Source organism: Streptococcus sp. HMSC034B05 (assembly GCF_001809055.1).
Lineage (GTDB): Bacteria > Bacillota > Bacilli > Lactobacillales > Streptococcaceae > Streptococcus > Streptococcus constellatus.
In genome coordinates this window covers 1-57,671 of the sequence record NZ_KV795590.1, presented here as the reverse complement: position 1 = coordinate 57,671, position 57,671 = coordinate 1, and the positions used below count along the sequence as shown (strand labels likewise).

The 57,671-nt window shown below is 38.6% G+C and carries 58 protein-coding genes, 1 tRNA gene and 1 pseudogene (1 of these 60 running past the window's edge); 13 read left to right on the top strand and 47 right to left on the bottom strand.

Annotated elements, in window-relative coordinates:
• The 7 genes from HMPREF2542_RS01380 to rsmH form a co-directional block, all read right to left on the bottom strand.
• Positions 1-255 carry the start of a class II fructose-bisphosphate aldolase gene (locus HMPREF2542_RS01380; RefSeq protein ID WP_003070319.1) on the bottom strand. It extends 627 nt beyond the left edge of the window, so the window shows 255 of its 882 coding nt (coding positions 1-255); it begins with the start codon at positions 253-255; its stop codon lies beyond the left edge, outside the window.
• 183 nt (positions 256-438) lie between these two features.
• Positions 439-524: transfer RNA gene (locus tag HMPREF2542_RS01375), tRNA-Leu, on the bottom strand.
• A gap of 186 nt (positions 525-710) precedes the next feature.
• Positions 711-2,669 (bottom strand): peptide ABC transporter substrate-binding protein, encoded by a 1,959-nt coding sequence (locus tag HMPREF2542_RS01370; RefSeq protein WP_058670179.1) that lies wholly within the window; start codon positions 2,667-2,669, stop codon positions 711-713.
• A 394-nt stretch (positions 2,670-3,063) separates the two neighbouring features.
• Entirely contained in the window at positions 3,064-4,047 is a 984-nt protein-coding gene (gene mraY / locus HMPREF2542_RS01365; protein WP_058670178.1) for a phospho-N-acetylmuramoyl-pentapeptide-transferase, read from the bottom strand.
• 1 nt (position 4,048) lies between these two features.
• A complete protein-coding gene (gene pbp2X / locus HMPREF2542_RS01360; RefSeq protein ID WP_058670177.1) occupies positions 4,049-6,307 on the bottom strand; it encodes a penicillin-binding protein PBP2X in 2,259 nt (752 codons plus the stop codon).
• A gap of 3 nt (positions 6,308-6,310) precedes the next feature.
• Positions 6,311-6,628 (bottom strand): cell division protein FtsL, encoded by a 318-nt coding sequence (ftsL, locus tag HMPREF2542_RS01355; RefSeq protein ID WP_003070323.1) that lies wholly within the window; start codon positions 6,626-6,628, stop codon positions 6,311-6,313.
• An 8-nt stretch (positions 6,629-6,636) separates the two neighbouring features.
• On the bottom strand, positions 6,637-7,587 hold the full coding sequence (gene rsmH, locus HMPREF2542_RS01350; protein ID WP_006270105.1) for a 16S rRNA (cytosine(1402)-N(4))-methyltransferase RsmH: 951 nt from the start codon (positions 7,585-7,587) through the stop codon (positions 6,637-6,639).
• Between the two features lie 153 nt (positions 7,588-7,740).
• On the opposite strand from rsmH, the gene HMPREF2542_RS01345 reads away from it, so the two are divergent.
• The 3 genes from HMPREF2542_RS01345 (at position 7,741) to HMPREF2542_RS01335 (ending at position 10,230) form a co-directional block, all read left to right on the top strand.
• Entirely contained in the window at positions 7,741-7,929 is a 189-nt protein-coding gene (locus HMPREF2542_RS01345; protein ID WP_003070327.1) for a helix-turn-helix transcriptional regulator, read from the top strand.
• 268 nt (positions 7,930-8,197) lie between these two features.
• Positions 8,198-9,553, top strand: a complete 1,356-nt coding sequence (locus tag HMPREF2542_RS01340) for a TrkH family potassium uptake protein (RefSeq protein ID WP_003070328.1) — start codon at positions 8,198-8,200, stop codon at positions 9,551-9,553.
• An 11-nt stretch (positions 9,554-9,564) separates the two neighbouring features.
• Positions 9,565-10,230, top strand: a complete 666-nt coding sequence (locus tag HMPREF2542_RS01335; protein ID WP_006270110.1) for a potassium channel family protein — start codon at positions 9,565-9,567, stop codon at positions 10,228-10,230.
• A gap of 47 nt (positions 10,231-10,277) precedes the next feature.
• Here HMPREF2542_RS01335 and HMPREF2542_RS01330 read toward each other — a convergent pair whose 3' ends face one another.
• The 9 genes and pseudogenes from HMPREF2542_RS01330 to nagA form a co-directional block, all read right to left on the bottom strand.
• Positions 10,278-10,535, bottom strand: a complete 258-nt coding sequence (locus tag HMPREF2542_RS01330; RefSeq protein WP_070484169.1) for a DUF896 family protein — start codon at positions 10,533-10,535, stop codon at positions 10,278-10,280.
• A 15-nt stretch (positions 10,536-10,550) separates the two neighbouring features.
• A complete protein-coding gene (gene glyS / locus HMPREF2542_RS01325; RefSeq protein ID WP_070484166.1) occupies positions 10,551-12,590 on the bottom strand; it encodes a glycine--tRNA ligase subunit beta in 2,040 nt (679 codons plus the stop codon).
• Positions 12,591-12,592: 2 nt separating this feature from the next.
• On the bottom strand, positions 12,593-13,507 hold the full coding sequence (glyQ, locus tag HMPREF2542_RS01320; RefSeq protein WP_058670175.1) for a glycine--tRNA ligase subunit alpha: 915 nt from the start codon (positions 13,505-13,507) through the stop codon (positions 12,593-12,595).
• 277 nt (positions 13,508-13,784) lie between these two features.
• Positions 13,785-14,195 carry an EVE domain-containing protein gene (locus HMPREF2542_RS01315; RefSeq protein ID WP_070484162.1) on the bottom strand — a complete coding sequence of 137 codons (411 nt, stop codon included), beginning with the start codon at positions 14,193-14,195 and terminating at the stop codon, positions 13,785-13,787.
• Positions 14,188-14,298, bottom strand: a pseudogene (locus HMPREF2542_RS09420) (MarR family transcriptional regulator); the annotation flags it as partial. The pseudogene HMPREF2542_RS09420 and the gene HMPREF2542_RS01315, both read right to left, overlap by 8 nt.
• Before the next feature lie 88 nt (positions 14,299-14,386).
• Positions 14,387-15,403 carry a hypothetical protein gene (locus tag HMPREF2542_RS01310; protein WP_006270113.1) on the bottom strand — a complete coding sequence of 339 codons (1,017 nt, stop codon included), beginning with the start codon at positions 15,401-15,403 and terminating at the stop codon, positions 14,387-14,389.
• Between the two features lie 309 nt (positions 15,404-15,712).
• A complete protein-coding gene (locus tag HMPREF2542_RS01305) occupies positions 15,713-16,465 on the bottom strand; it encodes a DUF6261 family protein (protein ID WP_070484159.1) in 753 nt (250 codons plus the stop codon).
• 547 nt (positions 16,466-17,012) lie between these two features.
• Positions 17,013-17,858: an aldo/keto reductase gene (locus tag HMPREF2542_RS01300; RefSeq protein ID WP_070484157.1), complete on the bottom strand. Its 846-nt coding sequence runs from the start codon at positions 17,856-17,858 to the stop codon at positions 17,013-17,015.
• 314 nt (positions 17,859-18,172) lie between these two features.
• On the bottom strand, positions 18,173-19,327 hold the full coding sequence (gene nagA, locus HMPREF2542_RS01295) for an N-acetylglucosamine-6-phosphate deacetylase (protein WP_039676523.1): 1,155 nt from the start codon (positions 19,325-19,327) through the stop codon (positions 18,173-18,175).
• A gap of 685 nt (positions 19,328-20,012) precedes the next feature.
• Between nagA and HMPREF2542_RS01290 the strand changes: the two genes are divergently transcribed.
• Positions 20,013-20,540: a hypothetical protein gene (locus HMPREF2542_RS01290; RefSeq protein WP_058670170.1), complete on the top strand. Its 528-nt coding sequence runs from the start codon at positions 20,013-20,015 to the stop codon at positions 20,538-20,540.
• A gap of 635 nt (positions 20,541-21,175) precedes the next feature.
• On the opposite strand, the gene HMPREF2542_RS01285 is transcribed toward HMPREF2542_RS01290, so the two are convergent.
• The 12 genes from HMPREF2542_RS01285 to HMPREF2542_RS01230 form a co-directional block, all read right to left on the bottom strand.
• Positions 21,176-22,807 (bottom strand): Na/Pi cotransporter family protein, encoded by a 1,632-nt coding sequence (locus HMPREF2542_RS01285; protein WP_058670169.1) that lies wholly within the window; start codon positions 22,805-22,807, stop codon positions 21,176-21,178.
• Between the two features lie 158 nt (positions 22,808-22,965).
• Positions 22,966-23,316, bottom strand: a complete 351-nt coding sequence (rbfA, locus tag HMPREF2542_RS01280) for a 30S ribosome-binding factor RbfA (RefSeq protein ID WP_003033710.1) — start codon at positions 23,314-23,316, stop codon at positions 22,966-22,968.
• A 78-nt stretch (positions 23,317-23,394) separates the two neighbouring features.
• Positions 23,395-26,226 carry a translation initiation factor IF-2 gene (gene infB, locus HMPREF2542_RS01275; RefSeq protein ID WP_070484154.1) on the bottom strand — a complete coding sequence of 944 codons (2,832 nt, stop codon included), beginning with the start codon at positions 26,224-26,226 and terminating at the stop codon, positions 23,395-23,397.
• A gap of 16 nt (positions 26,227-26,242) precedes the next feature.
• Positions 26,243-26,542: a YlxQ-related RNA-binding protein gene (locus HMPREF2542_RS01270; RefSeq protein ID WP_058670167.1), complete on the bottom strand. Its 300-nt coding sequence runs from the start codon at positions 26,540-26,542 to the stop codon at positions 26,243-26,245.
• A complete protein-coding gene (gene rnpM / locus HMPREF2542_RS01265) occupies positions 26,535-26,831 on the bottom strand; it encodes an RNase P modulator RnpM (protein ID WP_003070354.1) in 297 nt (98 codons plus the stop codon). The genes HMPREF2542_RS01270 and rnpM overlap by 8 nt, the downstream gene beginning before the upstream one ends.
• Positions 26,832-26,841: 10 nt before the next feature.
• Complete coding sequence (nusA, locus tag HMPREF2542_RS01260) at positions 26,842-28,035, bottom strand: transcription termination factor NusA (protein ID WP_003078357.1); 1,194 nt, start codon at positions 28,033-28,035, stop codon at positions 26,842-26,844.
• A 53-nt stretch (positions 28,036-28,088) separates the two neighbouring features.
• A complete protein-coding gene (gene rimP, locus HMPREF2542_RS01255) occupies positions 28,089-28,577 on the bottom strand; it encodes a ribosome maturation factor RimP (RefSeq protein WP_003070356.1) in 489 nt (162 codons plus the stop codon).
• 211 nt (positions 28,578-28,788) lie between these two features.
• Positions 28,789-29,481, bottom strand: a complete 693-nt coding sequence (locus tag HMPREF2542_RS01250; protein ID WP_070484151.1) for a VIT1/CCC1 transporter family protein — start codon at positions 29,479-29,481, stop codon at positions 28,789-28,791.
• Positions 29,482-29,886: 405 nt separating this feature from the next.
• Complete coding sequence (gene trmB, locus HMPREF2542_RS01245; RefSeq protein WP_003078354.1) at positions 29,887-30,522, bottom strand: tRNA (guanosine(46)-N7)-methyltransferase TrmB; 636 nt, start codon at positions 30,520-30,522, stop codon at positions 29,887-29,889.
• Positions 30,519-31,316 (bottom strand): cell cycle regulator CcrZ, encoded by a 798-nt coding sequence (ccrZ, locus tag HMPREF2542_RS01240; protein ID WP_003070363.1) that lies wholly within the window; start codon positions 31,314-31,316, stop codon positions 30,519-30,521. Before ccrZ ends, trmB begins: the two co-directional genes overlap by 4 nt.
• A 50-nt stretch (positions 31,317-31,366) precedes the next feature.
• The gene (locus HMPREF2542_RS01235) at positions 31,367-32,413 is read right to left on the bottom strand and encodes an ABC transporter permease (protein ID WP_070484148.1); all 1,047 of its coding nucleotides are present in this window, start codon (positions 32,411-32,413) and stop codon (positions 31,367-31,369) included.
• Positions 32,410-33,141, bottom strand: a complete 732-nt coding sequence (locus HMPREF2542_RS01230) for an ABC transporter ATP-binding protein (protein ID WP_058670163.1) — start codon at positions 33,139-33,141, stop codon at positions 32,410-32,412. Before HMPREF2542_RS01230 ends, HMPREF2542_RS01235 begins: the two co-directional genes overlap by 4 nt.
• Before the next feature lie 69 nt (positions 33,142-33,210).
• On the opposite strand from HMPREF2542_RS01230, the gene HMPREF2542_RS01225 reads away from it, so the two are divergent.
• Positions 33,211-33,621, top strand: a complete 411-nt coding sequence (locus HMPREF2542_RS01225) for an HIT family protein (RefSeq protein WP_003070368.1) — start codon at positions 33,211-33,213, stop codon at positions 33,619-33,621.
• Between the two features lie 9 nt (positions 33,622-33,630).
• A complete protein-coding gene (locus tag HMPREF2542_RS01220) occupies positions 33,631-33,918 on the top strand; it encodes a hypothetical protein (protein ID WP_058670162.1) in 288 nt (95 codons plus the stop codon).
• A 40-nt stretch (positions 33,919-33,958) separates the two neighbouring features.
• On the opposite strand, the gene brpA is transcribed toward HMPREF2542_RS01220, so the two are convergent.
• From brpA to HMPREF2542_RS01195, 5 genes are all read right to left on the bottom strand, one after another.
• The gene (gene brpA / locus HMPREF2542_RS01215) at positions 33,959-35,065 is read right to left on the bottom strand and encodes a glycopolymer--peptidoglycan transferase LytR (RefSeq protein WP_070484146.1); all 1,107 of its coding nucleotides are present in this window, start codon (positions 35,063-35,065) and stop codon (positions 33,959-33,961) included.
• A 7-nt stretch (positions 35,066-35,072) separates the two neighbouring features.
• Positions 35,073-35,594 (bottom strand): GNAT family N-acetyltransferase, encoded by a 522-nt coding sequence (locus HMPREF2542_RS01210; protein ID WP_070484143.1) that lies wholly within the window; start codon positions 35,592-35,594, stop codon positions 35,073-35,075.
• A complete protein-coding gene (gene tsaE / locus HMPREF2542_RS01205; RefSeq protein ID WP_049482195.1) occupies positions 35,587-36,027 on the bottom strand; it encodes a tRNA (adenosine(37)-N6)-threonylcarbamoyltransferase complex ATPase subunit type 1 TsaE in 441 nt (146 codons plus the stop codon). Before tsaE ends, HMPREF2542_RS01210 begins: the two co-directional genes overlap by 8 nt.
• Positions 36,028-36,363: 336 nt before the next feature.
• Positions 36,364-37,803, bottom strand: coding sequence for an NCS2 family permease (locus HMPREF2542_RS01200; RefSeq protein WP_070484140.1), 1,440 nt, complete (start codon positions 37,801-37,803; stop codon positions 36,364-36,366).
• Between the two features lie 117 nt (positions 37,804-37,920).
• Complete coding sequence (locus HMPREF2542_RS01195; protein WP_049477011.1) at positions 37,921-38,520, bottom strand: DUF1361 domain-containing protein; 600 nt, start codon at positions 38,518-38,520, stop codon at positions 37,921-37,923.
• A 106-nt stretch (positions 38,521-38,626) separates the two neighbouring features.
• Here HMPREF2542_RS01195 and HMPREF2542_RS01190 point away from each other — a divergent pair, with 106 nt between their 5' ends.
• From HMPREF2542_RS01190 to serS, 6 genes are all read left to right on the top strand, one after another.
• Entirely contained in the window at positions 38,627-39,439 is an 813-nt protein-coding gene (locus HMPREF2542_RS01190) for a Cof-type HAD-IIB family hydrolase (RefSeq protein WP_003070380.1), read from the top strand.
• Positions 39,440-39,848: 409 nt separating this feature from the next.
• Positions 39,849-40,838 carry a PTS sugar transporter subunit IIB gene (locus tag HMPREF2542_RS01185; RefSeq protein WP_070484137.1) on the top strand — a complete coding sequence of 330 codons (990 nt, stop codon included), beginning with the start codon at positions 39,849-39,851 and terminating at the stop codon, positions 40,836-40,838.
• Between the two features lie 17 nt (positions 40,839-40,855).
• The gene (locus HMPREF2542_RS01180) at positions 40,856-41,662 is read left to right on the top strand and encodes a PTS mannose/fructose/sorbose transporter subunit IIC (RefSeq protein ID WP_049477013.1); all 807 of its coding nucleotides are present in this window, start codon (positions 40,856-40,858) and stop codon (positions 41,660-41,662) included.
• Positions 41,663-41,681: 19 nt separating this feature from the next.
• Positions 41,682-42,593, top strand: a complete 912-nt coding sequence (locus tag HMPREF2542_RS01175; RefSeq protein ID WP_003070386.1) for a PTS system mannose/fructose/sorbose family transporter subunit IID — start codon at positions 41,682-41,684, stop codon at positions 42,591-42,593.
• A gap of 146 nt (positions 42,594-42,739) precedes the next feature.
• Positions 42,740-43,111 (top strand): DUF956 family protein, encoded by a 372-nt coding sequence (locus tag HMPREF2542_RS01170; protein ID WP_003070388.1) that lies wholly within the window; start codon positions 42,740-42,742, stop codon positions 43,109-43,111.
• 211 nt (positions 43,112-43,322) lie between these two features.
• On the top strand, positions 43,323-44,600 hold the full coding sequence (serS, locus tag HMPREF2542_RS01165; RefSeq protein WP_070484134.1) for a serine--tRNA ligase: 1,278 nt from the start codon (positions 43,323-43,325) through the stop codon (positions 44,598-44,600).
• Positions 44,601-44,640: 40 nt separating this feature from the next.
• Here serS and HMPREF2542_RS01160 read toward each other — a convergent pair whose 3' ends face one another.
• The 14 genes from HMPREF2542_RS01160 to HMPREF2542_RS01095 form a co-directional block, all read right to left on the bottom strand.
• Positions 44,641-45,300, bottom strand: coding sequence for a VTT domain-containing protein (locus HMPREF2542_RS01160; RefSeq protein ID WP_070484131.1), 660 nt, complete (start codon positions 45,298-45,300; stop codon positions 44,641-44,643).
• 106 nt (positions 45,301-45,406) lie between these two features.
• Positions 45,407-46,177, bottom strand: coding sequence for an acetyl-CoA carboxylase carboxyl transferase subunit alpha (locus HMPREF2542_RS01155; RefSeq protein ID WP_039676493.1), 771 nt, complete (start codon positions 46,175-46,177; stop codon positions 45,407-45,409).
• A complete protein-coding gene (gene accD, locus HMPREF2542_RS01150; RefSeq protein WP_070484128.1) occupies positions 46,174-47,037 on the bottom strand; it encodes an acetyl-CoA carboxylase, carboxyltransferase subunit beta in 864 nt (287 codons plus the stop codon). Before accD ends, HMPREF2542_RS01155 begins: the two co-directional genes overlap by 4 nt.
• 17 nt (positions 47,038-47,054) lie before the next feature.
• Entirely contained in the window at positions 47,055-48,422 is a 1,368-nt protein-coding gene (gene accC, locus HMPREF2542_RS01145) for an acetyl-CoA carboxylase biotin carboxylase subunit (RefSeq protein WP_070484125.1), read from the bottom strand.
• Positions 48,423-48,436: 14 nt separating this feature from the next.
• Positions 48,437-48,859, bottom strand: a complete 423-nt coding sequence (fabZ, locus tag HMPREF2542_RS01140) for a 3-hydroxyacyl-ACP dehydratase FabZ (RefSeq protein WP_003070400.1) — start codon at positions 48,857-48,859, stop codon at positions 48,437-48,439.
• A complete protein-coding gene (accB, locus tag HMPREF2542_RS01135; RefSeq protein WP_058670155.1) occupies positions 48,856-49,350 on the bottom strand; it encodes an acetyl-CoA carboxylase biotin carboxyl carrier protein in 495 nt (164 codons plus the stop codon). The genes fabZ and accB overlap by 4 nt, the downstream gene beginning before the upstream one ends.
• Entirely contained in the window at positions 49,351-50,583 is a 1,233-nt protein-coding gene (gene fabF / locus HMPREF2542_RS01130; protein ID WP_037597844.1) for a beta-ketoacyl-ACP synthase II, read from the bottom strand.
• An 80-nt stretch (positions 50,584-50,663) separates the two neighbouring features.
• Complete coding sequence (fabG, locus tag HMPREF2542_RS01125) at positions 50,664-51,395, bottom strand: 3-oxoacyl-[acyl-carrier-protein] reductase (protein ID WP_058670154.1); 732 nt, start codon at positions 51,393-51,395, stop codon at positions 50,664-50,666.
• On the bottom strand, positions 51,385-52,323 hold the full coding sequence (gene fabD, locus HMPREF2542_RS01120; protein WP_058670153.1) for an ACP S-malonyltransferase: 939 nt from the start codon (positions 52,321-52,323) through the stop codon (positions 51,385-51,387). The genes fabG and fabD overlap by 11 nt, the downstream gene beginning before the upstream one ends.
• Positions 52,316-53,290: an enoyl-[acyl-carrier-protein] reductase FabK gene (fabK, locus tag HMPREF2542_RS01115; protein ID WP_039676482.1), complete on the bottom strand. Its 975-nt coding sequence runs from the start codon at positions 53,288-53,290 to the stop codon at positions 52,316-52,318. The genes fabD and fabK overlap by 8 nt, the downstream gene beginning before the upstream one ends.
• 263 nt (positions 53,291-53,553) lie before the next feature.
• Positions 53,554-53,778, bottom strand: a complete 225-nt coding sequence (locus HMPREF2542_RS01110) for an acyl carrier protein (protein ID WP_003026017.1) — start codon at positions 53,776-53,778, stop codon at positions 53,554-53,556.
• A 53-nt stretch (positions 53,779-53,831) separates the two neighbouring features.
• Positions 53,832-54,806 (bottom strand): beta-ketoacyl-ACP synthase III, encoded by a 975-nt coding sequence (locus HMPREF2542_RS01105; RefSeq protein ID WP_006267378.1) that lies wholly within the window; start codon positions 54,804-54,806, stop codon positions 53,832-53,834.
• Positions 54,806-55,240, bottom strand: a complete 435-nt coding sequence (locus HMPREF2542_RS01100; protein ID WP_003070414.1) for a fatty acid biosynthesis transcriptional regulator FabT — start codon at positions 55,238-55,240, stop codon at positions 54,806-54,808. Before HMPREF2542_RS01100 ends, HMPREF2542_RS01105 begins: the two co-directional genes overlap by 1 nt.
• Before the next feature lie 91 nt (positions 55,241-55,331).
• Positions 55,332-56,123 carry an enoyl-CoA hydratase gene (locus tag HMPREF2542_RS01095; RefSeq protein WP_058670152.1) on the bottom strand — a complete coding sequence of 264 codons (792 nt, stop codon included), beginning with the start codon at positions 56,121-56,123 and terminating at the stop codon, positions 55,332-55,334.
• A gap of 166 nt (positions 56,124-56,289) precedes the next feature.
• On the opposite strand from HMPREF2542_RS01095, the gene HMPREF2542_RS01090 reads away from it, so the two are divergent.
• The gene (locus HMPREF2542_RS01090; RefSeq protein ID WP_058670151.1) at positions 56,290-57,639 is read left to right on the top strand and encodes an aspartate kinase; all 1,350 of its coding nucleotides are present in this window, start codon (positions 56,290-56,292) and stop codon (positions 57,637-57,639) included.
• Positions 57,640-57,671 lie beyond the last annotated feature (32 nt).

Sequence of the window (57,671 nt, the reverse complement as noted above, 5' to 3'; positions counted from 1 at the left end):
GTCAAGGTGAATAGCAACTGGTACAGTAATTCCCATTGATTCTACAAGGCTTTCAATGAGGAGTTTACATACTTTATAACCACCCATATATTTAGCAGCACCCATAGAAGTTTGGATAAGAACTGGAGCTTTTTTAGCTTCTGCTGCACGCAAGATAGCTTGAGTCCACTCAAGGTTGTTTGTATTAAATCCACCAACTGCATAACCATTGTCACGAGCTGCTTGGACAAATTTTTCTGCTGAAACGATTGCCATTAGTATTAGGCCTCCTATTTATTTTTATGGGTTTCCCCACTTACATTGTTTATTTTATCACTTTTCAGGAAAAAATACCAGCATTTCCTAATCTTTTAAGCGTTTTCTCATATAAAACAATTTTCTCATTCTCATATTTCAAAATGGCAAAATAAAAAAACTGACCGAAGCCAGCCTATCTGATGCGGAGAGAGGGACTTGAACCCTCACGACCTAAAGCGGTCACAGGATCCTTAGTCCTGCGCGTCTGCCAATTCCGCCATCCCCGCGATTGAGTACTTTATTAGTATAACAAGATAGAACCACCTTGTCAAGAAATTTTTTTGAAAAAATGGAACTGTCAGTAAACAATCCGAAACATGCATTTTAAGCAGTATCGTTTTAAAACAGCTCTTTTCGTACAAAAAAGAAACTTCTATGAAACTTATCGTTCATAGAAATTTCTTGTACCCGTTTTATTTTACATGATTTTCATAATCATCTTGTGCTTTTTGATTAGACGCTTCTTTTTCTTTCAGCCATTTCTTTTTAGCACTTTCGTATTCTTTAGTCGTCACAATTTTATCTTGTAATTCAACATATTTAAAGTAGTTGCTTGAACCACCTTTAATCCCTACCAGAGAATACGAACGACTAAACGGAACAGTCTTTGTCACAGACGGCGTCCCTCCAAGAGAGAGATTGGGCATTGTCAAAGCACTATCAATCAACCACGCTTGTGCTTCAGCATATTTTTCATAACGCTTCGTCTCATTGGTTTCAGCATTTGCTTCCTCAAGCATTGTAGTATAGGTATCCAAACCAACAGCCTTTATCTTAGCATTCTCTTGACCTGGTTCTAAGCCAAAGTTCTGCAAACTACCACCATTTTTAGTATTCAAGGTATCTAGATAAGTGGATGGGTCTTGATAGTCTCCTGACCAACCGCCATTGTACAAGTCATAATCTTTTTGAGCGGCAGTATTGGCAAAATAACTGATATTGTTCAGTTCATCTGAGCTCATCTGCTGAATATCAATCACAACATTATCGGCTCCTAAGACAGACTCAACAGATTGTTTCATAGAACTTTCCCACTGAACACCGATTTTACTAGTTTGATCAGCTGGTACGTCTAAGTGAATGGGAAATTGAACACCTTTGGCCTGCAATTCTGCTTTTGCCTGAGAAAATTTAGCTTTTGCTTTTTCTGGATTGTAGTAAGCATCTTGCGCATCAGTCAGATTCATATTAGACCATTCTGAACCATAATTTACTAACTTAGAGGATACCACATCGCCAAAAGTCTTATCTCCAATGGAAACAAATGTTGGTGGCACGAGCGTGTTCCGCAACACCTTTGTTGCACCATCTTTCCCATTACTTTGTGCACCGTAAGAAGTGCGGTTATAAGCAAAGTTGATAGCTTGACGAAAGGCTTTGTTTAGTACCGCTTCTTGCGTTGAAGATTTTTGAGCATCTGTTTTCTTAGATGTGTGATTGTAAGACTGACGATTTAAGTTAAAATTGTAATAATAACTAGTTGCATCTTGTAAACTATAGATGATATTGTTGGCATATTGTTTCTTGACAGAAGCAAAACTTGAACTATTTGGATAGAGACGAGCCGCACTATAGGCGCCATCTGTGAAGTTTCGGATAAGCGCTTCTTGGTCTGATCCATCATAATAAGTCAATTTGATATTGTCCAAGTGAACATTCTTTTTATCATAGTAATGAGGATTTTTAGCAAATTCCATAGAGGATTTAGCCGTCAAAGACTTCAGCAGATATGGACCGTTGTAAAGAATGCTACTCGGTTTCACAGAACCAAAATTCTTTCCTTGCGATTTCAAAAAGTCCGAATTCACTGGAAAGAGAATATTATTAGTTGTTTTTGAATTCCAATAAGGTTCCGTACGACTTAAAGTATACTGTACTGTATAATCATCTACAGCTTTCACACCAACTGTTGAAAAATCTTTTGTCTCCCCTTTGATATACGCATCTAATCCTTTGACAGAATCTTGCACAAGGTAAAGGGCTTCAGATTTATTATCTGCAGCATATTTCAAACCTGTCACAAAGTCTTGTGCTTTTACACCTGCGTACTCTTCACCTTCTGATGTGTACCATTTTGCGTCTTTACGTAATTTATAGGTATAGGTCAAACCATCTTTGGAGACTGTCCATGACTTAGCGAGTGCTGGAACTAAGTTTCCGTATCGGTCATTTTCTAATAATCCATCAACTAAATTGGTCACAACATCTGAAGTTGTCGCACGATTAGCCATCAGATAATTCAACGTATCTGGATCTTGTGTATACACATATGAGTATGTTGACGTATTAGAAGTTGACTTGCCACAACCTGCTAATAAGATTCCAGTGCTTAGCACAACTCCCGTTGCAATAATCCATTTTGATGATTTCATAGATAAACCTCCTCTAATATCACATTTAATTACATCGCATATTATGCCAAAACAGTTTTAAAAAGTAAAAATCATTTTTAAACAAAAAATATTATCCATTTAAATAATAGTCATTTGTTGGGTTATACAATCAAAATAGTTTTAATTATGCATAAAGAATCAAAAATTACAAATTCCGCTATCTAGACTAAGTTGAATAAACATTCTTTTTAAGTTAAAAAAATAAGATACTCTACTTTATTAAAACAGCAACCGCTACCCTCCTTTGACTAAATATTGAACCTATTATACACTTTTTTTATATAAATACAAGATAAATTATGAATTTTTAGAAAATTTGTCAGATATTATATAAAAAACTCATTTTAAAGTACTTTAAAATGAGTCATTTCTCTTATAAATATAAAATCGCAAGTGTTAGTAAACTAGTTATAAGACCGATTCCCCAGAAAAAGAAATCAACTTTCCATTCGCTCCAAGCTTGACCATGACCTGACAAACCACCTAGTTCAAAATGGTGGTGAACTGGTGTCATCCGAAAAATCCGTTTGCCTCCAGTCAGTTTGAAATAAGAAACCTGCATCATAACTGAAGTTGTCTCAAAGACATAGACAATCCCAATGATAAGAAGCGTCCATTCTTGGTGAAGTGCTATCGAAATTGCTGCTAACATACCACCAAGAGCCAAACTTCCTACATCCCCCATAAAAATCTTGGCTGGTTTATGATTGAAAATAAAGAATGCAAGCAGACCACCAATCATACTCAAAATAACAATTAAAATATCTAAACGATGTTGAACTGTCGCAATGACTGCATAAGCTACTAAACTGATTGTAACAGAAATACTGGCCAATCCATCAATGCCATCTGTCAAATTGACTGCGTTGGAAAAGCCAACCAACCAAAAGAGAGTAAAAGCAATATAAAGATAGCCTAAATGAAGTGGGAAACCAAAAACATTGAGTAAATCTCCCCCACCGTGGGTATCAAAAAAGAAGTAAAAAACAATGCCACCGATAATTTGAAGAGCTAGTTTCTGCTTGGGATTTAAACCTTCATTTATTTTACGAAAAACCTTTAAAAAATCATCCAAGAAACCAACGATACCATACAAAACCAGAATAAATAGTACCATCAAGGCAGCACTTGAAAGTTCTTTAGAAATGAGAGCTGTCACAAAACTAGATAACACAGAAGCTAGCAAAAACACAGTTCCTCCCATAGTAGGAGTTCCAGCTTTTGCTTGGTGTTGTTTCACATCTTCGTGCATTTGTTGGCCGGAAATATGGGCTTTGTGATAAAAACGAATAAAAGCAGGTATTCCAACTAAAGTTAGAATAAAAGTCACAATACCTGCAATGATAGCTTGTAACATGCTAATCTCCTAATGTAATTGTTATTTCTTTTATTTTTTTAAGCGATGCGTTGGTCCTGACACTTTGAGCTACAACTTTTGAGCCTTTACCTTTGACATGGACTTTTATGCCTAACCAATCACCAAATGTTTCAGCATTTTTCTTCGTCCAACCATACATATCAGGCATTTCTGTAAAATCATCTGTTAGGATAAGAATTTGCTGGTTGGACTTCAGCTCTTCATCTGCTTTCGCGGAAACTTTCTTAATATTTTTACCGGTTCCCAAAACAATAGGTTGCACAAGATTGCGTCGTAATTCATCAGCCAAATCACCAGGACTAGTATTCTTAGCGGAGGGCATTTTATAAGTCAATTCTTTTGAAACAGATTTTAGAACGGGAGATTGTGTCGTCAAGTTCAGCGTATCTTTCATCGCTGCAGCCTCTTCCAATACAGGGTTAACAACTTCTTTCCAGAAAATGGGTTGGAAAGATTCTGAAGGTTGCTTCAGAGTTACATACATGATAAAATCGGGATTTTCAGCTGGTGTCATAGCCACCACAGAATAGATGTAATCATTTTCACCTGTTAGATAACCGCTACCATTTTCACCTGCAATCTGCGCTGTACCTGATTTAACCGCCACATTTTGGTTAGGCACTCTGATAATTGGACCACCTTCTGCCTTGCTATACAAGGTTCCGTAAACAGGATCTGTACCGACAGTTACCATATAATCTCTCGTTGTCTTAGCAGCCTCTTTTGAAACAGGACGGCCAACAATCTCTGTAGAACTCTTGCGTGCACGACCACTTTTTGAATCGTAGATAGCACTAATGAATTTTGGTTCAACCATTACGCCATCATTGGCTATGGAAGAAAAAGCCCGTAACATTTGTACTTGCGTAACTGAAATTCCCTGACCAAAGGCACTCATTGCATAGGTTACGATATTATCTGCCGGAAGACCACCGTAATCTTCATAATTCATTCCAAAACGCGTGGGTAATCCAAATTTAAATTTGCTAAGGTAGTCTATCCATTTTTCATCTCCCATTTTCTTTTCAAGAGAAGCCATTCCCACATTACTAGAAAGGGCAAAACCTTGGGCATATGTTAGTGTTTGCCCTTCAGAAAGCCCCATATTGACAAGCCAGTCACGAATCGTCACATCTGCAATTTGCAGCCCACTATTATTATAGGTTTCGTTTGCTGGAAAAGTCTTGTTATCTATCGCCGCAGCAAGTGTCATGACTTTCATCGTTGAGCCCGGTTCATATTGATTTTGATAGAGAGCACTGGACCAAGCGAAGTCTTTTGTCAGATCTTGCTTCGTATCAGCATCAAAGCTTGGACGCTGTGTCGTTGCAAGAATCTCCCCAGTTTTTGCACTGACTAATGTGGCACTGGCATAAGTTCCCTTAGCTTTTTCTACAAACGCATTCATCCGCGTTTCAAGGAAAGACTGTAAGTCTGAGGATAAGGTTGTATAAATATCTTTTCCATCTTGTGTTTTCTTTGAAATCTTGTCAGATCCTGGTACTATATTTCCGTTTTTATCTTTTTCATAGGTGATGACTCCATTTGTTCCGGCTAATGTCTTATTTAAAGCAGCTTCTAAACCTGTCGTACCAACAAGCGTTTTGCTACCATCTTTATTTTCCTGAAGTTGCGCTAATCCAATAAACACTGAAGCAAAATTCCCATTTTTATAACTTCTATTTGGACTAGTTGTAAAATCAACTCCTTTTATTTTTGCCTTTTTCAATTCCTCACGAATGGTATTCATATTACTATAACTGATTCCATTTCCTTGGGAACCAAATGAAACTTGCTGTAATTTTTTTCGAGATAATTGCTTTTTGACGTAATCCTTATCCATGCCGAGATGCTTATTAAACACTTCAGCTACTTTGTCATATTGAGATTCTTCTACGTAAAGAATTTCTCCAGTTGCTGACTTATAGTTTTTATCAATAACAGCATAAACATTATAGGAAGTTGCGTCTTCAGCTATTGGAAGACCATTGCGATCATAAATCGTTCCACGCTTTGCGGGTACAATCCTTGTCACCTGATGCACCAGACTTGCTTGTTTAGCCAAGTTCACACCAAACTTTTTTCCAGTTCCAATGATAATTGCAAAATTGATCAAGAAAACAAAAAAGACAAAAACCGTCAAAACGCTTAGGTTTTTCCCCACTCGTCTACGGTTATAGTTAGGATTTCTCCGATTTTTCAAAGCATGGTTTAAAATTTGTCTTTTAAGTCCATTCATGCTTTATTCCGCCGTTCTGATATTTTCATTATTTTGGGTCATTTCCTGTGAACTTGCTAATTTTGACAAACGTTCACTACGAATCAATTCGTTTACTTCTTGTTTAGCATCATCTAGTTCTGTGCGCTTTGCTTCAATTTTTGAATTGACAGTCGTTAAATCACGTTGCACCTGCAATAATTTTGTTTGCATAAAGACAACACTGGTTGCTAAGATAACCGCTGTCAAGACTATCGCTCCATAAAATGCTTTCTCAACACGAGAAAATTTTTGAATTCGTGCCTGAAGTATCTGGCCAGTTGTTCTTGTTCTAGTTGCCATCTCAATCCTCACTTATGTACTTTTTGCGCCACACGCAGCTTAGCTGAATGGGCTCGATTATTTTGATCTAATTCTTCTTGACTTGGTAAAATGGGCTTCCGAGTGACCAACTTCATTTTAGGCTGTAATTCCTCTGGAATAAACGGCAACCCTTTCGGTACTTCTACTGTTGAGGCTACTTTAAAAAGCTGCTTGGTCAAGCGATCCTCCAACGAATGAAACGTAATCACCGAAATACGCCCATCAACCGTCAACAAGTCCATCGCTTGTTGAATGGACTCATCTGCCGCTCCCAACTCATCATTAACTTCGATGCGAATGGCTTGAAAAATCTGTTTAGCAGGGTGCCCTTTTTTTTTCAATTCCTTGGCAGGCTTAGCAGATTTGATAATCTCTGCTAACTCCGTAGTGGTCTCAATCGGTTTCTTTTCACGCATTTGCTCAATTTTCCGAGCAATTTGCTTTGAAAATTTATCTTCTCCATACTTGAAGAAAATCCGCACCAAATCGTGATAGCTGTATTGATTGACTACTGCATAAGCCGTCAACTTTGCATCCTGATTCATCCGCATGTCAAGCGGAGCATCCTGTTTATAGGAAAACCCACGCTTGCGCTCATCCAATTGCGGACTAGAAACCCCTAAATCATAACAAATGCCATCAATTTCTTCAACACCTAGCTCATGCAAACGTTCCTTTAAATGACGAAAATTATCATTAATAAAGGTCACCATTCCTCGCGCTACATAAAGCGCTAAGTGTTTTTGAGCATAATCAATAGCGGTCTGATCTTGATCAAAAGCATATAAATGACCGTTTTTTCCTAATTTACTCAAAAGATATTCGCTATGCCCTGCCCCACCTAATGTCGCATCAACATAGATTCCATCTGGTTTTACATTAAGCTGATCAATGGTTTCGTGTAGAAGAACTGTTACATGATGAAATTCATTTGTCATATCTTCACTATTATACCATAAAGATTTAAAAAATGAATTTCAGAATCATGTAAAGTTTTTTGTCAATTATACTTGACATATTTACTTAGTTTCTTCTATAATAATATAATTATAAAAGTCAGTTATATTTGACATCAAACCAAGGATAAAAGCATGAATCGAGTAAAAGATTTCCGAAAAAAATTAGATCTATCACAATTGGACCTTGCTAAAAAGATTGGCGTTTCGCGGCAGACAATTAACATGATTGAAAACAACAAATATAACCCAACACTAGAACTTTGCATTAGTTTAGCGCTAGCTTTGAAGACAGACCTAAACACACTTTTTTGGAACAAGTAAAAAATAGAAAGACTAAATTCAAATGAATCTTCAACAATACAAAAAAATTATCTTACCTCTTCTAACTATTCTCCTTATCATTTCCTTCTACTTTTTCTTCACCTTGACAGATCCTATATTGTTTTGGATAGATGTGGCAGTGATTGCTTGCTGCATCTTTCTCGGTCGAAAATTTTTGAAGAAGGATTAGACTTCTTGCGCCTTCCTTCTCGTTTTTTAAGCTGCTTTATGGTAAAATAAAGTCATTATTCTATGAAGGAAGATAAGAATGTCACGTTTTTTATCAAGATTGTCTCCTGCGAGGCGTATTTTATTGAGTTTTGCCTTCGTTATCGTGGTGGGCTCTCTTCTTTTAGATCTGCCTTTCGTGCAGGTAGCAACTTCTAAAGCCAACTATTTCGACCATCTCTTCACGTCGGTTTCAATGGTCTGTGTGACCGGACTTTTTACGCAGTCTGTTGCAGATACTTACAATATTTGGGGACAGATTATCTGCATGCTTCTTATTCAAATCGGTGGTTTGGGGCTGATTAGCTTCATCGGGCTGATTTACGTCCGCTCCAATCAGAAACTCAGCCTTTCCAATCGGACCACTTTGCAAGAAAGTCTCAGTCAAAACGAAACAAATTCTATACGTGATTTTCTCCGCTCGATTTTTCTAATCACTTTTAGTATAGAAACCCTTGGAGCCTTGATTCTCAGTTTTCGTTTTATCCCTCTTTTAGGCTGGGGAAAGGGCGCTCTAACTTCCATTTTCCTTGCTATTTCTGCTTTTTGTAATGCCGGATTTGATAATTTAGGTAGTAATAGTTTACTAGCCTATCAAACAGATGCTCTGGTTAATTTAACTATTGCTGCTTTAATTATCATGGGTGGTTTAGGTTTTTCAGTTTGGTTCGACCTAAAAACAAATATTCAAACAAATGGTCGAAAAAGAAAACTACGTTTTCATACAAAATTAGTTCTAGCTTTGACTGCCATTATCTTAATAAGCGGAACCTGTTTGACACTCTTAACGGAATATCACAATGCAAACACAATCGGTCGGCTTCCTATGGGAAATAAACTCTTAGTTAGTTTCTTTCAAACCGTCACCATGCGGACAGCTGGATTTGCAACGATTGACTATACTCAAGCTCGCCCAGTTACATTACTTCTTTATATCATTCAAATGTTTCTAGGTGGTGCTCCTGGAGGAACGGCTGGAGGATTGAAAATTACCACTTTTTTGGTTGTGTTAGCCTTTGCTAGAACAGAAATTCTTGGTTTGCCTAATACAAATTTCGGACACCATACCTTTTCTCCATCCACCATTCAAAAAGCTTTCAGTGTTTTGATTGTCTTTACAACAACCTTTATTTTGGGACTGACATTCTTAACATTGACTGCAGATAATGGGCATCGGTTCATCTATTTAATGTTTGAAGCGATGTCTGCTCTTGGAACGGTGGGAGTGACTGCAAATTTAACACCTACTTTAAATCATGCAGCTTTAACAGTTATCATGTTTTTGATGTTTATCGGACGGATTGGACCATTGACATTAATTGTCAGTCTCTCCAATCGAAAACCAAATAAAAAAGAAGCGATTAAGTTTGCCAATGCAAATATTATCGTTGGATAGGAAGGAATTTAATGGATAAACGAACAATTGGTATACTAGGGCTAGGAGTTTTCGGTCGCAGTATCATTAACACACTTTGCAAATACAACTGCGATATTATTGCAGTTGACGATCATGATGATGTCATCAATCATTTTGAACCAGTTTTGGCACGCGGAGTCGTAGGAGACATTACAGACTATGATTTGCTACAGGCAGCAGGAATTGATACTTGTGATACTGTAGTGGTCGCTACTGGGGATAATCTAGAATCCAGCGTCCTTGCCGTCATGCACTGTAAATCTTTAGGCGTTGAAAAAGTGATTGCTAAGGTAAAAAGCAAGACAACCCGAAAAGTGTTGCTAAAAGTCGGGGCTGATCGCTGCATCTCCCCTGAACGTGAAACTGGGATTTCACTTGCTAAAAATATCTTGCACCAAGCCACTACTGATGTGATTGAATTAGACAAAAATGTAGCCATTGTTGAATTTTATCCACCTCAATCCTGGATTGGTAAAAATTTAGCACAATTGAAACTTCGTCAAAACTATAATCTGAATATTATCGGTTTTCGAGAAAATCCTGATGGTGTACTTAATATTGATACACCACCTAGCTACATTTTTAAAGATAAAGAACTGTTAATGGCTGTCGTTGATAGTCAAACATTTGATCATTTTGAGGATATTACCAAATAGCCAAAAATCGCTGAGAATATTTCTCAGCGATTTTTATATCATTTCTGTTACGAATTTGGATCATCCAAACTTCTACCGTGCAGGCCTTTTTCTCGTTGGACTTGACGGAGCTTTTCTGGCGTGATGTCATTTCCTGCTTCATCTACAATCTTGATTCCTTCGATGTGGTGACGAACGCTACGACGATACCCTTTGATATATTCTTCCCGCAACTTAGCTTGCTCTACTTTCTCTTCGGGTGTTAAGCCAACTGTTTTCTTTTTCTTGGCAAGCTCATTGATTCGTGCAATTTTCTTTGAATCCATAAAATTCACCTCTTATCATTTCGTATTGATTTGGTTAAATTGTGCCACTTTTTTAGCTTTTGTTGTTAAAGAAGCTAAGAGCGCCAAACGATTTGCTCGAATAACTTCATCTTCTGCCATGACCATGGTGTTATCAAAGAAGGCATCAATGACCGGACTTAAAGCAAATAATTGTTCAATATTACCTGCAAGATCATCAGATAAAGTCAAGTGCTCGATTGCTGTATGAAGTTCTTTTTCCTCTTCATTTTCAAACAGACTTTCATTCACAACACTCACTGCTTCTGCTTTTTCTGCCAAATTAAAGACACGCGCCAAACTTTCAACTGCTGGTTTGAAAGAATTTTCTTGTGCTTTTTCTGCTAGAAGAGCCGCCACCTCGACCAAATCACGTACAACAAACGTCGAGCTGTTGAGCACAGCTGTTACGATATCTTTCGGAATATCATTATCCATCATTTTTTCAATACGCGCACGGAAGAAATCAAGTACCTGCTCTTTGTTACTATATGTGAGACTATCAAACTGCAGCGCATAGAGCTGTTCTATCAATTCATCTAAGGCAATATGCCAACCAAATTTATCCAAAATGCGCACAACACCCTGTGTTGCCCTACGAAGAGCATAAGGGTCATTTGAACCACTTGGAATAAGTCCGACTGAGAAGAACGAAAGAATCGTGTCTATCTTGTCTGCAATGGCTAAAATAGCACCAACTTTCGTATCTGGCAATTCACCGTCACTGGCAGTTGGTAAATAATGCTCTCGAATAGCTCTAGCTACTGCTGTGTTTTCTCCTGCAAATAGAGCATATTTTTCTCCCATGATACCTTGCAATTCATCAAATTCTCCAACCATACCGGTCAATAAATCAAATTTGTAAATAGATGCGGCACGGGTTACATCTTTCACTTCCCGAGTAGATAAGTGTGCTTTTTCTGCTAAAAGAGCTGCGATCTTTGCTGTTCGTTCCATGTGCTCCGCTAATGAGCCAATTTTTTCATGGAAAGTTACTTTTTTCAACTTGTCAACCAAGTCAGAAATAATCAATCGTTGATCTTCGCGCCAGAAAAATTCTGCATCTTCTAACCGAGCCACTAAAACTTTCTGATTTCCTTTAACGACATTTTCGATGTGTTCTGCATTTCCGTTGCGTACCGATACGAAATATGGAAGAAGCTTGCCATTTTCATTGCGAACAACAAAATAACGTTGATTAACCTTCATAGACGTAACAAGGACTTCTTCCGGAACATCTAAGTAACGATCGTCAAAACGCCCAATAAAGGCGGTTGGATACTCAATCAAGTTCAGCACTTCATCTAACAAATTTTCATCAATTTCCACATGAACATTGTGCATTCTCTCAATTTCTTTGATTTGATCCAAAATCATGTTTTCCCGTTCCATTGGACTAGCAATGACAAAAACTTCGCGCAGATCTTCTTCATAAGAATCTGCAGACTGAATCTTCACTTCATGACCTAGAAAACGATGGCCTCGACTTGTCCGTCCACTTTCAATATCAAACAAATTCATCAAAAAAGATTCATCATCCAATAACACGGTGAGGGTATGAACAGGGCGAATATATTCAAATGTATGACTACCCCAGTGCATATTTACAGGAAAAGTTAGTGATCTCAATACATCCACAATACCGTCAATCAATTCCTCAACGGGTTTTCCGATTTCTTGTTTGGTCACATAGACATATTCCTCACCTTTTACTTCACGAAATGTGATATCTTCAACCGTCAAGCCTTTTCCACGAACAAAGCCTTGCGCAGCTTTCGTAAAATGACCATCTGCATCCAAAGCAATTTTCTTACTTGGTCCTTTGAAGTCTTCTGTCAGGTCTGTTTGCTTTTCACTTAGATTGGACACACGTACAGCCAAGCGACGAGGAGTGGAAAACATTTCAATCTTATCGAATGTCAAACGATTGTCTGTTAAAAAGGCTGCCATTTTATCACGCAATTGTTTCATGCTTGGTGTTACAACATAAGCAGGCATTTCTTCAAGCCCTAACTCAACCAATAAATTCTTCGTCATTTTTATTCCTCCTCAGCCAATAATTTCTCACGTGTTACTTCGTCTAACAATGGATAGCCTAGCCGTTTGCGCTCAGCCACAAAGGTTTTAGCAACAATACGTGCTAAATTACGAATCCGAGCAATGTAACCCGCTCTCTCTGTCACAGAAACAGCTCCGCGAGCATCCAATAGATTAAAGGTGTGCGAACATTTTAAAACATAATCGTAAGCAGGGTGAACGAGATTATACTCTAAACAACGCTTAGCCTCAGCTTCAAAATGATCAAAATTAGCCAACAGCAAAGCTTGATCACTCACTTCAAAACTGTATTTTGAATGTTCAAATTCTGGTTGACGGAAAATTTCTCCGTACTTAACTCCATCTGCCCACTCAATATCATAAACGGAATCCACCTCTTGGATATAGGACGCCAACCGCTCCAAACCGTAAGTTACTTCTGAGGTAACTGGATCAGTAGACAAACCACCGACCTGTTGGAAATAAGTAAACTGTGTGATTTCCATTCCATCAAGCCATACTTCCCAACCCAAACCTGCAGAACCAGTCGAAGGATTTTCCCAGTTGTCTTCGACAAAGCGAATATCGTGCTCTAGCGGGTTAATCCCTAACAATTCCAATGATTGTAAATACAACTCTTGAATGTTGCTAGGACTTGGTTTCATTACAACCTGAAACTGATGATGTTGGTAAAGGCGATTCGGATTTTCGCCGTAACGCCCATCTGCTGGACGTCGCGAAGGTTCGACATAAGCCGCATTCCATGGCTCAGGTCCAATGGCACGAAGAAAAGTATATGGGCTCATGGTTCCAGCACCTTTTTCATTATCATAGGCCTGCATGAGCATGCAGCCCTGTTCATTCCAAAACTGCTGCAACGTTAAAATAATTTCCTGAAAGGTTAATTTTTTAGACATTTATAACTCCTTATCCCTTATCATCAAAAAAAGTAGAACTGCATCGATACGACACCCTATACAGCTTTGCATAGGGGCGTCAAAACGCGGTTCCACCCTAGTTTATTACTTCATTGTTAATATAGCCTTAAGATAACATCAAGGACTAAAATTTACCGAAAGCGCCCGTTCATACTTTATTTCACCCGACTTCCACTATCTCAGGCTCGCTTGAGAAATGCCATAAGACTTTCTTTCTGACTAGTATTATAGCAAAAAAGGGCAATCTTGTCCAGACTTACTCCAACTTCATAGAATTAAAAACATACATAAAGAAATCTTGACTGACCTCAAAATGCCCGTAGCGTAGCTGGCTGGCATAGTTTTTCCAGTCTGGGTGCTGCCTGGCAGTTCCAATCGGACAAGGCCGGACAGATTTGTAATACTCAACATCCCGCCTGAAAGGGATAAAATCTGGTGCCATTTCAAATTGATAAACCTCGTCACCTGTCATTTTACCCACAGCTGTGAAAGCCTGCAGTTTTTGATCAGAATCAAGATCAATTTTAGAACTGTAGTAGAGTAGGTAATCGCCTTTTTTCATGCGTTTTAAAGGGCCGCCCTTCCCATGACAAACCTGGCAAAAACCACCAGTAACACCACGTTTAACATGATTTTCTGAAACAACACCAACCCAGAACTTAACCATCGTTTTCCTCCAATTTTAGTAAAAGCCGATTAAAATCTGACACCTGACTGCCCAGCTGGCCAAAGTAGGTTTGGTCAATTGCCTCAACGAGAGGCAAAGCCTCCTCGCAAAGGAGAGATAGTTGATAAATTTGTTTCACTCCAGATATCCTGGTAATTTGTAAATCTAGTCTTAGGTACTTTTTTCATCTTTTATTCACCAATCGCCCATTCTTTTGACAGTAAATTTGGAATTTCATCTGGTTTCACAGGAACATAATTTGGTTGTATAGTCCGACTAAATTTAGGCCGCTGAAATATCTCTTTACTTAATTGTATCAATTTATCATGTTGAAGGATTCTCTCACTAATTTGTTTAGATAGAAAATAATGTTCAGTGTAGGCAAATAAAACATAATTCAAAAATTTTTTCACTTTGTTTGAATTCTCACTATTAAATTGATGCCTGAGACTCCTATATTTTTTATTTTTCTTGTGATAAAAGGTTAAAACAAGTGTTTGTTTTTTTAACGGGAATATAACTAAATGTAACCCTTCCATTCTCACATCAGGAGAAAAATCATAAATGTCATTTACTGGATATCCATACATATCGGACTTTAATGTAACTGAAACTTGAGTTGCAATCGGGACAACATATGGAAGCAACTCTTTATATATAATTTGATATGCCCCTTTTGAATTATCTATGATTTCTTTTTTATGAAGTTCTATATCAAAATGAAAATCTCTTAAATCTAAATCATGTTGCTCCATTAACATGTCAATTCCAAAGATCCTATCTTCCATTTGCTTATATAGTTCCTTCTCCTGACTCCTTTTAGCAACATTTAATAATTCATCTTTTAAAGCAATTTCAGCTAACATTTTATCTGTTATGTCACCCAATAAAGATTCTTCGGACTCATAATCTTTAAAGAAAGTATTATCACAATTATCACATATGTATTTAAAAGTTCCGGAATTATTTATTCCTTTTTCTATATCAAAAAAATCAATATCTTCAAACGACATAAGCATTGTAGATTGGACTATTTTCCCGTTCTCAGCAAGATTTTTTAGGACAAACTGAGGTACTGAATGTGAATTGCAAAGATTCGTAATTTCTTTATCACAAAGCAGACATCTTTTAGGCCTTGATCTTTTTCTTGCCTCATAAATACGTTTAGATAACTCTTTTTTAAATTCAATATTAACTATACTAATCACTCCCCTTTTTCATAAATTAGAAATCAAAATATTATTTTTAATTTTAGTCATTATAAAATAACTTAACTGCTTGGTAATGATTTCTTCTTCCATTTTATCTCCTGAGTTCTTAACCAGCATTGTTTGATAAATACACTTCACATTATATCAGTTATTATATAATCCATAAAGTTTTTATGCAATAAAATTCTCTGGATATTCCTAAAAATTCATTTTTTTGTTAATAATATGGTTTCCTTCACATTCCTTAGCCAATGTCTATTAAGCACCAAAAATCCCCTAGAAATTACAATTCTAAGGGATTATTCTTTATCCTGCTACTTCCGGTACTTGTTCCGGTTTGGTTTTCTTATTTGGGCTGGCCAGGCGGCGCTTGCTGTCTCGGATGGTGTTGAGATCCTTGAGGAGTTTGGCAAAGTGGGCTTTCTCTGGATAAGCTTCTGCGGAGGCTGCGGTATAGCGCATAAAGAGGTCATAGATACGGGAGAGCTCGGTACGCAACTGCTTGGTTTTGCCGACTTCTTTGCTGGACTTGGCTGCACGCGCCAGAGCTTCTGCCCGGTCATAGTCTTCCTGAGCTGTTGCCACGGCGGTAAGCATCGGCAGAAGACCCAAGGTAGTCACTGCTGCATCATAAGGTTCCTCCTTGAGGGTTTTGAGGAGACTCTTGATTTCAGCAGTTGCGACATCGTTGGTATGCTTGGTGATGTCCTTATACTTCGCAAGGACTGGCGTTAGGGTTTCGTGGGCAGCTTTGAGATTGGGCTCCTTGATTTTGGCAAAGCCCCTATGCAAGGTAAACAGTCCGACTAGGGCACTGTCCCGCTCCTTATCCACTTCTGCTAGACTCAAGGTTTGTTTATTTTCTACGCTGGCCAACTGGGCTTGGAATTGCTCCAGCTTACTGTCAAAGACTTCAAGATGATCATCATACATAGCCTCATCCTTGTAGGACTTGGCAAAGCTAGTAAGAACCTGATGAAAGTCCGTCATCAGGCTCTCAAACTCACGGTTAGTAAAGTTGCTGTAAGGCAGGGGGCGAATGGTGTAGGTTTTTGTCATAATAATCCTTTCCAAAAATATGATAAAACAAGTATAGCATGTGGTGATAAATCTTTGGCAAGGCTGCTCTGAAATGTTGTTTTTAAAACCCGAAAGAGCATTTTTCTCTTTTTCAAAGAAAAAAGACAGCAAAAATCCCCATCTGATTGCTAGTAAACCTTCCGACGGGGACTATTTGTCTATAAAAAACGAATCATCCGAGCATTCAAGACTTAGAATACCTAGAAACTTTAGTGATTAGTGTCATCCTAGACATAGAATGCCAATCAATTTTAGTAAATCCTCTTATTTGAGGGATAGATTACTTGGAAATTTTCATAAATAGGACTATCTGAAAGCTAGATTCCCTCCAAATTTTAGCAAGGAGGACAATTCGACTCCTAGATTGGAGGAGAATGTTGATAAATGATACTGACTGAAGCCTTGACTGCTTCTTTTCTTCCTTATCTTCCCACTCCCAGTGGCTCAATAACCTCCTCAATCAGTCCTTTGATTTCTTTATCGCACAGAAGAGAGAATTTTGATTGCAGTTCCAGTCAATCACCATCTAAAAATCCATCTTATCTGGGTCCGGAGCACCACCTTCAAGACCTTGAATGTTTTTCAGCACTTCTAGGTCTGCCGGGCTAAGGGTAATGTCAAAGCAGTCCAGATTGCTCTTGATTCGCTCAGGCGTAACCGACTTGGGCAGGGGCAGGAAGCCCTCTTGCAGGCTCCAAGCCAGAGCGATTTGAGCGACAGATTTGCCGTATTTATCGGCCACAGCCTTGACTTCTTCATTGCGGAAAAGTTCCCCTTGACCGAAGGGACCCCAAGCCTCTAGGAGAATATCATGCTTACGACAATAGTCCACTGTTTCAGCCTGATAGACACCAGGCGCCAGACGAATTTGATTGACCGCAGGCAAAATATGCGCTGTCTCAAGCAGAGGCTCTAGGTGGTGAGGTAGGAAATTGCTGACACCGATAGCTCGGATTTTCCCCTCCCGATAGAGGTCTTCCATAACCCGCCAAACCTCTACGTTGCGCTGTTTCCAAGCATCCTGCTCCCGCAGCGGTTTCGGATTAGGCCAGTGGATAAGATAGAGATTCAGATAGTCCAGCCCCAAACGCTCTAAGGAGCGGGCAAAAGCTTCTTGAGTCTCCTCATAAGTATGATTACCATTCCAGAGCTTGGTCGTAATAAAGAGCTCTTCCCGCGAGATACCGCTGTCTTTGATTGCACGACCCACACTTCCCTCATTCTTATAAACAGCCGCAGTATCAATGTGCCGGTAGCCTGCTTCAAGTGCTGTCAGCACTGCCTGATAGGCCTCTTCACCATCCTGAGCCTTCCAAGTTCCAAAGCCCAAAACCGGAATCTCTACACCATTGTTTAATTGATAACGTTCCATCTCCGTCTCCTTTATTAAGCAAGCAGGCAGCCCAGTCAACTACCCCTTCCAACAAAAAATCTATTTCTTAGCTTTCTTTTTCAAGGATTTGGGTTTAAAGACATTCTCCTTGGTTGGTGCCATTCCCCTGCCGAGAAAACTATAAGTAATAAAAGTTATGCCAACTACAATCATGAGCATACGACTCAGATAACCTCATTATATCACGCCCCTTATTGCAATTCAAATCCTTAAAAACCTTTTCTTAACTACATGTATTTTAAAAAGTAAAATGAAAAGAGTCGGTTTCCCAACTCTTTCAAGATAAAAAGATTCTATTTAGCTTCGTATCTCTTTTCGCCGTCCAAGTAGGTTGCAACCAGTTCCAAATCCTTGTCAAGAACGATAAAGTCAGCGTCGTGCCCTTCCTTGATTTGACCGCAAACATCCTCAATATGAACGGATTTTGCTGGATTGAGCGTCGCCATCATAACAGCTTGGTGCGCATTAGCAATGCCCCATTTGACAACATTTTTTAGACCATCTTTTAATTTCAAGATAGAACCGGCTAGGTTGCCTGTTGATTTGAGTCGAGCAGTGCCATTTTCCACTACAACCGGAAATTCACCCAGCATATAATCGCCATCTTCTAGTCCACCAGCTGTCATACAGTCGGTAATGAGGGCAATATGTTCATGACCTTTTTGCTTCATCAAAATGTCACAAGCCTTTGGATCCACATGGTGTCCATCACAGATCAGCTCAGCATAAGTGTGTGGCAGCTCGTACATAGCGCCGACCATGCCCAGCTCACGGTGAGTCAGACCACGCATGCCATTATAGGCATGAACCCAGACACTAGCGCCAGCATCTACCGCAACTTTAGCTTCATCAAACGTTGCATTTGAGTGCCCAAGTGCAACTGTTACGCCTTCATCAGTAATGGTTCGAACAAAATCTTCAACACCTTCTCGTTCTGGAGCTAAAGCGATTTTATTGAGCAAACCATTCGATGCTTTTTTCCAAGCACGAAATTCATCCATTCGAGGATTTTTCATGTAAATTGGATTTTGGGCTCCTTTATATTTTTCTGTGAAATACGGACCTTCAAAATAGAGGCCGCGAATCTTAGCACCTGTCGCTTCTTGATAATGAGCACCGATATTTTCCGTGACCGCTAGTAACGATTCAAAAGTTGAGGTTAAGGTTGTCGGCAAAAAACTGGTAACACCTGTCGACAACAGACCTTCACTCATGGTATGCAGAGTTCCTTCAATATTATTGTCCATCACATCTACACCGCCAAAACCATGAATATGCGTATCAACTAAGCCCGGTGCGATAGAATAACCTGTATAATCTATCACATCCGCACCTGCCGGAATAGCTTTCGTCCATTTGCCAAATTTACCATCTGTGATTTCTAAGTAGCCACCTTGACGAATGCCATGGGGATAGAAAAATCGATCTGCTTGAATATATTTAGGCATAATAAAACCTCCTTCTTTCAGTGAGAGTTTATATAAGCTGTCACTTTAGACAACTGTAAATGTTATTTTAAATCACTCTCACATTATTCATTATGTCTCTTTCATTATATCGCTTTCTTTTCTTTTTGTAAATGGTATAGACCTATCTTGCTAGATTTTAAGTGATTGTATAAACACTACTGTTTATACTATTTTCTATACTGTCCATTTAATAAACTTGTAATACACTTCGTTTAAAAGAGTGATCTAAATTCCATATTGGCAGGAGCCGACTTTGATGCTGCTTATTTTAGGACAGATACTAGTACTCATTCCATTTGCAAGTCTTGTTTACTAGATATTTTTCGATATTAAATTCAGACCAACCTTATAGTCGTCTTGTTTTTTCTTGTTGTTTTCATATTTTTAGTACTAAATAGATAATTTCTGTCAAATGAATCAATTAAGGCACTCAACCTAAACCATCAAGTTTATATTCGACTTTCCGGTTACTACCCTATTTAAGTCTTTATGTTCTATCTTTTATTGAATAATTATTTGTATAATGCTATAATAAAAGTAGGAAAAAGTATTTTGTGTTGATTGTTGTCACAAGGAGCTGATTCCAAATTCAAATTTAGAAGAGACAAATCAGCTTTAAATGACTTTAGTCTTCACCTAGCACACTTATCTTTGGAGGTGTACCATGAAAAAGAAAGTCTTTGCAGTTGTTGTTTCCTTACTTGCTATTCTGTTTTTAACTGCTTGTGGTAATAATAAGAAATCAACAAACACATCATCTTCTGAAGTACCCAAGACTAGTTCTAGTCAAAAAGCAGAACAAAAATCAAAAGTTGTTGAATTTTCTACCACAGCTACTGATACAGTTATTTATGAAAGCAAAGGTCTTACGGTCACCTATAAAGGGTTGGAAAAAGATGATTATGAATATACTCTTAAACTAGCTTATAAAAATACTTCCAATAAGGAATATGAAGTGCAAACTCGTAATGGTAAAGTCAATAATATTTCTAATAGTGATGACCATAAAATTATCATTTGTTCTGATACCTTAAAAGCTTCTACTGCTTCTGAAGGTGGGATTAAATTACCAATAAATGCATTGGAAGCGGTTAGTATTACTAAGCCAAAAGTTTTAGAATGCAATTTAGAAGTCATTTATGATATCACAGAAACCATAGCCAAAGTACCAATTAAGGTTACTTTTGAATAATTCAGTAGGAGCTAATGTTTAGCTTCTCTCACATCATGTATGTATACAGTACATAGCAGCTAAATTAACTTTCAATACATATTGTTCTAATAATAAATTAAACAACCAGCCATTCCTCGCTTTATGAGGATTGGCTTTTTATATGACTCATTTCCGAACATCCTTAATAAACTAGTTATGACAATCTCCCCATTACCATAATATTCTCATCAAAAAACATGAGTCTGGCTTATAGAACATACTAAAACTTTTTTTAATTCAATACCCACAATCTACTGATAGCTAGCAATAAGAGGTTCGAATAATTTAACAAATGCAATTTTACAAGAAAGATTTAATCAAAAGTAAAAAGTATATTTCGAAATTTGTATTTTTCTCCTTGATGAATTGGTTTAGAGTTTGTAAGTTTTGATAAAGATAAACTGTGACATCTTTCAAGTTCTATTCAACCTCTATTTGCTCTATTACATTGGATTGATAGCAAAGTCAAGCTAGTATTACAGCACGGATGTTCCACTTTTTCTTGTGTCCCCAACTTGATCTCACAGAGTCATTATTAATAAACTTTCTACTTGATCATACAAGATAAGTAGTGTACAAAAAAACAAACTGCACCAGCAGTTTATTTCTCATGATTATATTTGTTCCGCTTGGACCTTTTCCGCCAAGTTCATGGCGTGATCCGCTACTCTCGTATAGTGAGAGATGATATCAATAAAGTTTACTCCTGCTTGTGTCGAGCATTCTCCTCTATTCAGACGATGAATGTGCGTTTTCCGTAGCTTTCGTTCCATTTTATCAATCGCTTCATGCTTAGTTACTAAGCTATCCGCCAACTCAAGGTCATTATTTTCTACAGAAGCCAGGGATTCTTTAATGAAAGTCAGAGTCATGTTATAAATCAATTCTAACTCTTGCAAAGCTGCTGGAGAAAATTCCACCTTTTTCCGACGGATATAATCTGTCAAGTTAATCAACGCTTCACCATGGTCTCCGATTCTTTCTAAATCTCGAGATGAATCCAAAATATTTGTCAGCACTTCACTTTCTTTTTGGCTAAGAGGCTCACTAGATAAATCAATGAGGTAACGTGTGAGATCTTCATCAATCTTATTAATTGCTTCTTCTGTCTTGTGTCCCTTGTCTGCTGACTTTTCAGTATTGTTCACAATATAATCATAAGCCAACTCAAATGAACGCATCGCATAACGTCCTAAATGAAGCAATTCTTTTTTGGCATTTCCAAGCGCTAAAGACGGAGCTTGTTTAATTAAAATCGGATCCAAATAAAGCGGCTCATATTTCACAACTTCATCTTCACCTGGAATCAGTTTTGTTACCAAGGTAGCTAACAAGCCAATAAATGGAAATTGAATAATTGTATTGGTAACATTAAAAGTTCCGTGAGCAAAGGCAATAGTCATTTCTGGGCTTAAATGGAGCGTTGCTTGAAACCAATGAATCAAGCTCGTAAATGGACCTAAAACGATCAAGCATAAAACAGTACCGACCACATTGAAAGTGACATGGGCACCTGCCACACGTTTAGCAGCAATATTGGCTCCTAATGATGCAATAATCGCTGTAATCGTTGTCCCGATATTATCCCCAAAAAGGACTGGCAAAGCTCCCTTTAACTCAATCAAGCCGCTCGCATATAAATTTTGTAGAATACCAATAGTTGCTGATGAGGCTTGGATCAGCAAGGTAATACCTGTCCCTACAAATACACCTAGGACTGGATTTCCACTCAACTTTATCATATACTCACGAAAAGCATCTAAATTTTTCAATGGCTCCATAGCACCACTCATCAAATTCAAAGCAAAGAAGATCCCCCCCACCCCAAATAGAACGCGACCGATATTATTGATAGAGCGTTTTTTGGTAAAGAAGAGACAAATCGCTCCTAAAAAGAGAATGGGTAATGCATAATCGCCCAGTTTAAAACCAATGATAAAAGAGGTTACCGTTGTTCCAATATTGGCCCCCATGACAATCCCAATTGCTTGTCTGAGCGTTAAAAGACCTGCACTCACCAATCCAACTGTAATAACTGTCACACCTGAACTTGACTGAATCAAGGCTGTTAGACCAATTCCAACTAGAACACCAAAAAATGGATTGCTGGTATATTTGTCAATGAAATAACGAAGCCGATCACCTGCAGCCTGCTGCAAACCATCTCCCATCATCCGAATACTATATAGGAAAAGTCCTAAACCGCCTAAAAAGCTAAATATAATTTGCTGCCAATTGATGGACATCTTTTCTCCTCCGAAAAATCTGTAGCGGATTATCTCCTTTTCTATTTTAAAGGATAAGTGTAAAAGTAACAAGCCTTTTTTAGCATTTTTATCAAAAAAAGAAAGAAAAATAGAATTTCCTTTCTTTTTAAATATATTGATATAGCTAAAATCACGCCTTATTTTTGATCTAAATCACGGAGCATTTGATCAATTTTGTTCCCATATTCAATCGATTCATCCTTGATGAAAGTCAAATCAGGGATTTTGTACATCTTCAAGTTGTGACCCAATTCACGTTTGATGGTTCCCTTCGCCTTTTCTAAACCGGTCTGAGCTTTTTCTTGTTCAGAAGCAAGGTTGCTCATCAGCGTGTAGTACACTTTTGCCATTGACAAGTCGCCCAACATTTGCACATCTGTAATGGTAATTCCTTGAACACGTGGATCACGAACTTTTTTTTGCAAAATTTCATTGACTTCGCGTTTGATTTCCATCCCCACACGATCCACACGAAATTGATTTGCCATGATGTCTCCTTTCACTTATTTTAGAAAAAGGTTGAGGCAGACTTCAATATATCACAGTCTGTCTCCCTTTCATTTATATTATTTTGCGATTTCTTCCATAATGTAGGCTTCAATCATGTCATCCACTTTGATGTCATTGTAATTCTCAACCATGAGACCGCCTTCTTGTCCATTTCCGACTTCTTTCACATCATCTTTATAATGTTTCAAACTAGCAAGGGCACCATCAAAGATAACAACGCCATCACGAATGACACGAACCTTAGAATCACGAGTTACTTTACCGCTAACCACCATAAATCCGCCGATGGTACCGACTTTAGAAACCTTGAAGGTTTCACGAATGACAGCTTCGCCAATAATTTTTTCTTCAAATTCTGGATCAAGCATCCCCTTCATGGCATCTTCTACTTCTTCAATCACTTTATAAATGATACTGTGAAGACGCATTTCGACGTCATCCGCTTCAGCTTGTTGACGAGCTTGTGGAGTAGGACGAACATTGAAACCAATGATAAAGGCATTGGAAGCTTCCGCAAGAGTGACATCTGATTCGTTAATCGCACCAACTGCTGAGTGAACAATTGTTACTTTAACACCTTCCACTTCAATCTTCTGAAGAGATGCTGTTAATGCTTCCGCTGAACCTTGTACGTCGGCTTTGATAATAACATTGACAGACTTGACTTCACCAGCTTTAAGGGTATCAAAGAGATTTTCCAAACTAACACGATGCGTTGCTTGACGTTGTTTCATGAGAGCACGTTTTGCACGTTCTTCACCAGCTGCACGCGCTGCTTTTTCATCTTCATATACAGCAAAATGGTCACCAGCCATTGGTGTTTCATTTAAACCTGTGATAGATACTGGTGTCGATGGTCCCGCAACTTTCACTCGACGTCCACGGTCATTAGTCATAGCACGCACACGACCAAAAGTATTACCAACAACAATTGGATCTTGTACATTTAAGGTACCTTGTTGAACAAGCAAGGTTGCAACTGCACCTTTTCCTTTATCCAAGCGCGCTTCGATTACTGTACCAATTGCGCGAACCTTTGGATCAGCTTTTAGCTCTTGAATTTCAGCTACAAGGAGAACGGTTTCGAGCAGTTCATCAATATTTTGGTTGAACTTAGCTGAGATTTCAACAAATTCAGAATCACCGCCCCATGCTGTAGACATAACTCCATATTCAGCTAATTCACCGATGACACGTTCAGGATTAGCACCTGGCTTATCAATCTTGTTAATCGCTACAATAATTGGCACATTGGCTGCTTTTGAATGGTTAATCGCTTCAATTGTTTGAGGCATGACTCCATCATCTGCTGCTACGACAAGAATCGTAATATCTGTGACAGAAGCACCGCGTGCCCGCATAGAGGTGAAAGCGGCATGCCCTGGTGTATCAAGGAAGGTAATTTTCTTACCATTTTCTTCAATCTGGTAAGCACCAATATGTTGTGTAATCCCACCTGCTTCACCTGTAGCAACACGAGAATTACGCAAGGTATCCAAAAGTGTTGTTTTACCATGGTCAACGTGTCCCATGATGGTCACAACTGGCGGACGTTCTACTAAAGCATCTGGATCAAGATAATCTTCATCCACAAAGAAGCGTTCGATATCTGCATTATCGACTTCAACTTTAGCATGTGCTTCAATGCCATAATCTACCATCAGAAGTTCAATAGTATCGCCGTCCAACGATTGATTCTGCTTTGCCATAACCCCCATCATAAAGAGTTTCTTGACAATTTCGGCTGGTTCACGTTTAATCCGTTTTGCAATTTCTGCAACGGTCATACCTTCTGTGTATTCAAATTCTTTAGGCAATTCATGGAACTTGCGTTCTGTAACTGGTTTTGGAGTTGGAGTGTTATTCCGATTGTTCTTGCCTTTTTTATTTTTTTTGTTATGATTCCAATTACTATTCTTTTGATTTCTCACTTGATTTTGACTGCTTCGATTCTTTTGTTGTTTTCTTGGACCATCTTCTTCGCGATCAAAGTCATCACGTTTCTTGTCTGGTCGAGCTTGTTTTTTCCGACGAGTATCAACTGCAGGAGTTGGAACCGCCTCAGGGGCAACTTGAGACTGTGGAGCCGGCTTCGTAGCCTCCACGATAGGCGCTGCTGCTTTAAATAATTCTTCTACCGGTTCTTTCCGTTTCTTCTGCTCACGTTGAGCTGCCTTTGCGGCTTGAGCTTGCTTGAAACGCTCCTCACTTCCGCGAGCATATTCGGCATTCTGTTCTGCTTTCAGAGCCGCTGCACGCGCCTTGAAATCAATGCGTGGTCCTTGATTTGTTTGAGGGCGATTCTGATTTGCAATATTTGAACGATTTTGTTCTTGACGACGATTATCCTGATTGCGATGATCGCGATTGTCGCGTTTCTCGCTACGATTCACACGGTCATTTCGATTTTGGTTGTTTCGATTATTACGCGGATTGCGCTCTTCTCGATTTCGCTTTTCACCATTTTGTTGTTTTTGTGGCCGATTTTCTCGCTGTTTATTTTGTCGTTCTGCCTGTTCTTTCGCTTTCGCTTCTCGCTCAGCCTTAAAATTACGACTTTTTGGCTTCGCTGGTGCAGCTTTTCTTTCTACTTCCGACTTTTGTGTCGGCGCTGCTGGCTTAGGCATTACTTTTTCAGTCATTGTTACTTCTTTTGCTGCTGAAGCCGACTGCTGCTCTTTAGCCAAAGGTTGATCTGATTTTTGATTCGTTTCTTTTTTAGGAGCTGCTACTTGGGAAAAACTGGCTGTGATACGCGCGGCCACTTCATTTTCAACGCTGCTGGCATGACTTTTCACCTCAATACCAAGCTCTTTTGCACGCGCCACAACTTCCTTACTTTCTTTTCCCAGTTCTTTCGCGATTTCGTATAATCTTACTTTAGACAAATCTTGTCCTCCTCTTCTATTCCATAAGAGACCTCATTTTCTTTGTAAATCCAGCATCAGTGATAGCAAGTACTTTTCTAGACTTGCCCACAGCAGTGCTTAATTCCAGTGTTGAAAACACGGTTGATACTTCTACTTTATAGTAATGACTTTTATCAGTAATTTTTTTTGTCAAGTTCGGAGCAGCATCATTGGCTAAAAAAACCAGTTTTGCTTTTCCGTCTTGTATTGCCCTAACGACCAATTCTTCACCAGATATGATACGATTGGCTTGTTGTGCTAATCCAAGTAAATTGGCTAATTTTTGTTTATTCAAGACCTAACTCTCTTCTTTTAACCTTATGATCCACGTAAGCAATCAGCTCATCATAAAATGCTTCTTCGACTTCCATATTGAAGCTACGGTTAAAAACTCGCTTTTTCTTAGCTTTAAGTGCTTCTTCATTATCAAGCTTGATATAAGCTCCTCGTCCATTGGCCTTTCCTGTCGGGTCAATAAAAATTTGGCCTTCTTTATTTTTGACAATCCGAAGCAAATCACGCTTGTCAATAACTTCATTAGAAACTACTGATTTTCGTAAAGGGATTTTTCTTGTTTTTGCCATTTCCCCCTCCTTAGTCTTCTGCTTCAACTTCACTTTCTAAAAATTCTGTTTCCACAGGACTTTCAATTGTTGCAAATTCATCTGCTTCTTCAGCAAATCCACCAAGCTCACCTGCTTCTTCCATAGCTTCAAATTCACTTGCAGATTTGATATCAATCCTATAACCTGTCAAATGAGCTGCTAAGCGCACATTTTGCCCTCGCCGCCCAATAGCAAGTGATAACTTATTATCTGGTACAACAACAAGAGCATGCTTGCTATCCTCACTATCAAAGATAACTTGATCGACTTCTGCAGGAGCAATCGCATTGTAGATAAATTCTGCAGGATCTGCCACCCACTCAATGACATCAATATTTTCCTCTACAGGAATCATACGGCCAGATTTGGCATCATATTTAGCCGGATGAAATTTGCTGGTAATTTTCTTAATATTTGCACCACCACGACCAACAATTGTACCGATTGCATCTACATTGGGATTGTGACTGCGTACAGCAACCTTAGTCCGATCACCTGCTTCACGAGAAACACTCATGATTTCAACTGTTCCGTCATAAACTTCTGGAATTTCCTGCTCCATTAAACGCTTGATCATTTCTGGATGGCTGCGGCTGACAAAGACATTGACACCGCGAGGATTGTCTTCTACCTTATAGACAAAGACTTCGATGCGGTCATGAGAAGCAAATACTTCACCAGGAATCTGGTCTTGCTTCGACAACTGTGCTTCAATGCTACCTAGATTGACATAGATAAAACGATTGTCAAAGCGCTCGACTGTTCCTGACATGATTTCATTTTCATGTTCTTTATACTTATTGTAAGTGATTGCGCGTGTCTGCTTGCGCATTTTTTCCATAATTGTTTGCTTAGCAGACTGAGCTGCTACCCGTCCAAATTCAGTTGGTGCCTCTTCAAATTTTATTTTATCACCAAGTTCATAAGCCGAGCTAATAGCAAGAGCATCTTTTAAACTGATTTCTAAACGGCTATCAAAAACTTCGTCTACCACTTCACGAACGGTATAAACACGAAAATCTCCTGTTTTTTCGTTGAATTCAATGGCTGCACTATCTGCTTGACCATAGCGACGACGATAAGCCGAACGAAGTGACTCCGTCACCGCTTCGATAATATCTTCTTTTTTGATCCCTTTGTCTTCTTCCAAAATACGGAAGGCCTCTAGCATTTCTTTACTCATGTTTTTTCAGCTTTTGTGGAAACAAAAGCAATCCTTTCTTTATTATATTCTTGCTAAAATTTGACTGCTAATCTTGCTTTGGATACTAGCTGGTAAGGAATTTGAACAACTTTCTTACGAGTCTTATCCATATATTCCATTGTTAAATGATCTTCCTCGAAAGAAAGCAGTGTCCCCTCAAAGACTTTACTTTTATCAAGTGCTTGATACAGACTAACATGGATATATTCCCCAACTGCAGCTGCTAGTTGTTCTTTCGTTTTCAGCGGACGTTCCAACCCTGGGCTAGTTACTTCAAGAAAATACTGCTCAGGAAAGGGATCCGGCTTAATCGTATCCAAAAGTGGACTGATGATGTCCGTCAATTCTGCCGTATCATTTACAGTGATTCCTCCTGGCTTATCTACAAAAATACTGAGAACATGGTCGCTCCCCATTTTACCGTACTCAATATCCACTAATTCATACGGCTCTTGAACGACTGGTGCAACAACTTCTTTTACTAATTTGACAATCGTTGTGATAAGACTACACCTCCTCACAGATAAGAGGCGAAGATATTTCCTCGCCTCTCTTTCATATTCATTATCTACATTATAGCATAAGAAAAAGGAAAATACAAGAAAATTTATTCTTGTATTTTATTTGATTTGATAATTGTGTCTAACAAATCATTCTTAAGCAAATTAACCATAACACTCAATAAAAGAAATTATCATTAAAACCACGCCCCACACAATTTTTATTTTGGACTTAAATAACAAACAATTGACCTACAAGATAAGTCACTGTCATGGTCAAAAGTCCAATGACTAAATTTCGAATCACGGCATTTTTTATCGGTGCTTTTCCTAATTTAGCGCTAGTATATCCCGTCCCTAACAATGCTAAAGCAACAACAATGACTGTTGCTGGAATGCGATAGCTAGCAGGAAGGAAAACTATGGTTAACATTGGAAAGATGGCTCCTACTGCAAAAGCAATAAAACTAGATATTGCTGCATGCCATGGATTTGTAAATTCTTCCACCTCAAGTCCATATTTTTCTTCTACCAAAGCCTTAAGCGGATTTTTCAAAAAAGCTCGATTGGTCAAGAGTTGGGCAGATGTCTCACACTCGCCATTCTGGATATAAGCTGCATAAAGTGACTGTCTAGCAATCTCTGGATTTTTTGTTAAAAGTACTCGTTCTCTGGCAACTGCAGCCTTCTCCGTATCCTTTTGGGTTGAAACAGATACATATTCACCACCTGCCATGGAAAAAGCTCCTGCAAATACTGCCGCTAAACCTGAAAGAAATATAATCCAAACACTTTCCGTTGCACTTGCTACTCCTATAACGACACCCGCAATAGAAATAATACCATCATTAGCCCCCAATACTCCAGCCCGTAAAATATTTAGTCGACCGCTAAAGTTCTTATCAATCTCCTGATTATTTGTCATCCTAAAACTTCTCTTTTCTTTTTTATTTAGAATTATTATAAATAAAAATCTTATAGGACACAATAAAAAATCGGAAAATGAGAAAAGTTTAACTATTTTAAGATAAAATTCCTTAGACATCTACTCAAAAAATGATAACTTTACTGTTTAGCAAACATAAGGCAAGATAATTGTAACAAATTATAGCTAACTTTAAAGTTAAGGAAAAGCCCTCTGATGGATAGCACAATCTTCTGTAACATTTTGAATCGTTATGCTGTCACTATTTTTGTACTCGTGAATGGTTTTGAGAACACTTCTCAAAACCATTTTATTGCTTGAAATATCGGCTACTACTTCGTTATTTAAACTATTTTCCTGAAAACCAAAAAAGACCGCATGGTCTTTTTCATTATTTATTTTACATTAAAACGCTGCTTCGACTCGATAAATGACTTGGCCTTTATTAGCAAATTTTTGCTCGTATTCTGTCATCACATTGTCTTCAAAGTCACTCGCATGTAAATCCAACCAAACGCCATTTAGTTTCATACCATATTGGGAAAAACTAACAAGGCTATACTCAAAGAGACCACGATTATCTGTTTTGAAGTGAATTTCACCATGATCTGGTAAAATCCGCTTAAAGGTATCTAGAAAAGATTTATAGGTCAAACGACGCTTTTCATGACGTTTCTTAGGCCAAGGATCAGAAAAATTCAGGTACAAGCGATCAATCTCCCCATTTTCAAAATAGTTAGTCAAATCAGAACCATCTACCCAAAGAAGTTTGATATTTGGAACATCTGTCGCTAAAACCTTGTCCAAAGCATAACTCAAAACAGATTTTTGAATATCAATTCCAATATAGTTAATTTTTGGATGAGCTTTTGCCATTCCTGAAATAAATGCACCTTTTCCACTCCCTACTTCAACATGAATAGGGTAATTATTTCCAAAAATCTCGTGCCACTTGCCTTTTGCTTCAGTAGGATTTAAAATCACATACTGGGGATTTGCTTCTAGTAATTCCGTCGCTCCCTTACGATTCCTGACTCTCATAGTACCTTTCTTCCGTATTTTGAACGGAAGTTACGTAGTGCATAAATCTCCCGATTCACATTTTCTAAGTCTGCATTCTCATAGTACTTGGCAATCTGGCACAAGTAAGCATATTGACCATACCAGTATAATTTCTTCAATACGGTTGCATTATACCGATAGCCATAATAGGTCAACCATTCTTTCCAACGTACTTCTGGAATATAGTGGCTTAACATATGGGCTACATCAAACATTCGATCTGTCAAACGCACAGAATCCCAATCTACCAAATACACCAAACCGCTATCTGTTTCAACCCAATTGCTATGTCGAACATCGCCATGTACAATCGTTGCATAATCCTCACGAAATTGTGGCAGACTACTGTGCATATCTTTTAAAACAGATCGCAAATAATGATTATGACTAAGTGCAATTGGCGCACGATCTAACCAAGACTCAACTAAATCTGCTGGAGTTTCCAGAGCATAACCTAGCCGGCGTAATTGCGTCATTAACGGACGTGAACGGTGCAATCTTGTCAAAATATTCACAATTTGCTTTTTATCCATTTCAGCCGGTGTCAAAATTTTTCCTGACAGCCACTCTTGCGCGCTCATGACATTACCATCTGCCATGCGACGACTCCACAATAGCTGTGGTGCAATTTGTTCTCTAGCTAAACCTACTAAGATTGGGGTTGTATTCATCTTGACGAAAACGCGCGCCCCATCTGGATAGGTGCCCATGTAGGCTTTTCCACTTTTACCTGCAATCGGTGTCAGAGTTAGCTCATTATCAACCAAGTCCATGATTCCCCTCCGTAAAAAGTTTCCTATCTATTTTACTAATTTTACTTCCTTTAGTCAACCAAACTTTTTAATTTAACTGGTAAATAGAGAAAATAAAGCAATAGTGTAACTCCTGCCATGAAAAGCAATGCAACTCTATCTTGGAAAAATAGCAACGCCATAATTGTTTCAACTAACAGCACACTGTAACCAACAAGAACAATCACTTGTCTCACACCCTTTAACTTTAATCCGATTTCTAGAGGAAATAAGAATGTCAAATATTGATAATCAAAAGCATTGTACAAAGCAGTCAATTGAAATAGCAAAAGATAATTCAACAGTATCACAAAAACAGCCGCAATCCAAGATTGACCTAGCAAGCCAATTCCTAAAAGAGATAGAAATAGCAACCGCATGGTCAAAGCCAGAAAATCACCATTTCGCAAATAAGAGCGTAAAAACATATTCTGCCAGGTGGTTGATTGCCTTTTTGGCAAAATAGTTGTCAAACTATCAAGATAGGCTCGGCGTTTCACGCTATTGGAGATTCCTTTTACATTGGTAAAGAGAGCAAAAAAACGCAAGATTGTCTGCTTTCGTCTCTCTTCGTATTCAATGAGATAGCTCCAATTTATGCCTACACCTTGATAAAATCTTTGGCTCTTTTTCAAAAATAGAAACCATTTTGCTATTAACATAAAAAATACAAGAATAAACCATCCCCAAAATGGTAATCCTAGCGCCAAAAAGAGTGGCGCTGCTAGTAATAGAATAGCCGTTTGAAATACACTCCATAATAGATAAGATGAACACATTTGTTTTTGTAAATAACTTTTTAATTCTTCTTCTTTGACCAACAAAAATAGACTATCTGGCTTTTCCATATACGTTGCAATTCTTCCCAAAGGCAACAAGAACACCAAAAGAACTGCTAAAGCAAGAATAATTGGCAGGTGATTTTTAGGAAAATTTCGCAATAGTTGACTATATTGAACAGCTAAAAAGCCAATAAAAACTAATAAAAATAGAACAAAATGGTCGTTAAAAACATAGCGTGAATATTTCAAACATTGATTGCGAAATACTTGCTTGCGCTTTTGAAACACTTCTTTCATAGGCTCGCCTCTTCCGTCAATGCCAGATAGATCTCATTCAGGCTAGCTTCTGGCATAGAAAATTCTGATTGCAACTCTGATAAGTTACCTTTCGCTCGGATTTCCCCCTTGTGCAAAATCACGAATGAATCACACATTCTTTCTGCTGAGTCCAACACATGCGTACTCATCAGGATAGACTTGCCTTTTGTCTTTTCATCTTTCAAAAGCTCTATCAAATCAGCAATCGCTACTGGATCGAGTCCCAAAAATGGCTCATCCACGATAAAGAGACTCGGATCAACTACAAAGGCGCAAATAATCATGACTTTTTGCTTCATTCCCTTTGAAAAGTGAACGGGGAACCAATCCAATTTTTCTTGCAAGCGAAACTTGGTCAATAATTGTTCCACGCGCGCAAAAGCTACCTCTTGATCGACATCATAAGCCATAGCAACTGTTTCAATGTGCTCTCTTAAAGTCAATTCCTCATATAAACTAGGGATCTCTGGAATAAATCCAATTTTCTTACGATAAGCCATGGGATTGTCTTGCAGTTTAGCGCCGTCAATTAAAATTTCCCCTTTATAAGGAGTTAAAAGTCCAATAATTTCATTGATTGTTGTAGACTTTCCAGCACCATTCAAACCAATTAAGCCCACCAGCTCACCATTTTCTACCGTGAAACTGATATCTTTTAAAACAGGAATATTCACATAGCCTCCTGTAAGCCCTTTTATTTCTAACATATTTTCTCCAAATTCTGGTATAATGTTCTTATATTATAACAAAATCTAGCAAAGTGGAGGTAAATTTTGATGGAAGATTGCATTTTTTGTAAGATTATTGCAGGAGAAATTCCATCTTCTAAAGTTTACGAGGATGAGCAAGTCTTGGCATTTTTAGATATTTCACAAGTTACTCCTGGGCATACCTTGGTTGTGCCAAAAGAACATTTTCGCAATATGCTTGAAATGGACGGGGAAGCAGCCGGCCAACTCTTTGCATGCATACCAACTATTGCTCGTAAAGTGATGAAGGCGACTGACGCAAAAGGAATGAATATCATCAATAATAACGAAGAAATCGCTGGTCAGACTGTCTTTCATACACATGTCCACTTAGCGCCACGTTATACTGAAGATGATGATTTGAACGTAACCTTTGTTGCTCACGAACCCGACTTCCCTGCATTGGCAGCTTTAGCCGAAAAAATTTCAAATGCCTAAGGAGAAACTATGAAATTTAGCAATTTATTGTTATTCACAGGTGCAGCTACTGCCAGTTTTTACCTTGTTAAAAATAGAAAAAAAATCATGGATGAAGCTGTTGAAACCTATGATTCTATAAATAGTATACAGCAGGACCTTCAAAACATTCAAAAAAATGCACAAATCATTCAAGCACAAAAAAGCCATTTAGAAGCTATTTCACAGGATTTGACTTACCAATTTAAACCCTTTGAACAAGAAGCTACTGCACGTCTTCAGCAAATACAAGATACCTGGAATGCTCACAAAAAATAGATATAAAAAGGAATTTAGCATTTGGCTAAATTCCTTTTTATTACTGCACATAATACTGTCCATTTGGATCTGCCCCATACGAACTGTTTGAGTAGGCTGATGAATCGGTCACACCATTTACTATACCACTCCCTGATTGACTAGAACTAGGAACAGTGTTGCCATACAGTTCTTCATATACAACAGCATTTGTTTCCAATTTAGTCACTTCTTCCAAACCTAATGATTTTCTCAAAATATTTTGCATTTCCAATAAATGCTCTGATGTGACGATTTGATAAGAACCACCATCTGCTAGGGTTGCTTCTTCGCCTTTTAACTGCTTACTTTTAATATTCTTGAAAGCATCTTGATAACCTAATAATTGAGGAATACTACCAGAAGACAACTCAACATTCGTCTGCATATTGTTGCTAACAGCCTTTAAAATAGCTTGATAGTGACTAACACTATTTAAACTCAATACTTTTTGGACTACTTTTTGAATCACTTCACGTTGGCGCTTTTGACGTCCATAATCCCCTTCCGGATCTTGATAACGCATCCGCGAATAGACCAGTGCTTGATCACCATTGATATGTTGTTTCCCTGGTTCAACAACTGCTTTGTATTCTGGCTCGTTTTCTTCAATCGAGATAGGAAAACCAAGGGTGTTATTGACCGTAATGCCTCCAACAGCATCAACTAATTGTACCAGACCTTTCATATTGATCAGAACATAACGATCAATGTGAATATTCATCATTTTTTGAATCGTTGAAATCGCTAGTTCGGCACCACCATTAGCATAAGCTGCATTAAGTTTTGCTTGCGTTGTCCCATCAGCGGTTTTAATTTTGGTAAGAATATCCCTTTCCAAACTCATCATTGTCGTTTTTTTTGTCTTAGGATTAACTGTTACGAGAATCATGGAATCACTATTTCCAGCCCACCGATCTGAGCGTGATCCACTACCTGTATCTACCCCCATCAAAAGCAAGGTCAAAGGTTTGGTAGCGGCAATCACATTTGTTTCTTTCCCAAAGCTTTTATAAGTCTTAGACAAAGCATCTGTTGATTGGTTATAAATAGTAAAACCATAAACGCCTAGCCCCGCGATAGTTACAAGGCACAAGCTCAAAAACATTAAGATAATTTTTTTTAACATATTTATTCTAGTCTATCAGTTTTCCCATTAGATAAACATCAAGAAATTCCCCTTCTGTAAGATAGGCCCCTCTTTTTTGAACGCCCTCAATCTCAAACCCAAATGCCTGATACAAATGAACAGCACGTTCATTTCTTGCTTGTACAGTCAATTCTAATCGCCGAATCACTCCAGAATTCTCTGCCCAATTTATCGCCTCTTCTAAAAGAAACTTTCCTAAGCCTTGATTCCAAAATGCTCTTTTAACCACGATAAAGATCTGCCCAATATGCCGAATCCGCTCATGAAAATCAGCTGTGATACTCACAAGACCAGTAATTTCATTATCTAATAGTGCAATTAGATAAATCTGATTATCTGACGCAGCTTGATGTTCAATGAAAGAGCTCATCTGCTCTTCTGTCATCAAAATCCCTGCGTCATCTAATGTCATGTAATCTGACTCTTGCCCAACCTGATTAAGAAAATCAATCAAATGTACAGCATCCTGAATCTCCGCTTCTCTTATCAGCAATTCTAACTCAACCATTGAAAAGTTCCTCAAGTAAATTCTCAGCTCGATGACCTTTTGCGTCAAAGATCAATTCTCGACCATCATTTTTTCTTAGAATCGTCAATTTGAGATAATCGCTTGGTAAACTATCTTCCAACAATTCACCCCATTCAATGACTGTCACCCCTTCACCAAAGAGAAAGTCATCTAAATCAATCGAATCTGGATCTTCCCCAATGCGATACACATCCAAATGATAGAGTGGAAGGCGGCCATCATATTCCCGAACAATCGTGTAGGTCGGACTTTTAATCATTTGTTTGATATTCAGCCCACGTGCTAATCCTTTGGTAAAGGTTGTTTTTCCAGCTCCTAGATCACCTGTTAAAATCAAAATATCTTGTTTTTGGAGTAAAGCGCCTAATTTCTCGCCCCACGCCATTAACTCATTTTCATTATGACTAAACATTTTACTATTATATCAAAATTTTTCGTTTTCTGCTAAAATTTGACAAAAGAAAAAGGGGTGGGACAGAACTCATTTTGAAAATTTTTAGTTCGTAATCTCACTCCCACAAAGATGCTCAACAGTCTGAGAAACTATTGAGGTAATGGATAAAGGAAACAGAGTTTTTGTTAAAAAGACTCTTCTGAGTTTGAAAAGCAACTATTCTTGAGACTTGCTTCGCAATCTCTATTCGCCTCTCAAAGCTGTGCTTTGAGCAATCAACTGCTGTATTCGTGATTTATTCAACAGTGTGCTTGAAGCTAGGAACTTTCGTTCCAACCTCATTTTTTTCAATCATTAAGCCAGAGCCAAACTGATAAAGTTTAGGATAAATAAGACATCCAACACCCAGATAATGGGATGAACTTCCTTAGCTTCACCCTTGATGATTTTCACAAAAGCATACATGATGAAACCTGCAGCAATACCATGAGTAATACTGTAAGTAAAGCCCATAAAAACGGATGTAAAAAATGCTGGTACTGCTTCTGATAAATCGTCCCATTCAATATCTTTCATGCTAGAGAGCATCATCATTCCCACAATGATAAGAATAGGTGCTACCGCTACTGTTGGTACAATAGCAAGAAGTGGACTAAAGAAACTTGACACAGCAAACAAAGCTGCAACGACAAGCGCTGTCAATCCAGTACGACCGCCCGCTTCAATTCCAGCTGCACTTTCTACATAAGTCGTAACATTTGAAGTCCCTGTAATCGCACCAATAGTTGTCCCAACCATGTCTGAGAATAATGCCTTATCCATTTTAGTTTGAAGGCCAGACGAATCTTTAGCAGCTTCTTCATCTGCAATGTTAAAGATGCCCGCTTTGCGCCCTGTACTGATCAACGTTCCGATATTATCAAAAATATCTGTTAATGAAAAGGCCAAAATAGCAAGAAGCACTTCTGGAATGCGAGAAGGTTTTGCAAATAAAGCTAACAAACCGTTTTTACCTAAAGCTGCACCAAAAATCTTTCCTAAATCCTGAACAGCAGCACTGATATTATTGGAAGCAAAATTGATTTTTGAAAGGTCTACAACTCCCACCAAAATGGCTACGATTGTGGTTGCCGCAATAGATAACACAATACCTCCGCGCACACGTTTCAAAACAAAGAAAATGGTGATGAAAATTCCAAACAAAGCTACAAGAACAGCTGGGTTGTTAAAATCTACCAAGCCCGGTGTTGCCACTCCATTGGCTGTAATAGCTGCTTGTGCCTTATCAGCACCTTTTCCTGTAACGCTATAAGTTCCCGGATCAATTGAGAATTTTAAAAGTCCAGCTTTTTTAACTCCAATGTAAGCTAGAAAAATCCCAATCCCACCAGAAATAGCATATTTTAAACTTTCTGGAATTGCATGAATAATAATTGTACGAACTTTGGTTAGCGTAACAACAATGCTGATAATCCCGCAAAGAAAAACCATCGCCAACGCTTCTTGCCAAGTATAACCAAGCGCAAAAACAACGGTATAAGTAAAGAAAGCATTCAATCCCATACCAGGAGCCTGAGCATAAGGAATATTAGCATACAAAGCCATCATCAGCGTTCCAGCAACAGTCCCAATGATTGTCGCCAAAAAAACACCTTGAGCTGGCATCCCTGTTTGACTGAGCATCTCAGGATTGACAAAGAGAATGTAACTCATTGCAAAGAAAGTGGTTAAACCAGCAAGAACTTCTGTACGAACAGTTGTACCATTTTCTTTTAGTTTAAAAAACTTGTCCATTTTTAAATCTCCTTAAAATTTACGAACGATAGTAGATATAATAACACAAAATATTCATAATTTCAACAGATTTTCAAAAAACAAACAAATTATTGCAGTGAGTTTTATCTAAAATCTTTATTTAGACTGATTTTTACTCAAAAAGACCAAGGACATGATTTGAATAAAGGTAAACCCTAAAATGAACAGCAGACTCTCCCGCTGCAAAGACACTGCCAGACGCTCAAAAACTAGTGTAGGATGACTAACTAAATCCCAAGAATTAAGTCGATCATAACGACCTATATAGATGGCTAAACTAGATAAAAACGACACTGCTCCAATAGCTAAATACTCTATCCACCAATTCAACTTTAAATAATGTACAATCATGTTCCAGCTCTCAATTCCACATAAAACTCCAAAGAAAATACTTGGAACAAATGCCATAAAAAGATGTAAGCTTTCTCGATTCCACAAGGTATCACTCACCCAGTGCATGTGTACCAGGTCCGTAATCATATAGAACGTATTGGGGTAAAATGCTAGCCAAAGAAGAATGACAGGTAGGAAAAACCATTTCTTTTTAAACTGAATGGCTAGAAAAGCTGTATCATAGGCAATCAAAGCTAAAAACATATTCCAGATCAAATCCGGCCCCTTCGTTAAAATTCCTTCGACATAAACGATAGCAGAAATGATTGCAAAGAAAATATGAATGATAATTGTTTTACGCATACTCGATGTCCTCCTTCATTATATAAGAAAACATTATATCACAAATTATGCACTTTCATCTTAAAATCTGCTATAATAGAAAACAGCACAAATGAAAGAGTACATTATGACAAAAAAAGTAATTGCAGTAGATTTAGACGGAACTTTGCTCAATTCTGACAGCAAACTGTCTGAATTTACAAAAGAAACGATCAAAAAAATTTCTAAAAAAGGCCACCATGTTGTTATCACAACAGGACGACCTTATCGGATGGCACGAGAATTTTACAAAGAGTTGGAGTTACATACGCCAATGATTAATTTCAATGGTTCTTTGACTCATATTCCTGAGAAAAAATGGCAACAAGAAAGATGCATCACCTTAGACAAAGAATATCTATTGGATATTGTCAAACGGAAACAAGAAATTAAAGCGGACTTCATCGCTGGTGAGTACCGAAAGAAATTTTATATTACAACACCAAATGAAGCAATTGCCGATCCAAAATTGTTCGGTGTGGAATCCTTTCGACCTGAAAATCAATTCATCCCTGACTTAGTGACTAAAAATCCCAATTGTATCCTCTTGCAAACACACGCTACTGATAAATATGCCTTAGCTGATGAATTGAATCAATTTTATCAACAGCAGCTCTCTATCAACACTTGGGGAGGACCGCTAAATATCCTTGAATGCACTCCAAAGGGTGTAAACAAAGCCTTTGCTTTAAAATATTTATTAGATATTCTGAACGTAGATCGAAAAGATTTGATTGCTTTCGGAGACGAGCACAATGATACAGAGATGTTAGCATTTGCCGGTACAGGCTATGCTATGAAAAACGCTAGTCAAACACTGCTTCCCTATGCAGATGAACAACTACCACTGACCAATGATCAAGATGGAGTGGCTCATCAATTATTGAAACTATTTTTATAACAATGCTTAGAGTTGGACAGGTCTTCTGCCCGATTCTTTTTAGTAGTTTGTTACAAAATCATGTAGTAAAGTGGATTCAGTTTTATGCTATAAATTTTATATGATGAATTTAGCTTTTTGGATTTAACATTTCTCTAAATTATTTATTGAGTTTTCTTTTTCTGTTCGATGTTTTCCAAGAAAAGAAAGAATATTTTTCATACTTTCATAATTTTTTGTAAACGTTTTTCAAGGTTAATATATTGTTTAAATGACTAGCATTATCTGTTTACAATCTGTCAAAAATATGAAAGAATTTGACTTTTTTTAGCTTAAACTATTGCATTTTTCATGAAAACGTTTTATACTTAAATAGTCTTAAATTTTTCTTAAACTTAAGTCAAACATTTTATAAGGAGGAAAGACAATAATGAGTATCGGAATCATTATTGCAAGCCATGGTGAATTTGCTGCTGGTATTCATCAATCAGGTTCTATGATTTTTGGTGAGCAAGAAAAAGTTCAAGTTGTAACTTTTATGCCAAACGAAGGTCCTGATGATTTGTATGCTAAGTTCAATGATGCTGTGGCTGCTTTTGATGCGAACGATGAAGTTCTAGTTTTGGCTGACCTTTGGAGTGGTTCTCCATTTAACCAAGCTAGCCGCGTAATGGGTGAAAATCCTGACCGTAAGTTCGCGATCATTACAGGTTTGAATCTGCCAATGTTGATTCAAGCTTATACAGAACGAATGATGGATGCCAATGCTGGCGTTGACACTGTTGTCGCAAACATCATCAAAGAAGCCAAGGAAGGAGTAAAAGCTCTTCCTGAAGAACTAAATCCTGTAGCTGAAGTAGCAAGTGCGCCGACTGCACCGACTGCTCAGGCTACTATTCCAGAAGGAACCGTTATTGGCGATGGCAAGTTAAAAATCAATCTTGCACGTATCGATACACGTCTTCTGCATGGTCAAGTTGCGACTGCTTGGACACCAGATTCTAAAGCAGATCGTATCATCGTTGCTTCTGACTCAGTAGCGCAAGATAAGCTTCGTAAGGAGCTGATCAAGCAAGCTGCACCTGGTAATGTCAAAGCAAATGTTGTCCCAATCGACAAATTGATTGCAGTAGCAAAAGACCCTCGTTTTGGTAACACACATGCATTGATTCTTTTTGAAACTCCTCAAGATGCACTCCGTGCGGTTAAAGGCGGTGTCGATATCAAAACACTTAATGTTGGCTCAATGGCTCACTCAACGGGTAAAACAATGGTCAATAACGTCTTGTCAATGGATAAAGATGACGTTGCAACCTTTGAAAAATTGCGTGACCTAGGAGTCGAATTTGACGTACGTAAAGTACCAAACGACTCTAAAAAAGATTTGTTTGACTTAATTAATAAAGCCAACGTTCAATAATAGAAAGGATTTAGAATATGTCAATTATTTCTATGATTTTAGTGGTCTTCGTTGCCTTTCTTGCTGGACTTGAAGGAATCTTAGACCAATTTCAATTCCACCAACCACTTGTTGCATGTACACTTATCGGTCTTGTAACAGGACACTTGGAAGCAGGTGTAATGCTTGGTGGTTCACTACAAATGATCGCTCTTGGTTGGGCAAATATTGGTGCTGCTGTTGCGCCTGATGCTGCTCTTGCATCTGTTGCTGCCGCTATTATTATGGTACAAGGTGGAGACTTTACAAACAAAGGTGTTGCTGTCGCAACTGCTGTTGCTATCCCACTTGCTGTTGCTGGTCTTTTCCTTACAATGATCGTTCGTACTATCTCAGTTGCCCTTGTTCATGGTGCTGATGCCGCTGCTAAAAAAGGTGATATCGCAAGCGTAGAACGTGCTCACTTGTTTGCTCTTGTCCTTCAAGGTTTGCGTATCGCTATTCCTGCTGCGCTTCTTCTTGCTATCCCAGCTGAATCAGTACAAAACTTACTTTCTGCAATGCCTGCATGGTTGTCAGATGGTATGGCTATCGGTGGTGGTATGGTCGTTGCCGTTGGTTATGCTATGGTTATCAATATGATGGCAACTCGCGAAGTATGGCCATTCTTTGCTATCGGTTTTGCACTTGCAGCTGTTAGCCAATTAACTCTTATCGCTCTTGGTACAATCGGTGTTGCAATCGCTCTTATCTACCTTAACCTTTCTAAAAAAGGTGGCAATGGTAGCGGCGGAGGTTCTGCTACATCAAATGACCCAATTGGTGATATTTTAGAAGACTACTAAGAAAGGAGCTACTAATATCATGACAGAAAAAATTCAATTATCAAAATCAGATCGTCAAAAAATTTGGTGGCGTTCAACTTTCTTGCAAGGTTCTTGGAACTATGAACGGATGCAAAACTTAGGTTGGGCTTATGCGTTAATTCCGGCTATCAAAAAACTCTACACTAACAAAGAAGACCAAGCTGCTGCACTTGAACGTCACTTGGAATTCTTTAACACTCACCCATACGTAGCTGCACCTATCATCGGGGTTACACTTGCTTTGGAAGAAGAAAAAGCAAATGGTGTTGAAATTGATGATGCTGCTATTCAAGGGGTTAAAATCGGTATGATGGGGCCTCTTGCTGGTATCGGTGACCCTGTATTCTGGTTCACAGTTCGTCCTATCCTTGGTGCTCTTGGTGCCTCTCTTGCTTCAACAGGGAACATCATAGGACCAATCCTCTTCTTCGTTCTTTGGAATCTTATCCGTATGGCCTTCTTGTGGTACACTCAAGAACTCGGTTACAAAGCTGGTTCTGAAATTACTAAAGATATGTCAGGCGGTATCCTTCAAGATATCACTAAAGGAGCTTCTATTCTCGGTATGTTCATCCTTGCTGTGCTTGTTGAACGCTGGGTAAATGTTAGCTTTGCACTTCAACTTCCTTCAACAAAACTCTCAGAAGGAGCTTACATCAATTTCCCTAAAGGTGCTGTAAGTGGTGAACAGCTTCAAAAAATCTTAGGCGATGTCGCAAATGGACTTAGCTTAACTCCTGAAAGAGCAAACACGCTACAAGGTCAATTGAATTCATTGATTCCTGGTTTGATGGGACTTCTCCTTACTTTCCTTTGCATGTGGTTGCTTAAGAAGAAAGTTTCACCAATCACTATCATCATCGGATTATTCATCGTTGGTATTATCGCCAAGGTTATTGGTTTGATGTAAAATGAAAAGAAGGCAGAAGCCTTCTTTTTTTACTGTTAAATTTTTAAAATTTGGCAATCAAAGACACCTTTCAAAAAAGAAAATAAAAATTTTTCAATGCAAATATGGTATAATGAAAAGGAAAGATTTAAGAAAAAGAGGGAAAGATGGCACAATCACAAAATACAAAAATTGATTTTCAAACAACAGGAACTTCTTATCTGGGAATTGGAGGAAAAGTTGGTAAATTTTTAATTGGAGATAAAGCACTTGAATTTTATGCAGATGCCAATGTTGAAGATTACATCCAAATCCCTTGGGATACTATCAATCAAATTGGCGCTAATGTTTCGGGCAAACGAATTAGTCGTCATTTTGAAGTTTTTACCGACAAAGGTAAATTCCTCTTTGCCTCAAAAGATGCTGGGACTATTTTGAAACATGCCCGAAATCATATCGGTAATGACAAAGTCGTTAAACTACCAACACTGATTCAAACAATTGGTCAATTTTTTAAAAATCTATTTGCAAAAAAATAAGAATTTTTGTATAATCGTAAGAAACGGATAAGTAAATCTAGTATCTCTTTCAGAAAGTCTGCGGCAGCTGTGAGCAGATAGAGAGCTAGCTTGAAATTCTACCGTAATACTAATTTCATAAATAATCAAGTGCACTTATGTGAAGTTGGATGGAACCGTGGCCCTGCCACTCCAACAGTTTCACAGGTGCACTTTTATTCTAGGAGGTCTTATGTTAGATATTAAACGCATTCGCACAGATTTTGATACTATTGCACAAAAACTAGCAACTCGTGGCGTTGACGCTGCAACACTTGATGAAATGAAAGAGTTTGATAGCAAACGCCGTGAACTCTTGGTCAAGGTTGAAAATTTAAAAGCAGAGCGTAACACGGTTTCAGCAGAAATTGCCCAAGCGAAACGTAATAAAGACAATGCTGATGATAAAATTGCTGCCATGCAAAAATTATCTGCTGAAATTAAAGCATTAGACGCAGAGTTAGCAGAAATTGACGCTATATTAACCGAGTTTACAACGACTTTGCCAAATATTCCTCACGATAGTGTGCCGGTAGGTGCTGACGAAGACGATAATGTAGAAGTTCGCCGTTGGGGGACGCCACGTGTGTTTGACTTTGATGTAAAAGCTCACTGGGATCTTGGTGAAAATCTTGATATTCTCGACTGGGAACGCGGGGCAAAAGTAACCGGCGCTCGTTTCCTCTTTTACAAAGGACTTGGAGCTCGTCTAGAACGCGCTATTTATAATTTCATGTTAGACGAGCATCAAAAAGAGGGCTACACAGAGGTCATCCCCCCTTACATGGTTAATCACGATTCTATGTTTGGTACTGGTCAATATCCAAAATTCAAAGAAGATACTTTTGAAGTGAGCGACACTAATTATGTTCTCATTCCAACTGCTGAAGTTCCTTTGACAAATTACTACCGAGGGGAAATTTTAGACGGGAAAGACTTGCCAATCTACTTCACAGCCATGAGTCCGTCTTTCCGTTCTGAAGCTGGTTCTGCCGGTCGTGACACCCGTGGTTTGATTCGTTTGCATCAATTTCACAAAGTGGAAATGGTCAAATTTGCCAAACCAGAAGAATCTTATGAAGAGCTGGAAAAGATGACTGCAAACGCTGAAAACATCCTGCAAAAGCTAAATCTGCCTTACCGCGTCGTCGCACTTTCTACAGGGGATATGGGCTTCTCTGCTGCTAAGACCTACGACTTGGAAGTCTGGATTCCAGCTCAAAACACCTATCGTGAAATTTCTAGCTGTTCCAATACCGAAGATTTCCAAGCTCGTCGCGCTCAAATTCGTTACCGTGACGAAGCAGACGGCAAAGTTAAACTTCTACATACTTTGAATGGTTCTGGTCTTGCAGTTGGTCGTACCGTTGCAGCTATTCTTGAAAATTATCAAAATGAAGATGGTTCTGTTACGATTCCAGAAGTGCTACGGTCATACATGGGTGGTGTAGATGTCATCGCACCGAAGTAACATAAAAACTCTGAGATTTTCAAATCATCTCAGAGTTTTCTTATCTCTTCATTTGATTGTTTCGCTTTTTAATCATTGCACTGCGAATAATACTTATCACAGTTGGGAGTAAAGTGACAATGACAATTCCAAAAATAATAGCTGAAAAATGAGTTTTCACAAAGGGAATATTCCCAAAAAGATAACCCGCCCCTGTCGCAATCAAAGACCAAGATAAGGCAGCAATAAAAGTTCGTTTCAGAAAAGAATGAATAGGGAATTGACTAATGCCTGCTACAAAAGGCACAAAGGTACGAATAATGGGAATATAACGTCCTAAAATAATGGAAGAGGAGCCATGTTTTTCAAAATACACCTCTGCTTCTTTGATATTCTCTTCTTTTATCAACTTGCTGAAAAATTTATAATGTACAAAACGATAGCCCAAGGTTCTGCCAATAAAAAAATTACAGGTATCACCAACGAAAGCCCCAACGAAAAATAGGAGCATAAAAAGCAGAACATTAAAATGCATTTCTGGATTGGCTGATAAGGCACCGGCGGCAAAAAGTAAGCTGTCTCCCGGCAAAAACGGAAATACAACAGCAGCTGTTTCAATAAAAATCACCAAAAATAAAATCAGATAAGTCCAGCCACCTACTGCATTGGCAATATTGTAAATATGCTCGTCAATATGCAAGATAAAATCAATAATAAACATCTCTTCTCCTTTTGTCTATTACCTATTATATCAAAAAATAAAGCGAAAAAACTGATTTGCAAAAATAAAAAGAGCAGTGTAGAAAACTATCTTCTGCTCTATTTTATTAGTATTTTCTAAATCGTTGATAGCGATTTTCTAACAATTCTTCAACTGGTTGCTTAGATAAATGAGTAAGTTCTTCTACAATTTCCTGCTTCACAGCATTCAGTAAATCTTGATTTCTAAGCCCTGTCTCAGCAATGACTTTATCTACTACTTTCATCTCAAGAAGTTCATGAGAGGTGATTTTCATGAGTTCCGCTGCTTCCATAGCACGACTGCCATCTTTCCATAAAATGGAAGCAAAACCTTCTGGGCTGAGAACGGCATAAATCGAATTTTCGAGCATCCACACTCTATCTGCGACCGCTAAAGCGAGCGCACCACCAGATCCGCCCTCACCGATAATAATAGCGATAATTGGCACCTTTAAATCACTCATTTCGAGCAAATTACGCGCAATCGCTTCTCCTTGGCCGCGCTCTTCAGCCCCAACCCCTGGATAAGCACCAGCTGTATTAATAAAGGTCACAATAGGACGAGCAAATTTCTCTGCCTGCTTCATCAAACGAAGTGCCTTCCGATACCCTTCTGGATGAGGCTGACCAAAATTACGGCGCAAATTATCCTGAAGGTTCCGTCCCTTTTGAATCCCTACAATAGTGATTGGCTGGCTATTCAGAGTTCCAATACCACCAATTACCGCTCCGTCATCTCGGAAAGAGCGATCTCCATGCAATTCAATAAAATCTTCACAAATTCCTTGTGCAAAATCCAAAGCTGTCAACCGCGCCTGATCTCGTGCTTCTTTAATAATTCGAGTAATCTTCGTCATTGTTTACCTCCATGGAAAGCAAGCAGTCTAGCAATGGTGGAACGCAATTCCAAGCGCTTGACAATGGCATCAACAAAACCATGCTCAAGCAGAAATTCTGCTTTTTGAAAATCGTCTGGCAATTTTTCGCGGACAGTGGTTTCAATCACTCGGCGACCTGCAAAGCCAACTAACGCTTGCGTTTCAGCCAAGATGATGTCTCCCTCCATGGCAAATGAAGCCGTCACTCCACCTGTTGTTGGATCAGTTAAAACTGTCAAATAAAACAAGCCAGCATTGGAATGTCGTCTCACTGCTGCGGACACTTTAGCCATTTGCATTAAACTCATAATCCCCTCTTGCATGCGCGCACCACCAGATGCGGTAAACAAAGTGACAGGTAGCCTATGTGCTGTGGCATATTCAAAAAGACGAGTAATTTTTTCACCAACAACCGTTCCCATAGATGCCATGATAAAATTGGAATCCATAATTCCCAAAGCCGTCTTTTGTCCATCAATTGTAGCAATTCCTGTGAGCACTGCTTCATCCAAGTCTGTTTTTTCGCGAATCTTTTTCAATTTCTCACAATAATTCGGAAAATTCAGAGGATCCTTCGTTTCAATCCCTGTAAACAATTCCTCGAAGCTATTGGCATCTACGGTCAGATTGAGACGTTCAAAAGCTGAAATACGAAACGTATAACCACACTGTGGACAAATACGTTCACTTCCTAAATCTTTTTGGTAAATGATATGTTTACAACCTGGGCACTTTGAAAATAATTCATCGGGAAACTCAGGCTTTGATTGAGGCGTTTCGCGATTAGAACGATTTGGATTGATGCGAATATATTTATCCTTTTTTGAAAACAAAGCCATGAATTCTACTTACTCCTTTATTTTTTATCTTGATAAGCTGGTAAAAATTTCTCCATAAGAAAAGCTGTATCATAATCTCCGGCAATAACATTTGGATTAGCAATCAAATCCATTTGAAAGCGAGTATTTGTCACCACACCATCAATTTCTAATTCATAGAGTGCGCGTTGCATCTTCATTAGTGCATCAAAACGATTTTCACCATGCACAATAATTTTGGCAATCATACTATCATAATAAGGTGGAATCGTATAACCTGGATAAACTGCTGAATCTACACGCAGCCCCACACCACCACTTGGCAAATAAAGATTGGAAATCTTTCCTGGACTTGGTGCAAAGTTGAAGGCAGGGTTTTCAGCATTGATTCGACATTCAATAGCGTGTCCCGTTATATGTATATCTTCTTGACCAAAAGCTAGCTCTTGCCCCGCAGCGATTTTTATCTGTTCCTTAACAATATCGATCCCTGTTACAAATTCTGTTATCGGATGTTCAACTTGAACTCGAGTATTCATTTCCATGAAATAAAATTCTCTTTTTCCTTCGTCAAACAAAAATTCAATCGTCCCTGCATTTTCATAGCCAACAGATTGAGCAGCTCGTACAGCAGCTTCACCAATTTGACAACGAAGGGTCTTACCAATTGCAACCGACGGACTTTCTTCCAACACTTTTTGATTATTTCTTTGAAGCGAACAGTCGCGTTCACCTAAGTGAACGACATGACCATGTTGGTCAGCCAAAATTTGAACTTCAATATGCCGAGCCGGATAAATGACCCGTTCCATGTACATAGCACCATTTCCGAAAGCTGCTTTGGCTTCACTAGAAGCCGATTCAAAGGCAGCTGCTAAATCTTCTGCCTTTTCAACTTTCCGAATACCTTTGCCACCACCGCCAGCAGAAGCTTTGAGCATGACTGGATAGCCAATTTTTTCTGCAATCGCAAGTGCTTCGTCTGACGTATGAACTTCACCATCAGAACCTGGGATTACAGGCACATTCGCCTTAATCATCTGAGAACGCGCATTGATTTTATCACCCATTAAATCCATTACCGCTCCCGACGGACCAATAAATTTAATGCCAACTTCCTCGCACATGGTCGCAAACTTAGAATTTTCACTCAAAAAGCCAAAACCCGGATGAATTGCTTCAGAGCCTGTTAAAACAGCTGCTGACAATACTGCATTCATATTGAGGTAAGATTCTGTAGACTTTGCTGGACCAATACAAACTGCTTCATCTGCCAGTAAGGTATGGAGAGCTTCTTTATCAGCTTTTGAATAAACTGCTACTGTCGTAATTCCTAATTCTCTGGCCGCTCGAATAATTCGTACCGCAATTTCCCCACGGTTGGCAATTAAAATCTTACGAAACATGGTGAAATCTCCTTTTATTGTCCGAGTGCAAAAGTTAAAGTACCACTTGCTGCTAACTTCCCGTCAACTTCTGCTTTAGCTTCCACAACAGCAATTGTTCCACGACGTTTGACAAATTTAGCAGTCATGATAAGCTGGTCACCTGGAACAACTTGTCTCTTGAACTTGACCTTATCCATACCAGCATAAAAGACTAGCTTACCTTTGTTTTCTTCTTTAGACAATTCCAGCACACCAGCAGTCTGAGCCAAAGCTTCCATAATGAGAACGCCAGGCATAACAGGATACTGAGGAAAATGTCCGTTAAAGAAAGGCTCATTAATTGTCACATTTTTAAGAGCGACAATTTCATCTTCACTGACTTCCAAAACGCGATCCACCAACAGCATCGGGTAGCGGTGAGGAAGCGCTTCTTTTATTGCATTGATATCAATCATTTAATGCGTACCAGCCCTTTCCCAAATTCAACCATTTCTTCATTTTGGACCAGAATTTCTGTAACCAGACCGTCTTTAGGTGATGGCACTTCGTTCATGACTTTCATGGCCTCAATAATCATCAAGGTCTGACCTTTTTTCACTTGATCACCAACTGATACAAACGGTGGCTTATCCGGACCAGCGGCTAAATAAGCCACCCCAACCAAAGGACTTTCAACCACATCGCCCTCAGCTGCCTCTGGCTTTGCTACAGATACTGTTTCTTCAGTTGTATCTGGAGCCAGCATTTCTGTTTGTGAAAGAGTATTTGCGATACCTACCGAAGGCTGGATTGGCGCTACTTGCGGAACTACTCTGGCAGATGGTGTCACAACTTGTCCTTCATTTTTACTGAAAGTTAATTCATCGCTTTGATTTTTATAAGAAAATTCGCGTAAACTTGATTGGTCAAATTGAGCCATCAAATCTTTGATTTCATTAATATTCATTTAAGCCTCCCAGCGCTTGAATGCAAGAACCGCATTATGCCCACCAAAACCAAAAGTGTTTGAGATAGCATAAGGAATATCATACTCTTTCCCTTGACCATAGATAACATTTGCCTCCATGTAGTCTGAGAGTTCTTGTGTTCCCGCAGTCATTGGTACAAAGCTATGACGCATCGCTTCAATAGTTGCAATAGCTTCAACAGCTCCAGCTGCTCCAAGTAAATGACCTGTAAAAGACTTTGTGGAAGAAACTGGTACTTCTTTTCCTAAAGCAGCGACAATTGCCTGGCTTTCACCTTTTTCATTAGCTTGTGTAGAAGTTCCATGAGCATTCACATAAGCAATGTCTGAAGGGTAAATTTCAGCTTCCTCAAGTGCCATTTTCATCGCCTTAATCGCACCAGCTCCTTCTGGATGTGGGGAGGTCATATGATAAGCATCACAAGTATTACCATAACCAACAATTTCTGCTAAAATCGTTGCTCCACGTTTTTCAGCGTGTTCCAAATTTTCTAGAACCAGCATCCCAGAACCTTCACCCATAACAAATCCATTCCGATCTTTGTCGAATGGAATAGAAGCACGAACTGGATCTTCAGTTGTAGATAAAGCCGTCAAAGCTTGGAAACCAGCGATAGCAAATGGTGTAATAGATGCTTCAGCCCCACCAACGAGCATAACATCTTGAAAACCAAATTTTATAGAGCGAAAAGCATCTCCGATAGCGTCATTTGATGAAGCACATGCTGTATTAATGGATTTACAAACTCCATTTGCGCCAAAGCGCATAGCGACATTCCCAGCTGCCATATTCGGCAAAGCTTTTGGTAGCGTCATTGGTTTGACACGTCTTGGACCTTTTTCGTGCAAGCGAAGAACCTGATCCTCAATTTCTTTAATGCCACCAATACCTGATGCGACAATAACACCAAAACGGTCATGATTGATGCTTTCAACATCTAACTTTGCGTTATTTACAGCTTCCTGTGCGGCATAAAGTGCATAAAGAGAATAGTTATCAAAACGATTGGTATCTTTTTTGATAAAATATTTATCAAAAGGAAAGTCTTGAACTTCTGCTGCATTGTGAACAGCAAAATCACTATTGTCAAACTTCGTGATTGGACCAATTCCAATCTTGCCGTTTACAAGACTATTCCAAAACTCCTCAGGTGTATTCCCGATAGGTGAAGTCAGTCCGTATCCTGTTACAACAACTCGATTTAGTTTCATATCGAACTCCTTTATTCTGATTTATAGCTAAGAAAAATATCTCTTCAAAACCTTCTATTTTTGTCCAACTTAATTTATCGTTACATGGCTAAGCCACCATCAATAGCAATAACTTGTCCTGTTAAATACTCTTGACGAGCTAGAAAGGTCGCTACTTCTGCCACTTCACTGGTATTACCAAAGCGCTTCATTGGAATCTGAGCCAGTGTAGCTTCTTTTACTTTATCAGACAAAACATCGGTCATATCTGACTCAATCATGCCTGGTGCAATAGCATTTACTCGTACATTACGAGCTGCTACCTCACGCGCTACAGATTTAGTGAAACCAATAAGCCCAGCTTTAGAAGCTGCATAATTTGCTTGACCGACATTCCCAATCAAGCCGACAACACTAGATACATTGATAATAGCACCCTGACGAGCTTTTGTCATTGGCTTCAAAACCGCTTGCGTCATATTAAAAGCACCAACAAGATTCACTTTCAAAACCTGCTCAAAATCTTCCTCAGTTAATTTCAACATAAGTTTATCTTTTGTGATACCAGCATTATTGACCAGAATATCCACGCTTCCAAGTTTTTCAATAGCTTTCTCTACCATTCGCTTAGCATCTGTACTATCTGATACATCACCAGATATCGGAATCACCTGAACTCCATAATCTGAAAATTCAGAAATGAGCTCCTCACCAATCTCACGGCGACCATTTAAAACAATGTTGGCACCTAAGCTTGCAAACTTATGAGCCATTGCAAGTCCAATGCCACGTGTTGAACCAGTTATAAAAATATTTTTTCCTTTAAGTTCCATACCTATTCCTTTTTTCTAGAAAAGCAGTCAAGCTCTTCGCGTCTTCTACTTGATAAACATTAGTTGTCTTATCAATTTTTTTCATAAAACCAGACAAAACTTTTCCAGGACCAATCTCGATAAACTTTGTTACACCAGCTTCTTGCATTCTGGCAATGCTGTCATAAAAACGAACCGGCTCCATTACCTGACGGGTTAATAGCTCTTTTATCCGTTCTTTTTCCATGACAGCAGCTTCTGTATTTCCTACCAAAGGGAGTTTAAAATCAGTAAATTCGACTGCTGCTAAAACTTTTGACAATTTATCACTAGCTGGCTTTAACAAACCTGTATGAAATGGGCCAGAAACTTTGAGTGGAATCAAACGTTTCACGCCAGCTTCTTTTAACAATTCCACAGCTTTGTCAACCGCTTTAACTTCACCGCCAATAACAATCTGGCTAGGTGTATTGTAGTTTGCTGGTGATACAATTCCCAGCTGACTAGCCTCTTGACAGGCCGTTTCAATCGTAGCCAAATCAGCATTTAAAACCGCAACCATTTTACCAGAGCCAGCAGGAGCTGCCTCCTCCATAAAAACACCACGCTTTGCCACCAAATCAACCGCCGTTGTAAACTCCAAAGCACCAGCGGCTACCATAGCAGAGTATTCTCCAAGAGAAAGACCTGCTACTATGGCAGCTTGTATTCCTTCCTCCTGCAATAACCGATAGATAGCAACCGAAGTCGTCAAAATCGCTGGCTGAGTATACCGTGTCTGATTGAGTTTTTCTTCCTCACGATCAATTAAATTTCTTATATCATAACCTAACACTTGGCTTGCTTCATCATAGGTTGCTCGCACTACATTGTACTGATCATAAAGGTCACGAGCCATTCCCAAATACTGAGCTCCCTGACCTGCAAATAGAAAGGCTGTTTTAGTCATTTCTAGTTACTCCTGCCCAACGGCTAGCCTCTTTTTGGATTACCTCTGCTGCACCGTAGTATATATCCTTCAAAATTTCTTCAACTGTCTCTTCTTTGCTGACAAGCCCCGCAATTTGTCCTGACATGACTGATCCATATTCCACATCCCCCCGAACAACTGCATTTGCCAAAGCTCCTGCACCCAAGTTTTCAAAAACAGTTAAATCTGGATTTTCTTGCTTAAACGCATCCTTTTCTGCTTGATCAAATTCTCTAGTCAGTTTATTTTTCAAAGCTCGTACTGCATGACCAAAATGTTGAGCAGAAATAGTCGTATCAATATCACGGGCTTTTAAAATCATATTTTTATAATTTTGATGTGCATTTGACTCTTTTGCGACAACAAAACGTGTCCCCACTTGTACAGCTTCTGCACCAAGCATAAAGCCTGCAGCTGCACCACGACCATCTGCAATTCCACCTGCTGCAATCACAGGGATATCAATCGCTTCAACAACCTGACGAACCAGTGTCATAGTCGTTAATTTTCCGATATGACCTCCTGCTTCCATCCCTTCAGCAATAACTGCATCTGCGCCAATTTTTTTCATTCGCTTAGCCAATGCTACACTTGGTACCACTGGAATGACTGTAATCCCAGCGTCATGAAATCGTTGCATATATTTACTTGGATTTCCTGCGCCAGTTGTCACAACCTTGACACCTTCTTCAATGACCAAATCAACAATATCTTCCACAAAAGGAGACAACAGCATAATATTCACGCCAAAAGGCTTGTCTGTTAATGATTTAATCTTATCAATATTAGCTTTAACAACTTCTTTTGGCGCATTACCACCACCAATAATTCCAAGACCTCCAGCTTTAGATACAGCCCCAGCTAAATCACCATCAGCAACCCAGGCCATCCCACCCTGAAAAATAGGATATTTAATATTTAACAATTCTGTGACACGTGTTTGCATAATACCTCCTTACATGTTGCTTAAGTAATGGCTCAATCCTTTCAATTCAAGCACTTGTATACTTTGAAAATCAAACTATTACCTAAACAAGAGGGAGCGGAACATATCATCCAACTATAGACTTCATTATCCCACTCCGACAAAATTAACTCTTTACTGTTCTTTTTTCTCAAGCAAATCGGTTATACAGTTAACTTCACTGCCTACCTCAATACTTTTTTCAAAAGAGGGCGAGAATCTTATCTCAGCCCCGTTTCAACTTTTTATTTTGTTTTTTCTTCAACATAGGCAACTAAGTCACCAACTGTGTTCAATCCTTCTTCGGTTTCAATTTGAATATCGAATGCATCCTCAATTTCTGAGATAACTTGGAACAAATCCAATGAATCTGCGTCAAGGTCATCAAAAGTTGACTCAAGAGTAACTTCTGAAGGTTCTTTGCCAAGTTCTTCCACAATAATTTCTTGTACTTTTTCAAATACTGCCATGATAGACTCCTTTAAAAATAAATATTTATATTCATGTGATTACCACATAATAACTAAATTGTAACAATAAGTGTGCCCCATGTCAAACCTCCACCAAATCCTGATAGCAAAACTGTTTGGCTGCCATCAAGATGAATGAACCCCTTTTCAACACACTCAGATAAAAGAATTGGAATACTCGCCGCACTCGTATTCCCATATTCCATCATATTCGCAGGAAGTTTTTCCCTTGCTACACCAATTTTTTTCGCCATTTTATCTAAAATGCGAATATTGGCCTGATGTAATAGTAAATAGTCAATATCCTCTACTTGAACATTACTGGATTCAATCGTGTCTTTAATAGAAGCTGCCACATCTCGAATAGCAAAATCAAAAATTTTACGACCATCCATCGTTAAATATAGTGCCGCTTCTTCCTTTTCGGAATAAGGTGAGGACAAACCATATTTACCACAAGTCAAGCTTTCCCCACGCGAACCATCCGTAAATTGACTTTCAGCGAGAAAATGCTGTTTCGAGGAACTTTCAAGAAGCACTCCTCCAGCACCATCACCGAAAAGAACCGCAGTTGATCGATCAGACCAGTCAAGGACTTTTGATAAAGTTTCACTTCCTATAACAAGACCTTTCTGATAACGACCTGAGGAAATTAACTTCTCAGCCATCGACAGGGCAAAAATAAAGCCGCTACAAGCTGCTGTCAAATCAAACGCAAAGGCATGATGGGCGCCAATATTTGCTTGAACTCGTGCAGCCGTTGAAGGCATCATAGAGTCTGGGGTAATAGTTGCTACAATGATAAAATCAAGCTCATTTGCATTGATGTTCGCCTTTTTCAACAATTGATTTGCCACTTTAGTAGCCAGATCACTCGTTGACTCCGTTCGTGACAGATGTCGACGCTTTATTCCTGTTCGACTGGATATCCATTCATCGCTCGTATCCATGATTTTTGCCAAATCATCATTTGTAACCACCTGACTCGGAGCATAATGAGCAACTTGACTAATTTTAGCATAATTCATTATTTCAAATCCTCTAGAAAATGATACAGATTAGTTAGCCCTTTCCCCATCACTTCCATCTCATTGCTGTCCATTCCGTCTATGATTCTCTCAACCATTCTCTTGTGGAATCGTCTATGCAAACGATAAATCAGTCGGCCATTTTTTGTCAAATTTAGATGAACCACACGGCGATCAACTTCCGAACGTGTTCGTTCAATATAACCTTTTCTTTCAAGGTTGTTTAAACTAGTTGTTACGGTTCCTAATGTCACCATCAATTCCTTCGCAACACTGCTAGGGGTTGCATTGGGATTCTTTCCAACCACATCAATCGTATGCATTTCTTTGATAGAGATATCCTTGAAGCGACTGCCTCTCAAACTAGATTCTTCAATAACCAATACATTATTGAAAATAGACGTTAAATAATCATTGACCAATTGGTAATCCAAAAATCTATCCTCCTCTAACAAAAAACTTTTATCATCAAAACATTTGACTAAAAAAGTATATCAGATATCAAAATAAATTGCAACTACTTTTTTACTTCCCAGAAAATTTAGGACGACGTTTTTCTGCATAGGCTCGAACTCCTTCTTTAAAATCCTCTGTAAAAGCGAGAGATTTCTGCAATTTTAATTCCAAATCAGCATATTTTTGCCAACCTGCAAACATACTCTCCCATATCAACTCCTTAATAGCTTGGTAGGAATTTATAGAATGTCGCTTTAATTTCTTAATCAACTGACTTGTCACGTTACCTAATTTTTCAACTTCACAAACCTTATACAACAGCCCATAATCCAAGGCCTTTTCAGCATTCAATGCCTCACCTGTCATCACTAATTGAGTTGCTCTCGTCACACCGATCGCTCTTGCAAGCAAATACAATCCTCCCGCATCAGGAGCAAGACCTACCCCCACAAAAGCTTGAATAAAACGAGAACGATCCGTTGCAATACAGAAATCCGCGGCGACTACCATATTAGCTGCTGCACCAGCGACTGGCCCATCTACACTCATAATGACCGGCTTAGATAATTGTTTCATTGAGTAAGAAATTTCATTGACCAATTCAGCAATTTTGACCAAAGACTGAATATCATCTGCCTCCACCGCACGCTGCATTTCTGCCAAATCCCCTCCAACAGAAAACACTTTTCCATTTGCATTAATTAGCAATATTTGAACTAATTCATCTCCAGAAGCCATTTTTATCGCTCTTAAAATTTCTTCACACATGGGAACATTAAACCCATTGGAAACCTCTGGGCGATTCAAAGTCAATGTTGCAACACCGTCATTAACGCTATATAAAATATTTTCAAATTGCATTTAATTGCCTCCGACAATTATTTTCTTTGTAAATTAAATTATTTGACTATCAAATAATGCGATTACATTCTAGCATAAAATAATTGCTTTTGCAAGGAGGGAAGGTGAATTTGAAAAAAGTTCAGAATTTTGCTATAATTTAAACAATTAGTCAATAGGAGAAGTTATGAAAGTTGTTAAATTTGGAGGAAGCTCACTTGCCTCTGCTACCCAATTAGCAAAAGTATTACAGATTATCAAAGAAGATTCTGAACGGCGTTTTGTGATTGTATCTGCTCCCGGAAAACGAAACGCGCAAGATACAAAGGTAACAGATGCCCTCATTAAATATTATCGAGACTATGTTGCTGGTAATGACGTAACAAAACATCAACAATGGATTATTCAGCGCTATCAAGACATGGCGATAGAACTGGAGCTCAAGCCAAATATTCTAGAAAGAATTTCAAAAAGTATCCAAAAGCTCGCAAGCCTTCCTATCGAAAATAATAAATTCCTATATGATACTTTTCTTGCTGCAGGTGAAAATAATAATGCGAAACTTATTGCAGCCTATTTTTCCCAAAATGGGATAAATGCACGTTATGTTCATCCCAGAGAAGCAGGACTTATTGTGTCCAGTGAACCAGGAAATGCGCGACTTCTCCCCTCCAGTTATGATAAAATCGAAGAATTAAATGAAGCTGATGAAGTATTGATTATACCAGGATTCTTTGGAGTAACAAAAGACGACCAGATTTGCACCTTTTCACGTGGTGGGTCTGATATTACTGGCTCCATTATTGCTGCAGGTGTAAAAGCTGATCTTTATGAAAATTTTACAGATGTTGATGGTATTTTCGCAGCTCATCCTGGCATTATTCACATGCCACATTCCATTCCAGAATTAACCTATCGTGAAATGCGTGAATTAGCTTATGCAGGTTTTACTGTATTACATGACGAAGCACTCATTCCAGCTTACCGTGGGAAAATTCCACTCGTTATTAAAAATACAAATAACCCTACTCATCCTGGTACAAAAATTGTTTTAAAGCACAGCAACAGGGACTTCCCTGTAGTAGGTATTGCTGCAGATGCCCATTTCACCAGTATTAACATGTCTAAATACCTCATGAACCGTGAAATCGGTTTTGGTAGAAAAGTTCTGCAAATATTGGAAGATCTAAATATCCGCTGGGAGCACATGCCTACCGGTATCGATGACTTATCTATTATTCTTCGGGATCGTGAATTAACCCCCATTAAAGAGGAAGAAATTCTTCGTCAATTAAGACAAAAGTTAGAAGTCGACCACGCAGAAATCGAACACGATCTCTCAATCATTATGATTGTCGGTGAAAAAATGAAAAGTCACATCGGTTTGACTGCTACCGCAACTAAAGCACTATCAGATAATCACATTAATATCCAAATGATTTCCCAAGGATCAAGTGAAGTTTCAATCATGATTGTCATCAATTCCGAACAAGAAAAAGCAGCTATAAAAGCACTATACAAAGCTTTTTTTGCATAAAAGGAGTCTGAGACAAAATAGTTCTCAGTCAC

Bases quoted from the DNA above. Each gene is read 5' to 3' on its own strand.
- HMPREF2542_RS01370 (WP_058670179.1), bottom strand. From the start codon at position 2,669: ATGAAATCATCAAAATGGATTATTGCAACGGGAGTTGTGCTAAGCACT.
- mraY (WP_058670178.1), bottom strand. From the start codon at position 4,047: ATGTTACAAGCTATCATTGCAGGTATTGTGACTTTTATTCTAACTTTA.
- pbp2X (WP_058670177.1), bottom strand. From the start codon at position 6,307: ATGAATGGACTTAAAAGACAAATTTTAAACCATGCTTTGAAAAATCGG.
- ftsL (WP_003070323.1), bottom strand. From the start codon at position 6,628: ATGGCAACTAGAACAAGAACAACTGGCCAGATACTTCAGGCACGAATT.
- rsmH (WP_006270105.1), bottom strand. From the start codon at position 7,587: ATGACAAATGAATTTCATCATGTAACAGTTCTTCTACACGAAACCATT.
- HMPREF2542_RS01345 (WP_003070327.1), top strand. From the start codon at position 7,741: ATGAATCGAGTAAAAGATTTCCGAAAAAAATTAGATCTATCACAATTG.
- HMPREF2542_RS01340 (WP_003070328.1), top strand. From the start codon at position 8,198: ATGTCACGTTTTTTATCAAGATTGTCTCCTGCGAGGCGTATTTTATTG.
- HMPREF2542_RS01335 (WP_006270110.1), top strand. From the start codon at position 9,565: ATGGATAAACGAACAATTGGTATACTAGGGCTAGGAGTTTTCGGTCGC.
- HMPREF2542_RS01330 (WP_070484169.1), bottom strand. From the start codon at position 10,535: ATGGATTCAAAGAAAATTGCACGAATCAATGAGCTTGCCAAGAAAAAG.
- glyS (WP_070484166.1), bottom strand. From the start codon at position 12,590: ATGACGAAGAATTTATTGGTTGAGTTAGGGCTTGAAGAAATGCCTGCT.
- glyQ (WP_058670175.1), bottom strand. From the start codon at position 13,507: ATGTCTAAAAAATTAACCTTTCAGGAAATTATTTTAACGTTGCAGCAG.
- HMPREF2542_RS01315 (WP_070484162.1), bottom strand. From the start codon at position 14,195: ATGGTTAAGTTCTGGGTTGGTGTTGTTTCAGAAAATCATGTTAAACGT.
- HMPREF2542_RS01305 (WP_070484159.1), bottom strand. From the start codon at position 16,465: ATGACAAAAACCTACACCATTCGCCCCCTGCCTTACAGCAACTTTACT.
- HMPREF2542_RS01300 (WP_070484157.1), bottom strand. From the start codon at position 17,858: ATGGAACGTTATCAATTAAACAATGGTGTAGAGATTCCGGTTTTGGGC.
- nagA (WP_039676523.1), bottom strand. From the start codon at position 19,327: ATGCCTAAATATATTCAAGCAGATCGATTTTTCTATCCCCATGGCATT.
- HMPREF2542_RS01290 (WP_058670170.1), top strand. From the start codon at position 20,013: ATGAAAAAGAAAGTCTTTGCAGTTGTTGTTTCCTTACTTGCTATTCTG.
- HMPREF2542_RS01285 (WP_058670169.1), bottom strand. From the start codon at position 22,807: ATGTCCATCAATTGGCAGCAAATTATATTTAGCTTTTTAGGCGGTTTA.
- rbfA (WP_003033710.1), bottom strand. From the start codon at position 23,316: ATGGCAAATCAATTTCGTGTGGATCGTGTGGGGATGGAAATCAAACGC.
- rnpM (WP_003070354.1), bottom strand. From the start codon at position 26,831: ATGGCAAAAACAAGAAAAATCCCTTTACGAAAATCAGTAGTTTCTAAT.
- nusA (WP_003078357.1), bottom strand. From the start codon at position 28,035: ATGAGTAAAGAAATGCTAGAGGCCTTCCGTATTTTGGAAGAAGACAAA.
- HMPREF2542_RS01250 (WP_070484151.1), bottom strand. From the start codon at position 29,481: ATGACAAATAATCAGGAGATTGATAAGAACTTTAGCGGTCGACTAAAT.
- trmB (WP_003078354.1), bottom strand. From the start codon at position 30,522: ATGAGAGTCAGGAATCGTAAGGGAGCGACGGAATTACTAGAAGCAAAT.
- ccrZ (WP_003070363.1), bottom strand. From the start codon at position 31,316: ATGGACTTGGTTGATAATGAGCTAACTCTGACACCGATTGCAGGTAAA.
- HMPREF2542_RS01235 (WP_070484148.1), bottom strand. From the start codon at position 32,413: ATGAAAGAAGTGTTTCAAAAGCGCAAGCAAGTATTTCGCAATCAATGT.
- HMPREF2542_RS01230 (WP_058670163.1), bottom strand. From the start codon at position 33,141: ATGTTAGAAATAAAAGGGCTTACAGGAGGCTATGTGAATATTCCTGTT.
- HMPREF2542_RS01225 (WP_003070368.1), top strand. From the start codon at position 33,211: ATGGAAGATTGCATTTTTTGTAAGATTATTGCAGGAGAAATTCCATCT.
- HMPREF2542_RS01220 (WP_058670162.1), top strand. From the start codon at position 33,631: ATGAAATTTAGCAATTTATTGTTATTCACAGGTGCAGCTACTGCCAGT.
- brpA (WP_070484146.1), bottom strand. From the start codon at position 35,065: ATGTTAAAAAAAATTATCTTAATGTTTTTGAGCTTGTGCCTTGTAACT.
- HMPREF2542_RS01210 (WP_070484143.1), bottom strand. From the start codon at position 35,594: ATGGTTGAGTTAGAATTGCTGATAAGAGAAGCGGAGATTCAGGATGCT.
- tsaE (WP_049482195.1), bottom strand. From the start codon at position 36,027: ATGTTTAGTCATAATGAAAATGAGTTAATGGCGTGGGGCGAGAAATTA.
- HMPREF2542_RS01200 (WP_070484140.1), bottom strand. From the start codon at position 37,803: ATGGACAAGTTTTTTAAACTAAAAGAAAATGGTACAACTGTTCGTACA.
- HMPREF2542_RS01195 (WP_049477011.1), bottom strand. From the start codon at position 38,520: ATGCGTAAAACAATTATCATTCATATTTTCTTTGCAATCATTTCTGCT.
- HMPREF2542_RS01190 (WP_003070380.1), top strand. From the start codon at position 38,627: ATGACAAAAAAAGTAATTGCAGTAGATTTAGACGGAACTTTGCTCAAT.
- HMPREF2542_RS01185 (WP_070484137.1), top strand. From the start codon at position 39,849: ATGAGTATCGGAATCATTATTGCAAGCCATGGTGAATTTGCTGCTGGT.
- HMPREF2542_RS01180 (WP_049477013.1), top strand. From the start codon at position 40,856: ATGTCAATTATTTCTATGATTTTAGTGGTCTTCGTTGCCTTTCTTGCT.
- HMPREF2542_RS01175 (WP_003070386.1), top strand. From the start codon at position 41,682: ATGACAGAAAAAATTCAATTATCAAAATCAGATCGTCAAAAAATTTGG.
- HMPREF2542_RS01170 (WP_003070388.1), top strand. From the start codon at position 42,740: ATGGCACAATCACAAAATACAAAAATTGATTTTCAAACAACAGGAACT.
- serS (WP_070484134.1), top strand. From the start codon at position 43,323: ATGTTAGATATTAAACGCATTCGCACAGATTTTGATACTATTGCACAA.
- HMPREF2542_RS01160 (WP_070484131.1), bottom strand. From the start codon at position 45,300: ATGTTTATTATTGATTTTATCTTGCATATTGACGAGCATATTTACAAT.
- HMPREF2542_RS01155 (WP_039676493.1), bottom strand. From the start codon at position 46,177: ATGACGAAGATTACTCGAATTATTAAAGAAGCACGAGATCAGGCGCGG.
- accD (WP_070484128.1), bottom strand. From the start codon at position 47,037: ATGGCTTTGTTTTCAAAAAAGGATAAATATATTCGCATCAATCCAAAT.
- accC (WP_070484125.1), bottom strand. From the start codon at position 48,422: ATGTTTCGTAAGATTTTAATTGCCAACCGTGGGGAAATTGCGGTACGA.
- fabZ (WP_003070400.1), bottom strand. From the start codon at position 48,859: ATGATTGATATCAATGCAATAAAAGAAGCGCTTCCTCACCGCTACCCG.
- accB (WP_058670155.1), bottom strand. From the start codon at position 49,350: ATGAATATTAATGAAATCAAAGATTTGATGGCTCAATTTGACCAATCA.
- fabF (WP_037597844.1), bottom strand. From the start codon at position 50,583: ATGAAACTAAATCGAGTTGTTGTAACAGGATACGGACTGACTTCACCT.
- fabG (WP_058670154.1), bottom strand. From the start codon at position 51,395: ATGGAACTTAAAGGAAAAAATATTTTTATAACTGGTTCAACACGTGGC.
- fabD (WP_058670153.1), bottom strand. From the start codon at position 52,323: ATGACTAAAACAGCCTTTCTATTTGCAGGTCAGGGAGCTCAGTATTTG.
- fabK (WP_039676482.1), bottom strand. From the start codon at position 53,290: ATGCAAACACGTGTCACAGAATTGTTAAATATTAAATATCCTATTTTT.
- HMPREF2542_RS01110 (WP_003026017.1), bottom strand. From the start codon at position 53,778: ATGGCAGTATTTGAAAAAGTACAAGAAATTATTGTGGAAGAACTTGGC.
- HMPREF2542_RS01105 (WP_006267378.1), bottom strand. From the start codon at position 54,806: ATGAATTATGCTAAAATTAGTCAAGTTGCTCATTATGCTCCGAGTCAG.
- HMPREF2542_RS01095 (WP_058670152.1), bottom strand. From the start codon at position 56,123: ATGCAATTTGAAAATATTTTATATAGCGTTAATGACGGTGTTGCAACA.
- HMPREF2542_RS01090 (WP_058670151.1), top strand. From the start codon at position 56,290: ATGAAAGTTGTTAAATTTGGAGGAAGCTCACTTGCCTCTGCTACCCAA.